The 56,184-nt window shown below is 65.1% G+C and carries 52 protein-coding genes, 1 other RNA gene and 1 pseudogene (1 of these 54 only partly in view); 36 read left to right on the plus strand and 18 right to left on the minus strand.

The features are described from left to right. Positions 1-130 precede the first annotated feature (130 nt). The gene (locus tag AB3X99_RS09320) at positions 131-856 is read right to left on the minus strand and encodes a FadR/GntR family transcriptional regulator (protein WP_368616739.1); all 726 of its coding nucleotides are present in this window, start codon (positions 854-856) and stop codon (positions 131-133) included. A 265-nt stretch (positions 857-1,121) separates the two neighbouring features. On the opposite strand from AB3X99_RS09320, the gene AB3X99_RS09325 reads away from it, so the two are divergent. The 3 genes from AB3X99_RS09325 to AB3X99_RS09335 all read left to right on the plus strand — a co-directional run bounded on the left by AB3X99_RS09325 (position 1,122) and on the right by AB3X99_RS09335 (position 4,072). After that, the gene (locus AB3X99_RS09325) at positions 1,122-2,465 is read left to right on the plus strand and encodes a C4-dicarboxylate transporter DctA (RefSeq protein WP_342950331.1); all 1,344 of its coding nucleotides are present in this window, start codon (positions 1,122-1,124) and stop codon (positions 2,463-2,465) included. Positions 2,466-2,526: 61 nt separating this feature from the next. Then, on the plus strand, positions 2,527-3,546 hold the full coding sequence (alc, locus tag AB3X99_RS09330) for an allantoicase (protein ID WP_368616740.1): 1,020 nt from the start codon (positions 2,527-2,529) through the stop codon (positions 3,544-3,546). Positions 3,547-3,559: 13 nt separating this feature from the next. After that, complete coding sequence (locus AB3X99_RS09335) at positions 3,560-4,072, plus strand: ureidoglycolate lyase (protein WP_342950333.1); 513 nt, start codon at positions 3,560-3,562, stop codon at positions 4,070-4,072. A gap of 102 nt (positions 4,073-4,174) precedes the next feature. Here AB3X99_RS09335 and fur read toward each other — a convergent pair whose 3' ends face one another. Next, complete coding sequence (gene fur / locus AB3X99_RS09340) at positions 4,175-4,603, minus strand: ferric iron uptake transcriptional regulator (protein WP_069268417.1); 429 nt, start codon at positions 4,601-4,603, stop codon at positions 4,175-4,177. Between the two features lie 136 nt (positions 4,604-4,739). Here fur and AB3X99_RS09345 point away from each other — a divergent pair, with 136 nt between their 5' ends. The 9 genes from AB3X99_RS09345 to AB3X99_RS09385 all read left to right on the plus strand — a co-directional run bounded on the left by AB3X99_RS09345 (position 4,740) and on the right by AB3X99_RS09385 (position 14,504). After that, a complete protein-coding gene (locus AB3X99_RS09345; RefSeq protein WP_069268418.1) occupies positions 4,740-5,675 on the plus strand; it encodes an outer membrane protein assembly factor BamE in 936 nt (311 codons plus the stop codon). A gap of 173 nt (positions 5,676-5,848) precedes the next feature. Beyond that, positions 5,849-6,646, plus strand: a complete 798-nt coding sequence (gene dapB, locus AB3X99_RS09350) for a 4-hydroxy-tetrahydrodipicolinate reductase (protein WP_368616741.1) — start codon at positions 5,849-5,851, stop codon at positions 6,644-6,646. A 53-nt stretch (positions 6,647-6,699) separates the two neighbouring features. Next, positions 6,700-7,428: a MotA/TolQ/ExbB proton channel family protein gene (locus AB3X99_RS09355; RefSeq protein WP_069268420.1), complete on the plus strand. Its 729-nt coding sequence runs from the start codon at positions 6,700-6,702 to the stop codon at positions 7,426-7,428. Positions 7,429-7,440: 12 nt separating this feature from the next. Further along, positions 7,441-7,872 (plus strand): biopolymer transporter ExbD, encoded by a 432-nt coding sequence (locus AB3X99_RS09360; protein ID WP_342950335.1) that lies wholly within the window; start codon positions 7,441-7,443, stop codon positions 7,870-7,872. A gap of 166 nt (positions 7,873-8,038) precedes the next feature. Then, positions 8,039-10,633, plus strand: coding sequence for a leucine--tRNA ligase (leuS, locus tag AB3X99_RS09365; RefSeq protein WP_069268422.1), 2,595 nt, complete (start codon positions 8,039-8,041; stop codon positions 10,631-10,633). Positions 10,634-10,733: 100 nt separating this feature from the next. After that, positions 10,734-11,297: an LPS assembly lipoprotein LptE gene (lptE, locus tag AB3X99_RS09370; protein WP_069268423.1), complete on the plus strand. Its 564-nt coding sequence runs from the start codon at positions 10,734-10,736 to the stop codon at positions 11,295-11,297. Positions 11,298-11,340: 43 nt separating this feature from the next. Continuing rightward, a complete protein-coding gene (gene holA, locus AB3X99_RS09375; protein WP_368605682.1) occupies positions 11,341-12,534 on the plus strand; it encodes a DNA polymerase III subunit delta in 1,194 nt (397 codons plus the stop codon). A 200-nt stretch (positions 12,535-12,734) separates the two neighbouring features. Next, positions 12,735-14,006, plus strand: a complete 1,272-nt coding sequence (locus tag AB3X99_RS09380) for a glutamate-5-semialdehyde dehydrogenase (RefSeq protein ID WP_342950340.1) — start codon at positions 12,735-12,737, stop codon at positions 14,004-14,006. A 75-nt stretch (positions 14,007-14,081) separates the two neighbouring features. Further along, positions 14,082-14,504 carry a CopD family protein gene (locus AB3X99_RS09385; RefSeq protein ID WP_342950338.1) on the plus strand — a complete coding sequence of 141 codons (423 nt, stop codon included), beginning with the start codon at positions 14,082-14,084 and terminating at the stop codon, positions 14,502-14,504. A 65-nt stretch (positions 14,505-14,569) separates the two neighbouring features. Here the strand turns inward: AB3X99_RS09385 and AB3X99_RS09390 are convergent, their stop codons facing one another. Beyond that, on the minus strand, positions 14,570-14,755 hold the full coding sequence (locus tag AB3X99_RS09390) for a hypothetical protein (protein WP_368605680.1): 186 nt from the start codon (positions 14,753-14,755) through the stop codon (positions 14,570-14,572). Between the two features lie 577 nt (positions 14,756-15,332). Between AB3X99_RS09390 and AB3X99_RS09395 the strand changes: the two are divergent. After that, positions 15,333-15,464: pseudogene (locus AB3X99_RS09395) on the plus strand (ESPR domain-containing protein); the annotation flags it as partial. A 207-nt stretch (positions 15,465-15,671) separates the two neighbouring features. Next, positions 15,672-18,950 carry a YadA-like family protein gene (locus tag AB3X99_RS09400; RefSeq protein WP_368617036.1) on the plus strand — a complete coding sequence of 1,093 codons (3,279 nt, stop codon included), beginning with the start codon at positions 15,672-15,674 and terminating at the stop codon, positions 18,948-18,950. Between the two features lie 95 nt (positions 18,951-19,045). Here AB3X99_RS09400 and AB3X99_RS09405 read toward each other — a convergent pair whose 3' ends face one another. Then, positions 19,046-19,903 (minus strand): MurR/RpiR family transcriptional regulator, encoded by an 858-nt coding sequence (locus tag AB3X99_RS09405; protein ID WP_368616742.1) that lies wholly within the window; start codon positions 19,901-19,903, stop codon positions 19,046-19,048. A 289-nt stretch (positions 19,904-20,192) separates the two neighbouring features. Between AB3X99_RS09405 and edd the strand changes: the two genes are divergently transcribed. The 4 genes from edd to AB3X99_RS09425 all read left to right on the plus strand — a co-directional run bounded on the left by edd (position 20,193) and on the right by AB3X99_RS09425 (position 24,986). After that, positions 20,193-22,106 carry a phosphogluconate dehydratase gene (gene edd, locus AB3X99_RS09410; protein ID WP_342947641.1) on the plus strand — a complete coding sequence of 638 codons (1,914 nt, stop codon included), beginning with the start codon at positions 20,193-20,195 and terminating at the stop codon, positions 22,104-22,106. Positions 22,107-22,108: 2 nt separating this feature from the next. Continuing rightward, positions 22,109-22,750: a bifunctional 4-hydroxy-2-oxoglutarate aldolase/2-dehydro-3-deoxy-phosphogluconate aldolase gene (gene eda / locus AB3X99_RS09415; protein WP_069268430.1), complete on the plus strand. Its 642-nt coding sequence runs from the start codon at positions 22,109-22,111 to the stop codon at positions 22,748-22,750. Between the two features lie 296 nt (positions 22,751-23,046). Next, positions 23,047-24,408 carry a GntP family permease gene (locus tag AB3X99_RS09420; protein ID WP_069268431.1) on the plus strand — a complete coding sequence of 454 codons (1,362 nt, stop codon included), beginning with the start codon at positions 23,047-23,049 and terminating at the stop codon, positions 24,406-24,408. A 68-nt stretch (positions 24,409-24,476) separates the two neighbouring features. Next, complete coding sequence (locus tag AB3X99_RS09425; RefSeq protein ID WP_069268432.1) at positions 24,477-24,986, plus strand: gluconokinase; 510 nt, start codon at positions 24,477-24,479, stop codon at positions 24,984-24,986. Between the two features lie 96 nt (positions 24,987-25,082). On the opposite strand, the gene purB is transcribed toward AB3X99_RS09425, so the two are convergent. Further along, a complete protein-coding gene (purB, locus tag AB3X99_RS09430; protein ID WP_342947643.1) occupies positions 25,083-26,471 on the minus strand; it encodes an adenylosuccinate lyase in 1,389 nt (462 codons plus the stop codon). A gap of 254 nt (positions 26,472-26,725) precedes the next feature. On the opposite strand from purB, the gene AB3X99_RS09435 reads away from it, so the two are divergent. The 7 genes from AB3X99_RS09435 (at position 26,726) to AB3X99_RS09465 (ending at position 34,443) form a co-directional block, all read left to right on the plus strand. Further along, positions 26,726-28,528, plus strand: a complete 1,803-nt coding sequence (locus AB3X99_RS09435; protein ID WP_368616743.1) for a tetratricopeptide repeat protein — start codon at positions 26,726-26,728, stop codon at positions 28,526-28,528. Positions 28,529-28,627: 99 nt separating this feature from the next. After that, positions 28,628-29,584, plus strand: coding sequence for a LysR family transcriptional regulator (locus AB3X99_RS09440; protein WP_368616744.1), 957 nt, complete (start codon positions 28,628-28,630; stop codon positions 29,582-29,584). Between the two features lie 203 nt (positions 29,585-29,787). Continuing rightward, positions 29,788-31,074, plus strand: coding sequence for a Glu/Leu/Phe/Val dehydrogenase (locus AB3X99_RS09445; RefSeq protein ID WP_324140937.1), 1,287 nt, complete (start codon positions 29,788-29,790; stop codon positions 31,072-31,074). 246 nt (positions 31,075-31,320) lie between these two features. Next, complete coding sequence (locus AB3X99_RS09450; RefSeq protein ID WP_069268436.1) at positions 31,321-32,214, plus strand: glutamate/aspartate ABC transporter substrate-binding protein; 894 nt, start codon at positions 31,321-31,323, stop codon at positions 32,212-32,214. 89 nt (positions 32,215-32,303) lie between these two features. Continuing rightward, complete coding sequence (locus AB3X99_RS09455) at positions 32,304-33,044, plus strand: amino acid ABC transporter permease (RefSeq protein WP_069268437.1); 741 nt, start codon at positions 32,304-32,306, stop codon at positions 33,042-33,044. Beyond that, positions 33,044-33,721, plus strand: a complete 678-nt coding sequence (gene gltK / locus AB3X99_RS09460) for a glutamate/aspartate ABC transporter permease GltK (RefSeq protein WP_069268438.1) — start codon at positions 33,044-33,046, stop codon at positions 33,719-33,721. Before AB3X99_RS09455 ends, gltK begins: the two co-directional genes overlap by 1 nt. Continuing rightward, positions 33,718-34,443 carry an amino acid ABC transporter ATP-binding protein gene (locus AB3X99_RS09465; protein ID WP_368616745.1) on the plus strand — a complete coding sequence of 242 codons (726 nt, stop codon included), beginning with the start codon at positions 33,718-33,720 and terminating at the stop codon, positions 34,441-34,443. The genes gltK and AB3X99_RS09465 overlap by 4 nt, the downstream gene beginning before the upstream one ends. A 71-nt stretch (positions 34,444-34,514) precedes the next feature. Here AB3X99_RS09465 and AB3X99_RS09470 read toward each other — a convergent pair whose 3' ends face one another. Continuing rightward, positions 34,515-35,423, minus strand: a complete 909-nt coding sequence (locus AB3X99_RS09470; RefSeq protein ID WP_368616746.1) for a class II glutamine amidotransferase — start codon at positions 35,421-35,423, stop codon at positions 34,515-34,517. Positions 35,424-35,500: 77 nt separating this feature from the next. After that, positions 35,501-35,752: a hypothetical protein gene (locus tag AB3X99_RS09475; protein WP_368616747.1), complete on the minus strand. Its 252-nt coding sequence runs from the start codon at positions 35,750-35,752 to the stop codon at positions 35,501-35,503. A gap of 36 nt (positions 35,753-35,788) precedes the next feature. Between AB3X99_RS09475 and pyrC the strand changes: the two genes are divergently transcribed. From pyrC to rnpB, 3 genes are all read left to right on the plus strand, one after another. Continuing rightward, positions 35,789-36,844, plus strand: coding sequence for a dihydroorotase (gene pyrC, locus AB3X99_RS09480; protein ID WP_368616748.1), 1,056 nt, complete (start codon positions 35,789-35,791; stop codon positions 36,842-36,844). A 71-nt stretch (positions 36,845-36,915) separates the two neighbouring features. Continuing rightward, a complete protein-coding gene (locus AB3X99_RS09485) occupies positions 36,916-37,791 on the plus strand; it encodes a DUF3025 domain-containing protein (protein WP_368617037.1) in 876 nt (291 codons plus the stop codon). A 70-nt stretch (positions 37,792-37,861) separates the two neighbouring features. Beyond that, an RNA gene (rnpB, locus tag AB3X99_RS09490) (RNase P RNA component class A) lies at positions 37,862-38,272 on the plus strand. Positions 38,273-38,341: 69 nt separating this feature from the next. Here the strand turns inward: rnpB and AB3X99_RS09495 are convergent. Continuing rightward, complete coding sequence (locus AB3X99_RS09495; protein ID WP_027795839.1) at positions 38,342-38,764, minus strand: OsmC family protein; 423 nt, start codon at positions 38,762-38,764, stop codon at positions 38,342-38,344. A 634-nt stretch (positions 38,765-39,398) separates the two neighbouring features. Between AB3X99_RS09495 and rplM the strand changes: the two genes are divergently transcribed. The 3 genes from rplM (at position 39,399) to erpA (ending at position 40,831) form a co-directional block, all read left to right on the plus strand. Continuing rightward, the gene (rplM, locus tag AB3X99_RS09500) at positions 39,399-39,827 is read left to right on the plus strand and encodes a 50S ribosomal protein L13 (RefSeq protein ID WP_027795838.1); all 429 of its coding nucleotides are present in this window, start codon (positions 39,399-39,401) and stop codon (positions 39,825-39,827) included. A gap of 11 nt (positions 39,828-39,838) precedes the next feature. Continuing rightward, positions 39,839-40,231, plus strand: a complete 393-nt coding sequence (gene rpsI / locus AB3X99_RS09505) for a 30S ribosomal protein S9 (protein ID WP_028209425.1) — start codon at positions 39,839-39,841, stop codon at positions 40,229-40,231. Positions 40,232-40,465: 234 nt separating this feature from the next. Continuing rightward, positions 40,466-40,831 carry an iron-sulfur cluster insertion protein ErpA gene (erpA, locus tag AB3X99_RS09510; protein WP_042262553.1) on the plus strand — a complete coding sequence of 122 codons (366 nt, stop codon included), beginning with the start codon at positions 40,466-40,468 and terminating at the stop codon, positions 40,829-40,831. A gap of 59 nt (positions 40,832-40,890) precedes the next feature. Here erpA and AB3X99_RS09515 read toward each other — a convergent pair whose 3' ends face one another. Next, complete coding sequence (locus tag AB3X99_RS09515; RefSeq protein WP_368616749.1) at positions 40,891-42,045, minus strand: anhydro-N-acetylmuramic acid kinase; 1,155 nt, start codon at positions 42,043-42,045, stop codon at positions 40,891-40,893. A gap of 240 nt (positions 42,046-42,285) precedes the next feature. On the opposite strand from AB3X99_RS09515, the gene tyrS reads away from it, so the two are divergent. The 4 genes from tyrS to AB3X99_RS09535 all read left to right on the plus strand — a co-directional run bounded on the left by tyrS (position 42,286) and on the right by AB3X99_RS09535 (position 46,178). Further along, the gene (gene tyrS / locus AB3X99_RS09520) at positions 42,286-43,551 is read left to right on the plus strand and encodes a tyrosine--tRNA ligase (RefSeq protein ID WP_342947650.1); all 1,266 of its coding nucleotides are present in this window, start codon (positions 42,286-42,288) and stop codon (positions 43,549-43,551) included. Continuing rightward, positions 43,548-44,018 carry a D-aminoacyl-tRNA deacylase gene (gene dtd, locus AB3X99_RS09525; RefSeq protein WP_342947651.1) on the plus strand — a complete coding sequence of 157 codons (471 nt, stop codon included), beginning with the start codon at positions 43,548-43,550 and terminating at the stop codon, positions 44,016-44,018. Before tyrS ends, dtd begins: the two co-directional genes overlap by 4 nt. Before the next feature lie 17 nt (positions 44,019-44,035). After that, positions 44,036-44,719 (plus strand): histidine phosphatase family protein, encoded by a 684-nt coding sequence (locus AB3X99_RS09530; RefSeq protein WP_368605673.1) that lies wholly within the window; start codon positions 44,036-44,038, stop codon positions 44,717-44,719. Positions 44,720-45,026: 307 nt separating this feature from the next. Beyond that, positions 45,027-46,178, plus strand: a complete 1,152-nt coding sequence (locus tag AB3X99_RS09535; protein WP_069268444.1) for a branched-chain amino acid ABC transporter substrate-binding protein — start codon at positions 45,027-45,029, stop codon at positions 46,176-46,178. Between the two features lie 86 nt (positions 46,179-46,264). Here AB3X99_RS09535 and AB3X99_RS09540 read toward each other — a convergent pair whose 3' ends face one another. The 9 genes from AB3X99_RS09540 to AB3X99_RS09580 all read right to left on the minus strand — a co-directional run bounded on the left by AB3X99_RS09540 (position 46,265) and on the right by AB3X99_RS09580 (position 55,716). Further along, entirely contained in the window at positions 46,265-47,209 is a 945-nt protein-coding gene (locus AB3X99_RS09540) for an oxygenase MpaB family protein (protein WP_342947654.1), read from the minus strand. Positions 47,210-47,246: 37 nt separating this feature from the next. Further along, positions 47,247-48,323 carry a Holliday junction branch migration DNA helicase RuvB gene (ruvB, locus tag AB3X99_RS09545; protein WP_069268446.1) on the minus strand — a complete coding sequence of 359 codons (1,077 nt, stop codon included), beginning with the start codon at positions 48,321-48,323 and terminating at the stop codon, positions 47,247-47,249. A gap of 99 nt (positions 48,324-48,422) precedes the next feature. Then, positions 48,423-49,004, minus strand: coding sequence for a Holliday junction branch migration protein RuvA (gene ruvA / locus AB3X99_RS09550; protein ID WP_342952371.1), 582 nt, complete (start codon positions 49,002-49,004; stop codon positions 48,423-48,425). Positions 49,005-49,111: 107 nt separating this feature from the next. After that, a complete protein-coding gene (gene ruvC / locus AB3X99_RS09555; RefSeq protein ID WP_028201962.1) occupies positions 49,112-49,654 on the minus strand; it encodes a crossover junction endodeoxyribonuclease RuvC in 543 nt (180 codons plus the stop codon). Between the two features lie 189 nt (positions 49,655-49,843). Beyond that, the gene (gene purH / locus AB3X99_RS09560) at positions 49,844-51,409 is read right to left on the minus strand and encodes a bifunctional phosphoribosylaminoimidazolecarboxamide formyltransferase/IMP cyclohydrolase (RefSeq protein ID WP_368616750.1); all 1,566 of its coding nucleotides are present in this window, start codon (positions 51,407-51,409) and stop codon (positions 49,844-49,846) included. A 70-nt stretch (positions 51,410-51,479) separates the two neighbouring features. Beyond that, positions 51,480-51,713, minus strand: coding sequence for a Fis family transcriptional regulator (locus tag AB3X99_RS09565; protein ID WP_028216158.1), 234 nt, complete (start codon positions 51,711-51,713; stop codon positions 51,480-51,482). After that, positions 51,710-52,777: a tRNA dihydrouridine synthase DusB gene (gene dusB / locus AB3X99_RS09570; RefSeq protein ID WP_368616751.1), complete on the minus strand. Its 1,068-nt coding sequence runs from the start codon at positions 52,775-52,777 to the stop codon at positions 51,710-51,712. The genes AB3X99_RS09565 and dusB overlap by 4 nt, the downstream gene beginning before the upstream one ends. A gap of 191 nt (positions 52,778-52,968) precedes the next feature. Beyond that, on the minus strand, positions 52,969-54,258 hold the full coding sequence (locus tag AB3X99_RS09575) for a UbiH/UbiF/VisC/COQ6 family ubiquinone biosynthesis hydroxylase (protein ID WP_368616752.1): 1,290 nt from the start codon (positions 54,256-54,258) through the stop codon (positions 52,969-52,971). A 51-nt stretch (positions 54,259-54,309) separates the two neighbouring features. Next, positions 54,310-55,716 (minus strand): aminopeptidase P N-terminal domain-containing protein, encoded by a 1,407-nt coding sequence (locus tag AB3X99_RS09580; RefSeq protein WP_069268473.1) that lies wholly within the window; start codon positions 55,714-55,716, stop codon positions 54,310-54,312. 271 nt (positions 55,717-55,987) lie between these two features. On the opposite strand from AB3X99_RS09580, the gene AB3X99_RS09585 reads away from it, so the two are divergent. Beyond that, positions 55,988-56,184, plus strand: the 5' end (the start) of a protein-coding gene (locus AB3X99_RS09585) for a glutathione S-transferase C-terminal domain-containing protein (protein ID WP_069268450.1). The gene runs 415 nt beyond the window's last position; only the first 197 of its 612 coding nucleotides appear in the window; its start codon is at positions 55,988-55,990; its stop codon lies beyond the right edge, outside the window.

Raw genomic sequence — 56,184 nt, forward strand, 5'->3', positions numbered from 1 at the left:
ATCAGGCGCGACTCTCATCGTGGCGCGGGGAGTGATCCCCACAACGACGCCGGATAGATTTAGGCAAGCCAACCACAACGTCAACGATCAAGGTTGCAAAAACGGGGGTGACCATAGATTTTTTTTGTCCTTATTTTTCGATCGCGCTCTGGGAGGCGGTGGCGAACGCGGGCGGCGTGGGGAAGTACACGCCCGCGCGCTGTGCCGCATTGGCGATGTGCGCCTCGATCGCCTCGCCGGCCGCCGCCGAGTCGCGCGCCTTCAGCGCCACCACGATCAGGCCGTGCTCGCGATGCGTGGAGAGCACGCGCTCGCGCCGGTAGAACGGCATGCGCTGGCTCTCTTTCATGATGTCGGCGCTGCTGCGCAGGATCGATTCGATCGCCGCATTGCCCGCGAGATTGACGATACGCATGTGGAACTCGAAGTCGAGCTGCGCGGCTTCGTCGAGTTCGTCGCAGGCGAGGGCGCTGTGCAGCGCCTCGGTGTTCGCTTCGAGCCACGCCACGTCGGCATCGCCGATGGCGAGCGCCGCCATGCGCGCGGCGAAGCCTTCGAGCGCGTAGCGCATCTGGTAGGTGTCGGGCAGCGACGACTGATCGGCGAAACGCCACGGGTGAGCGTTGGTGGCTTGCGCGCTCGTCACATACACACCCTTGCCCGCGCGGATCGACAGCATGCCGAGCGCTTCGAGCGTCGAGAGCGCTTCGCGCAACGACGCGCGGCTGATCGCCAGCTCCTCGGAAAGCTGCCGCTGCGCGGGCAGCAGGCTGCCGACCGGATACAGGCCGCCCTCGATCCGTTCGCGGATCGTGGCGATGGCAGCGTCGGTGACGGTGTGCGGAACGTTCTTCATCGGATGGCGCGGGCAGCTTTCGCGTGGTCTGACCGGTATTGTAGTCCCGTCCGGAGCACCCGCATGGTGCATCGCGTCAACGCCCGTGCGCCGTGGGACAAGGCGTGGCGCTCCGGCCCGCAAACTGGTCAGACCGCGCAAGGGTAAACACCGCGCTTGCCAGCCTTGACTCCGGTATATCGGCTTTCTACTATCCGCCATAACAGTGCTGGTCAGACCAGTCAGAACAGTTGCTTGCTCCACCCCTGCTCAGTAGGAGACAGTCGTGACGAAGTTCTTCAATTCGCTGTTTGGCCGCGTAGTGATCGCCCTCGTACTAGGCATCGTCGTAGGCGCGGTGTTTCCGCATTTCGCTCAATCGCTGCGCCCGTTCGGCGACGGCTTTCTCAAGCTCATCAAGATGGTGATCGGGCCGATCGTATTCTGTGTGGTCGTAAGCGGCATGGCGCACGCGGGCGACCTGAAGAAGGTGGGCCGGGTCGGCCTGAAGTCGGTGGTGTACTTCGAGGCGATGACCACCGTCGCACTCGTGATCGGCGCCGTGCTCGCGTATGTCACGCGTCCGGGCGCGGGCATGAACGTCGATCTGCACTCGCTCGATGCGGCCTCGCTTGCGACCTACACGGAGCACGCCAGGAGCCTGAAGGACACCGCGGGCTTCCTGCTGAAGATCATTCCCGACACCGCCTTCGACGCCTTCGCGAAGGGCGACATCCTGCAAATCCTCGTTTTCTCGGTGTTGTTCGGCAGCGCGCTCTCGCTGCTCGGCCCGAAGGCGCAGCGCGTGAACAGCCTCATCGACGAACTCTCGCAGGTTTTCTTCCGCGTGATGGGCTTCATCATCAAGCTCGCGCCGCTCGGCGTGCTCGGCGCGATCGCGTTCACGACCGGCACCTACGGCGTCGCTTCGCTCAAGCAACTCGGGCTGCTCGTGATCGTGTTCTACGCGAGCTGCGTCGTGTTCGTTGCGGTCGTGCTCGGCATTGTCATGCGGCTGGCGGGCTTCAACGTGTTCAAGCTGATCCGCTACCTGCGCGAAGAACTCTCGATCGTGCTCGGCACCGCTTCGTCCGACGCCGTGCTGCCGCAGATCATGCGCAAGCTCGAATGGATGGGCGTGAAGGATTCCACGGTGGGTCTCGTTATCCCGACGGGCTACTCGTTCAATCTCGACGGCTTTTCGATCTACCTCACGCTCGCCGTGATCTTCATCGCGCAGGCAACCAACACGCCGCTCTCGATGCACGACCTCATCGTGGTCGTGCTGGTGTCGCTCATTACCTCGAAGGGCGCGCACGGCATTCCCGGCTCGGCGATCGTGATCCTCGCCGCCACGCTCTCCGCCATTCCCGCGATTCCCGTGCTCGGCCTCGTGCTGATCCTGCCGGTGGACTGGTTCGTCGGCATCGCGCGCGCGCTCACCAACCTGATCGGCAACTGCGTCGCGACGGTGGTGGTCGCAGTGTGGGAGCACGACATCGACAAGGCGCGCGCCTGGCGTGTGCTGAACCTCGACGAAGGCTTTCTCTACGTGCCGGCAGGCGACAGCGACGCAGACACGGCGCATGGCGAAGACGGTGCGCTCGGCGGCAAGCACGCGCACGCCTGACCCAGCACTCGGCATTCGTTTTCCTTCGATCAACTGAACAACCCAAGCGAACGACACCATCATGGCCATTCCGACTCTCGACCCCAACGCCCCCGCCTTCACGCGCCGCTACATGAACCTCGCCGATCCGCGTCTGGGCGCCCGCGCGCTCCACGCGAGCGACGAGTTCTTCGCGCCGAAGGAGCGCATGCTCGATCCGCAGCCGGCGGTCTTCATCCCCGGCAAGTACGACGACCACGGCAAGTGGATGGACGGCTGGGAAACGCGCCGCAAGCGCACGACGGGCCACGACTTCTGCATCGTGCGCCTCGCGCGCCCGGGCGTGATTTACGGCCTCGATCTCGACACGAGCCACTTCACGGGCAACTTCCCGCCGGCGGCTTCGATCGAGGCGTGCTACGCGCAGTTGGGCGACGACGAAACCCCCAGTGACAACGCCGACTGGCAGACCATCGTCCCGGCGACGACCTTGCAGGGCAACCAGCACCACTATGTCGAAGTGAGCGATACGCGCGCGTTCACGCATTTGCGCGTGAATCTCTATCCCGACGGCGGCCTCGCGCGTCTGCGCGTGTACGGTCAGCCCCGGCGCGACTGGAACACGGTGGAGCGCGGCAGCCTCATCGATCTCGCGGCGATCGAAAACGGCGCTTATCTGGTCGCGGCCAACAACCAGCACTTCGGGCTCGCTTCCACGATCCTGATGCCCGGCCGCGGCGTGAACATGGGCGACGGCTGGGAAACGCGCCGCCGCCGGGAGCCGGGCAACGACTGGGCGATCGTGGCGCTCGCGCGGCCCGGCATCATCCGCAAGGTCGAAGTGGACACGGCGCACTTCAAGGGCAACTACCCGGACCGCTGCTCGCTGCAGGCGGCGACCGTGACGGGCGGTACCGACGACTCGCTCGTCACCCAGGCGATGTTCTGGCCGGAACTGCTCGTCGAGCAGAAGCTCGAAATGGACAAGCAGCACGTGTTCGAGAGCGGGATCGCGGCGCTCGGCCCGGTCACGCACGTGCGTTTCAACATCTTCCCGGACGGCGGCGTCTCGCGCCTGCGCTTGTGGGGCGAACTGGCTTAAGCGAGGAGCCGCGATGCAGATCCTGCACATGGAACCCTTGACGCGACAGGCGTTCGCGCCGTTCGGCGACGTCATCGAACTCGAAGGCGCGCGCCATTTTCCGATCAACGGCGGCACGACCGAGCGCTTTCATGATCTCGCCGCCATCGACGTGAACGAGGCGGGCGGCCGGCCCATCGTCAGCGTGTTTCGCGCCCAGCCGCGTACGTGGCCCGTCGAGATTGCGATGATGGAGCGACATCCGCTAGGCAGTCAGGCGTTCGTGCCGCTCGGCGAAGCGGACTACGCGGTGGTGGTCGCGCCCGCGGGCGAGTTCGATCCGGCCGGCTTGCGGGCGTTCTGGGCCGGGCGCGGGCAGGGCGTCAACTACGCCAAAGGCGTCTGGCATCACCCGTTGCTCGCGTTCGGGCGCGTGAGTGACTTCGTCGTGATCGATCGCGGCGGCACGCAGCCGAACTGCGACGAGATCGCGCTCGCGCGGCCCTGGCGGCTCGCGCAAGCCGACACGGCACTCGTGCCCGCCTGAGGTCCGGCCAGTTTTCGCCAATACCGGCTCCCCAAACGAAAACGCCACGGCAGATCTGCCGTGGCGTTTCCGTTTCTGCAGCCTGCAAGCCGCAAGCGGCGGTCAGTGCTTGCGGTGCGGGCAGTTTTCCTTCGTGCATGCGCCGTAGAGCGCGAGGGCGTGCTCCTGGAGCTTGAAGCCGCGCTCCGTGGCGATCATTTGCTGGCGCTTTTCGATTTCGGGGTCGAAGAATTCTTCAACGATGCCGCAGTCGAGGCACACGAGGTGGTCGTGGTGACTACCCTCGTTCAGCTCGAACACCGCCTTGCCCGATTCGAAGTTGCTGCGCGTGAGCAACCCGGCCTGCTCGAACTGGGTGAGAACCCGGTAGACCGTGGCGAGGCCGATGTCGAGCTCCTCGTTCAGCAGGTTCCGGTAGACGTCTTCGGCGGTCAGATGGCGCACGGGGCTGTGCTGAAAAATCTCCAGGATCTTGAGGCGAGGCAGCGTCGCCTTGAGGCCGATGTTCTTGAGATCGGTTGGATTGGTCATGACGATAAGTCCCTGGAGTACAATGCTAGGTTGTTATGTTAATGCGTTTTTGCCGTTCCGGGCATTTTCGCCAGAACTTCGAACGATCTTCTACAGAATACGCGCGGCTTCGCGAAAAGCCCGCACGGTGAGGGAAATGATTCCAGAATTCACAACGATCGGCCGGCGCATGCACGGCGGCCGCCTGGCGTGCACCCTGCTGGCTGCGGCCGCGTTCGCGGCGCTCGCCGGCTGTAAAACATACGACAGCGTGACGCAGCGCGTCGCCCAGAGCATTACGCCTTACCGCATTACCATCGTGCAAGGCAATTTCGTCTCGGCGGAAGCCGCGGCGCAGATGAAGGTGGGCATGTCGCGCGCCGAGGTCAAGCAGCTGCTCGGCACGCCGCTCCTCACCGACATGTTCCATGCGAACCGCTGGGACTACATCTTCTATTTCAAGCGCGGCTCGACCGCCGTGGTCCAGCAGCGTGACTTCGTCGTGCTGTTCGAAGGCGACCGCGTAGCGAGCTGGTCGGGTGGCGAAGACCTGCCCTCGAACCTCGAATTGCTCGCCGAAATCGACGGCGATCGCACCGGCAAGAAGGCCGTCGCGGCCGCGCCGGCCTCGGGCGCTTCGGCGCCGGTGGCGGCTGCAGCAGGCGCGCCCGGGCAGGCTTCGAGCGCGACCGGCCCGACGGTTGGCGACACGGCGCGCACGCCGTCGTCCGAACTCGGCACCGCGACCAACGCACTGCCGCAGGACGCCAACGCACAGGCGGCCGCCGCCGCGAACCGCGCCACGGAAGCCGTGCAAACCCCGTCGGGCTTCACGCCGTCGGTGCGCGCGGGCAATCCGCAGTCGTCGGCGCTGCCGCAGAACGTCGGCACGATGCCCTCGCAGGTTCAGCTGCATCGTCAGCCGCAGCCGCAAATCCAGGGCGTGCCGCCGAGCAACCCGGTTGGCCCGACCGCCGGCGCGCAAGGCACAGGCGATACCAATGCGGCGCCGTCAGGCCCCGCACGGGATTCGTCGCTCGCCGCGCCACCCACGGTGCCGGCCTCGGGGGCTGCTGCGGCTCCGAGCAACTGACCCGGCTGACCCAGCCGGTAACACAAGCAGGGCGTGGTGCGCGAGGCGCGCCACGCCTCGATCCGGCGGCCGGGGTGTCACCACCACCGGCCGCCGCTTTTTTTGGCGGCGGCGCTGCGTGGCGCCTGGTAGCACCCGGCACCGCGGCCCGCGACACAATGGCAGGAAGACTCATGAAAATCGCAATCGCGGGGGCATCGGGCCGCATGGGCCGCATGCTTATCGAAACCGTCCTGAATTCGCCCGACGTCACGCTCTCGGGCGCGCTCGTGCGCAAGGGCTCGGCCGCCGTCGGCCAGGACGCCGGCGCGTTCCTCGGCAAGGACACCGGCGTGCGCATCACCGACGACATCGAGCAGGTCTTCGCGCAAAGCGACTGCCTGATCGACTTCACGCGCCCCGAAGGCACCCTCGTGCACCTCGAGGCGGCGCAGCGCCACGGCGTGAAGATGGTGATCGGCACGACCGGCTTCGACGCCCAGCAAAAGGCGCAACTCGGCGCGGCCGCGCAAAAGGTCGGCATCGTGTTTGCGGCCAACATGAGCGTGGGCGTGAACGTCACGCTCAAGCTGCTCGAATATGCGGCGCGCTGTTTCGAGACCGGCTACGACATCGAGATCATCGAGGCGCACCATCGCCACAAGGTCGATGCGCCCTCGGGCACCGCGCTTGCGATGGGCGAGGCCGTGGCGCGCGCACTCGGCCGCAATCTCGACGAATGCGCCGTGTATGGCCGCGAAGGCGTCACGGGCGAGCGCGACCCTTCGACGATCGGGTTTTCGGCGATTCGCGGCGGCGATATCGTCGGCGATCATACGGTACTGTTCGCGGGCATTGGCGAGCGCATCGAGATTACGCACAAGTCCTCGAGCCGCCTGTCCTATGCGCAGGGCAGCGTGCGCGCCGCGCGCTTTCTGCAGGACAAGGCCCATGGCCTGTACGATATGCAGGACGTGCTCGGCCTGCGCTGAGCGTTTCCCCTACGGTCCGGCGCCTGCGCCGGCCCGACAGTGAGCGAGGTCCGATGGCAGCGAGTTCCGGAGTCATTCACTATCTGCAGACGGGCGACGCGGTCACCCACGCGGTTGCGTGGGTATTGCTCGCCATGTCGGTCGCGAGCTGGTGTTTCCTCATCATCAAGAGCTGGATCCTGCTGCGCGCGAAGCGCCAGGGGCCACGCGCCATTGCGCGCTTCTGGCAGGCGCGCACGCTCGCGGACGGCGTTGCCGCCATGCGTCCGGTCGACCGCGAGCGCGTGTTCCTGCCGCTGGCTCAGGCGGCGCTCGCCGCCGAGGAAGCCGACGCGCCCGGCGTGATGCTCGCGCGCGTGGATCGCGGCGAGCGCGTCCTGCGGGCGCTGCGCGGTGCGCTGCAGGCGTCGCAGCGGCGCCTCGAATTCGGCCAGGTCCTGCTCGCCTCGGTGGGCAGCACGGCGCCGTTCGTCGGTCTGCTCGGCACCGTCTGGGGCATCTACCACGCGCTCGGCAGCATTGCCGCGAGCGGCCAGGCGATGATCGAGAACGTGGCCGGCCCGGTGGGCGAGGCGCTCATCATGACGGCCTTCGGTCTCGTCGTCGCGATTCCTGCGGTGCTCGCCTACAACGTGCTGGGTCGCCTCGTGCGCCAGCTCTGCGACGATCTCGACGGCTTCGCCCACGATCTGCACGCCTATGCCTGTGCGCCCGAAGGCGCGCCGCTGCGCCGCGAAGGTGCGCACGGCGCGATGCGCGAAGGCGCGCGCGCCGAGTCGTAGGAGGCAACGCGTATGGCATTCGGCGGACTCGAAAAGAAACGCGATACGGCACCGATGTCGGAAATCAACATGACGCCGCTCATCGACGTCATGCTCGTGCTGCTCGTCATCTTCATCATCACGGCGCCGCTCTTCTCACACGCGATCCGGCTCGATTTGCCGAAGGTCGCCGCCGAGCCCGCGCAGCAAACGGCGCAGACCGTCACGCTTTCCATCGACGCCGCCGGCAAGCTCTACTGGAACGCCCAGCCCATCACGCTGGACGAACTGCGCGCGCGCTTCACGGCAGCGGGCAAAGAGCCCGAGTCGCAGCAGCCCGAGCTGCAACTGCGCGCCGCGCGCGAGACGCGCTACGACGTGATCGCGCAGGTGATGGGTGCCGCGCAGCAGGCCGGTCTCACGCGCTTAGGCTTCGTGACCGAGCCGCCCGCCGGCGCTCACTGAAGACGCCACTGCGCACGCCGCTGAGCGCGCGCCAGTCAACGGTATAATCAACGTTTCCTTTAAAAACGGGCCCAGCGAAACCGCCGCAATCTGCCGGTATCGTGAACGGCCGGCCCGGTGCATCCGGCACCGAAACGGCCCGTTTCCAGCGTTCACCATCCACACCATGCTCGAAAAATACGTTCCCTCCGACGTCGAATCCGCCGCGCAAGGCGAATGGCGCGCCACCGACGCTTACCGGACGGCCGAGAAGACCGACAAGCCCAAGTTCTACTGCGTCTCGATGCTGCCGTATCCGTCGGGCAAGCTGCACATGGGCCACGTGCGGAACTACACGATCAACGACGTGATGTACCGTTACCTGCGCATGAACGGCTACAACACGTTGATGCCGATGGGCTGGGACGCGTTCGGCATGCCCGCCGAAAACGCCGCGATGGCCAACAGCGTGCCGCCGGCCAGGTGGACGTACGACAACATCGAATACATGAAGGGCCAGATGCAGTCGATGGGTCTCGCCATCGACTGGTCGCGTGAAATCGCCACCTGCAAGCCCGACTACTACAAGTGGAACCAGTGGTTCTTCCTGAAGATGCTCGAGAAGGGCATCGCCTACAAGAAGACCGGCACGGTGAACTGGGACCCGGTCGATCAGACGGTGCTCGCCAACGAGCAGGTGATCGACGGGCGCGGCTGGCGCTCGGGCGCGCTGGTGGAAAAGCGCGAAATCCCGATGTACTACCTGCGCATCACGCAGTACGCCGACGAACTGCTGAACGACCTCGACGGCCTCGGCTGGCCCGAGCGCGTGAAGATCATGCAGCAGAACTGGATCGGCAAGAGCTTCGGTGTGAACTTCGGCTTCCCGTACGAGCTGGATGGCGAGAAGAAGCTGCTGCGTGTGTTCACCACGCGCGCCGACACGATCATGGGCGTGACCTTTGCGGCGATCGCGGCCGAGCATCCGCTCGCCACGCGTCTCGCGCAAGGCAAGCCGGAGTTGCAGGCGTTCATCGACGAATGCAAGCGCGGCGGCGTGGCGGAAGCCGACGTCGCGACGATGGAAAAGAAGGGCGTGCCCACGGGCTTTACCGTGACGCACCCGCTCACGCACGAGCAGGTGCCGGTGTGGATCGGCAACTACGTGCTTATGAGCTATGGCGAAGGCGCCGTGATGGGCGTGCCGGGCCACGACGAGCGCGATTTCGCGTTCGCGCAGAAGTACAACCTGCCGATCAAGCAGGTCATCGCCGCAGAAGGCGAGACCTACTCGCTCGACGGCTGGCAGGAATGGTACGGCGACAAGGAACGCGCCGTTTGCGTGAACAGCGGGAAATACGATGGCCTCGCCTACACGGCGGCCGTGGACGCCGTCGCGGCCGACCTCAAGGCGCTCGATCTCGGCGACAAGCAGGTCACGTGGCGCCTGCGCGACTGGGGCATTTCGCGCCAGCGCTACTGGGGCACGCCGATCCCGATCATCCACTGCCCGAGCTGCGGCGACGTGCCGGTGCCCGAAAAGGACCTGCCGGTCGTGTTGCCGGAAGACCTCGTGCCGGACGGCACGGGCAACCCGCTCGCGAAGTCGGAAGCCTTCCTGAACTGCAAGTGTCCGACCTGCGGCGCCGACGCGAAGCGCGAAACCGACACGATGGACACCTTCGTCGACTCGTCGTGGTACTTCTACCGCTACGCTGCGCCGGATGCCGTGAACATGGTCGACGAGCGCACCGACTACTGGATGCCGATGGACCAGTACATCGGCGGCATCGAGCACGCGATCCTTCACCTCTTGTACTCGCGCTTCTGGGCGAAGGTCTCGCGCGACCTCGGCCTCGTGAAGTTCGGCGAGCCGGCGAAGAACCTGCTCACGCAGGGCATGGTGCTCAACGAAACGTTCTATCGCGAAGACGCTGCGGGCAAGAAGACCTGGTACAACCCGGCCGACGTGACCGTCACGCACGACGACAAGGGCCGCCCGATCGGCGCGACGCTCAACAGCGACGGCCAGGCCGTGGTGCTGGGCGGCGTGGAGAAGATGTCGAAGTCGAAGAACAACGGCGTCGACCCGCAGGTGCTGATCGACCAGTACGGCGCAGACACGGCGCGTCTGTTCACGATGTTCGCGGCGCCTCCCGAGCAGCAGCTCGAATGGTCGGGCGCGGGTGTGGAAGGCGCGAGCCGCTTCCTGCGCCGCGTGTGGGCCTTTGGCCACGCGAACGCCGAAGCGATCCAGTCGCGTGCCTCGTTCGACGCGGCGGCGCTCACGGACGTCGAAAAGGCGCTGCGCCGCGAAGTCTACAGCGTGCTCAAGCAGGCCGACTTCGACTACCAGCGCCTGCAGTACAACACCGTCGTATCGGCGGCGATGAAGATGCTCAACGCCATCGACGGCGCCAAGGGTGCGGGTGCGGGCGTGCAGCGCGAAACGTTCGGCGTGCTGTTGCGCGTGCTGTACCCGGTCGTGCCGCACATCGCCTTCGAACTCTGGAAGGCGCTCGGCTACGGCGATGAATACGGCACGCTGCTCGATGCACCGTGGCCGAAGGTCGACGAAAAGGCGCTGGAGCAGGCCGAAATCGAACTCGTGCTGCAGGTGAACGGCAAGGTGCGCGGCGCCGTGACGGTGGCCAAGGACGCACCGAAGGACGCGATCGAGGCGGCTGCACTTGCGCACGAGATGTTCGTCAAGTTCGCGGAAGGCCGTGCACCGAAGAAGATCATCGTCGTGCCGGGCCGCCTCGTGAACGTCGTGGTCTAACGAGACAAACCAAGGCCATGTGAGCGGCGTAGCGCGTGCAGCACCGCGCGGCGCCGCTCAGCCGACACCGGCGACTCTGTCGCGAACCCAGGGAGTCCATGTGATTCGCAGATCGTTTCTCAGGTTGTTCCCGCTCGTGGCGGGCAGCGCGCTGGCCCTCTCGGCGTGCGGCTTCCAGCTGCGCGGCGAGGAGAACTTCGCCTTCAAGCGCCTCGCGGTCGTCGGCGCGCCGCCGCCGCTCGTCGGGCGCCTCTCGCGTATGGTCGAAGGCGGCAGCGATTCGGTGGTGGTCGACTCGGTGGCCAACGCCGACGCCGTGCTGCACATATCCGAAGGGCGCAGCTTCAGCACGCTCACGCTCAATTCACTCGGCGCAGTCGTGGAATATCAGGTCAACTATTCGCTGAACTATACGCTGACCAGACCGGATGGCAGCGTGCTGATCCAGCCGAGCGCCATTTCGCTGAATCGCGCGATGACGTACAGCGATCAGTTCTCGACCGCCAAGACGCAGGAAGCCGATCTGCTGTTCACCGACATGCAGAACGACGCCGTCGACCAGCTCATGCGGCGCCTTGCCGTGCTCAGAACGATCAACCCGACGCCCGATCAGGTCGTGCCGGGTGTCGCGCCGCGCGCACCGCTGCCGCCGCCGCCGCTGTAATGCGCGCGGTTTCCATCTACTGAGCGACCTTCGACCGAGCGCCATGCAACTGCGACCCGACGCACTCGAACCGCACCTCGCGCGAGGGCTGGCCGGCCTGTACGTCGTCTATGGCGACGAACACCTGCTCGCCCAGGAGGCGTGCGACCGCATCCGTGCGGCTGCGCGCGCGGCGGGCTTCACCGACCGTTCGGTGTTCACCGTCGAGCGCGGCTTCGACTGGAGCTCGCTCCTCGGCGCGAGCCAGTCGATGTCGCTATTTGGCGACCGCCAGCTGGTGGAGTTGCGTATTCCGTCGGGCAAGCCCGGCAAGGAAGGCGCGGACGCGCTCAAGACGCTCGCCGCTGCCTCGAATCCCGACGTGCTGATGCTCGTTACGCTGCCGCGCCTAGACGCCGCCACGCAGAAGTCTGCATGGTTCACGGCGCTGGCTGACAGCGGCGTCGCGCTGAAGATCGATCCCGTCGAGCGCACGGCACTGCCGAACTGGATCGGCCAGCGTCTGGCGCTGCAAGGCCAGCGCGTGGCGCCAGGCGAGGACGGCCGGCGCGCGCTGCAATTCGTGGCAGAGCGTGTGGAGGGCAACCTGCTGGCGGCGCATCAGGAAATTCAGAAGCTTGGGCTGCTTTATCCGCAAGGCGTGCTGAGCTTCGAGCAGATTCACGACGCCGTGCTCAACGTCGCGCGCTACGACGTATTCAAGCTCAACGAAGCGATGCTCACAGGCGACGTTGGCCGTCTCGCGCGCATGCTCGACGGGCTGCAGGGCGAAGGCGAGGCGTCGGTGCTGGTGCTGTGGGCCGTGGTCGAGGAAATCCGCACGCTGTTGCGCATCAAGCGCGGCGTGGCGGCGGGCAAGCCGCTCGCCATGCTGCTGCGCGAGAATCGCGTGTGGGGGCCGCGCGAGCGGCTCATCGGGCCGGCGCTGTCGCGCCTGAGCGAAGCGACGCTGGAGCGCGGTCTCGCGCTCGCGGCGCGTCTCGACCGCCAGGTCAAGGGGCTTTCGGGTCAATCGCGCGCGGACTGGCGCAATGCGCTGCCGCCCGATGCCTGGGACGGCCTTTTCGAACTCGCCATGACCGTGGCCGCGCCACGCGAAGGCGCACCGCAGGCGCGCGCCGCTGGAGCGCCACCACGCGCGCAGCCGGGTGCTCAGCCAGCTGGCCCAGCCGCGGCAGCCGCCGCAGCGGCCGCGGCCCGACCGCGCACCGCAGGGCCGTCGCGCCGGCCGGGATAAAGCGTTCCGCGCTTGCCTGAACCGGCGCGTCGGCGCCTGCCTCATGCCGCGCCGCGCGGCCGGTGCACCTGCCGGGCCGCCCGGCCACGTCCAGCAAACCTTGGCGGCTGGCCTTAAAATCGGCCTGAACCGCTTTGAATCGAACCGCGCCTGGGCAGCTCATCTGACTGCGCCTCACGCGCCGCATGACGAAAGACACTATGGATATCGACCAGTACATGACCGACCTCGGCCGCCGCGCACGCAACGCTTCGCGCGCGATGGCACGAGCCACGACGGCCGCGAAGAACGCGGCGCTCGAAGCAGTGGCGCAAGCCATCGAGCGTGACGCGCAGCAGTTGAAGGATGCGAACGCACGCGACCTCGCACGTGCGAAGGAAAAGGGCCACGACGCGGCGTTCATCGACCGCCTCACGCTGTCGGACAAGGCGCTCAAGACGATGGTGGAAGGCCTGCGCCAGGTGATGGCGCTGCCCGACCCCATCGGCGAAATCAGCAACCTCAAGTTCCGCCCGAGCGGCATTCAGGTGGGGCAGATGCGCGTGCCGCTGGGCGTGATCGGCATCATCTACGAATCGCGGCCGAACGTGACGATCGACGCGGCCGCGTTGTGCCTGAAGTCGGGCAACGCGACGATTCTGCGCGGCGGCTCCGAGGCGCTCGAATGCAATACGGCGCTCGCGAAGCTGATCGGCGAAGGGCTGGCTGCGGCGGGATTGCCGCAGGATGCGGTGCAAGTGGTCGAGACTGCCGACCGCGCGGCCGTGGGCAAGCTCATCACGATGACGGAATTCGTGGATGTGATCGTTCCGCGCGGCGGCAAGAGCCTGATCGAGCGCCTGATGGCAGAGGCGCGCGTGCCGATGATCAAGCACCTGGACGGCATCTGCCATGTGTACGTGGACGACCGCGCCGATCTCGCGAAGGCGCTGACCGTGTGCGACAACGCCAAGACGCACCGCTACGGCACCTGCAACACGATGGAGACGCTGCTCGTGGCGCGCGGCATTGCGCACGACGTGCTGCCGCCGCTTGGCCGCCTGTATCGCGAGAAGGAAGTCGAACTGCGCGTGGATGCTGCGGCGCGCGCGATTCTCGCCGACGCGGGCGTAGGTCCGCTCGTGGACGCGACCGAAGAGGACTGGCGTACCGAGTATCTTGCGCCGGTGCTGGCGGTGAAGGTGGTCGACACGCTCGACGACGCGATCGAGCACATCAACGCCTACGGCTCGCACCACACCGACGCGATCGTCACCGAAGACCACGACCGCGCCATGCGCTTCCTGCGCGAAGTCGACTCGGCGAGCGTGATGGTGAACGCCTCGACGCGCTTCGCCGACGGCTTCGAGTTCGGCCTCGGTGCGGAGATCGGCATTTCGAACGACAAGCTGCATGCGCGCGGCCCGGTCGGCCTGGAAGGGCTGACCTCGTTGAAGTACGTCGTGCTCGGCCACGGCGAAGGCCGTCAATAGTCACGCATCGCACGGGGCGGCGCACGGCGTAGCGCCCCGCCTCGTTGCACAATCGCTCACGAAGAAGAAAAAATAATGTCGATGCTCTGGGTCAAGACGTTTCACATCGTGCTGATCGCCTCGTGGTTCGCGGGCCTGTTCTACCTGCCGCGCATCTTCGTGAATCTCGCGATGGAAACCGAGCCTGCGGCCGTCAAGCGTCTGCTCATCATGGCGCGCAAGCTCTACCGCTTCATGACGATGATCGCCGTGCCCGCGCTGCTATGCGGACTGTGGCTGTGGCTCGTGGTGGGCATTGGGCGCGGCCAGGGCTGGATCCACGCGAAAGTGGGCGTGGTGTTGCTGCTCATCGTCTATCACGCGTACTGCGGACGTTTGCTCAAGACCTTCGAGCGCGGCGAAAACCGCCGCTCCGACAAGTGGTATCGCATGTTCAACGAGCTTCCCGTGCTCGGCATGCTGGCTGCGGTGGCGCTGGCTGTCATCAAGCCGTTCTGAATCACTGACGCACTCACGCCGCCACTGCGGCCCGTAATTCAGCTTTTTCCCGCGCGCGGGCGCCGTCAGATAGCGCCCGCTGTCTCGCGGCGCATGCGGGCCGCTACGACACGCCCGCTGTACGCCTGCTTCACGAGCACGTCAGTGAAGCGATACTCGATCGCCTCCAGGCCTGCCGCAGGTGTGTAACCGTTGATGCCGCTCGCCACGGCGATATTGTCGAGCACCTGCAAACCCGCGTCGCTCAGCACGTGCGCCCCCGGTATCCGATAAATCCCGGCGGATAGCCTGAAGTTTAATATTTATTGAAAAATACCTGACAATTGCGGATGCAATTGGGATTGATTTGTAGGATTTCTTAAAAGGCGTAGGAGATTTTTTTCATATAAAGACAAGGGCTGTTTTTCTGTAATTCGATTCCGTGTAATTGGCGAAAATAAATGGAAATTTCCTGCTACCTCTGCTGTTCTTATCTCGATCTTTGAGAACATTGCTGACCCCTGCGAACTGTCGCTATTGCCTTTTCTGATTGTGTGCCTCGGCCCTTTTTCATCGCCCTTTTTGCTTTAAGAGTTCTCTTATTCTCCCTGTGACTTCGAATTCGTAAAGTTGCTCCTGTAATCGCATATTGGTCCGATAAAGCTGTAGGGAATCCCTCAGTTGTCGGAATTATCGAGCCATGGCGTGTTCGACGCAGATCGTTGGCTTTAATGGGCCAGATGATTTTCTTTACAGAAGGAAATTGCCGACAGATTGCCCGCGCGCATCGGGTTGTGACGCCTGCGGGTATCACTCGGTCGGTACTCCCTCGATTCACCAGGGCCAGGAATGAACAGGACATACAAATCAGTCTGGAACGAGATCACAAGAACTTGGGTTGCAGCGGCGGAAAACGCAAAAGGCAAGCGCAAAGGCAAGGGCAACGTGAAGGCGATGGCGATTGCCGTCGCGGTGCTGGGCGTGGCCAGCCAGGCGCACGCCTATACCGCCGGCGGAAGCGGCGACACCGCGCCGAATGACAGTGGCATTGATTCAAACCTTGCGATTGGCTCGAACGCCTATGCGGCTGATACATCAAATACGTATCTGATTCCAGGGGATGGCCGCTCTCTGCGGGAGTACAACCTTGCGATCGGCGCCAGTGCCAGTGCAACAGGCTCAGGAACAATGGCAATCGGCCAATACACGCTTGCCAGTGGCCAGAATGCGGGTGTGGTTGGCTTCGGTGCCACCGCTACGGGTGCATTTGGAACCGTGGTCGGTTCGCTCGGAACGGCAGCCGGCACCGCCAGCACCGCTCTGGGCTACCAGACAGTCGCAAGTGGGGATTTTTCTGCCGCAATGGGCAGTTACAACAAGGCGTTGGGCTATGCGTCGGTCGCGATGGGCGCGTCGACAACTGCGACTGGCGACAAATCGGTTGCCATCGGCAGCTACTCCACGACAGTCGGTGATGGCTCGGTGGCGATAGGCAGGAGTGCCGTCGCGACCAATGCAAACGACGTGGCGCTGGGCGGTGGTGCGACTACAGCAACCGTGGTGAACACGGCAGGCGTGACGATCGGCGGCAATAGCTATTCGTTCGCAGGCACGAACGCGAAGAGCACGATCTCGGTGGGTTCGGCGGGCAAGGAGCGCACGCTCACCAACGTCGCGGCAGGCCAACTGACGGCTGCGTCGACCGACGCGGTGAATGGCTCGGAACTGTTCGCGACCAACCAGCAGGTCACGCAGAACACAACCGACATCAGCAACCTGCAGGGCGACGTCACGAACATCAACGGCCAGCTGGCCGATGCGGTGATGTACGACACGTCGACGCACGACTCGGTGACGCTGGGCGGCACGGATGCGACCACGCCGGTGGCCTTGCACAACGTGGCGGCGGGCGCAGTCTCGGCGACGAGCTTCGACGCGGTGAACGGCTCTCAGCTGTACAACCTGGCCAGTTCGACGGCGGATTCGTTCGGCGGCGGCTCGACGGTGAACAGCGATGGCTCGATCTCGAACCCGACGTATAACGTGGGTGGAGACACCTACAACAGCGTAGGTGGGGCGATTACGAACCTGGATGCCCGCGTGACACAGAACACGACCGACATCACGAACCTGCAAGGCGACATCACGAACATTAATGGCCAGCTCGCCGATGCGGTGATGTATGACACGTCGACGCACGACTCGGTCACGCTGGGCGGCGCGGACGCGACCACGCCGGTGGCCTTGCACAACGTGGCGGCGGGCGCAGTCTCGGCGACGAGCTTCGACGCGGTGAACGGCTCCCAGTTGTACAACCTGGCCAGCTTGACGGCGAATTCGTTCGGCGGCGGCTCGACGGTGAACAGCGATGGCTCGATCTCGAACCCGACGTATAACGTGGGCGGAAACACCTACAACAACGTAGGTGGTGCGATCACGAACCTCGATGGCCGCGTGACACAGAACACGACCGACATCACGAACCTGCAAGGCGACATCACGAACATCAACGGCCAGCTGGCCGATGCGGTGATGTACGACACGTCGACGCACGACTCGGTGACGCTGGGCGGCACGGATGCGACCACGCCGGTGGCCTTGCACAACGTGGCGGCGGGCGCAGTCTCGGCGACGAGCTTCGACGCGGTGAACGGCTCCCAGTTGTACAACCTGGCCAGCTCGACGGCGGATTCGTTCGGCGGCGGCTCGACGGTGAACAGCGATGGCTCGATCTCGAACCCGACGTATAACGTGGGTGGAGACACCTACAACAGCGTAGGTGGTGCGATTACGAACCTCGATGGCCGCGTGACACAGAACACGACCGACATCACGAACCTGCAAGGCGACGTCACGAACATCAATGGCCAGCTGGCCGATGCAGTGATGTACGACACGTCGAAGCACAGCTCGGTCACGCTGGGCGGCACGGATGCGACCACGCCGGTGGCGCTGCACAACGTGGCAGCGGGTCAAGTCTCGGCGACGAGCTTCGACGCGGTGAACGGTGCGCAGCTATACGAGACGGTGACGTACGACACGTCGACGCACGACTCGGTGACGCTGGGCGGCGCGGTCCATGCTCCCGTCGTGCTGACGAACGTGGCGAATGCTGCGCTGAACGCCACGAGCCTCGAGGCGGTGAACGGCTCGCAGCTCTACGCACTGGGCGCGAAGACCGATGCGGCGGGCAACATCACCAACGCGTTCGTCGCGTATGACGACACGTCGCTCAATACGGTCACGTTCGGCGGCTCGGGTCATGCGCCGGTCGTTTTGCACAACGTGGCGAACGGCGTGGATGCGAACGATGCGGTGAACGTTGCCCAGCTCGAAGCGATGGGAGCGAAGATCGATCCGTCGGGCAACATCTCGAACGCGTTTGTCGCCTACGACGACACATCGCTGAACTCGGTTACGCTTGGCGGGTCGCTGGATCACACGCCGGTTGCGCTGCACAACGTAGCGAACGGTGTCGTTGCGGCAAGCAGTACGGACGCCGTGAACGGCGGCCAGCTCTACGGTGTTGCATCGAGCACGGCCAGCGCGCTGGGCGGTGGTTCGACGGTCAACCCCGATGGCTCGATCTCGGCACCGACGTACGTCGTGGGGGGCAACACTTACAACGACGTGGGTGGCGCGATCTCGAACATCGATGGCCGCGTAACGAACATCGAGCAGACGGTGACCAACATCTCTGGCCAGGTGGCGAACGCGGTCCAGTACGACTCGTCGGCACACGACAAGGTCACGCTGGGCGGCACGGATTCGACGACGCCGGTCAAGCTGACCAACCTGCAGGACGCTGAACTCTCGGCGTCGAGCACGGACGCCGTCACGGGCTCGCAGTTGTACGCCACGAACGTCGTGGTCTCGAACCTGAATCAGCAGATTCAGAACATCAGCGTCAACGGTACTGAGTATCTGTCGACCAATACGACGAGCGGCGCGGCTTCGGCCACGGGCGCCAGCTCGATCGCGGCAGGCGGCGGTGCGATTGCCTCGGGTCCGAACGCGACGGCGATTGGCGACTCGGCGAAGGCCACGGGCAACAACTCGGTAGCGCTCGGTGCAAATTCGATCGCGGACGAGGACAACACCGTGTCCGTGGGCTCGCAAGGCAACGAGCGACGGATCGCCCATGTCGCGAATGGCGTCAACGCTACCGATGCGGTGAACATGGGGCAGCTGCAGAGCGGCTTGAATGGGCTCCAGAGCAACGTCAACTCGGTGGCGCGCAACGCCTACGGCGGTATCGCGGCGGCAACCGCGCTGACAATGATCCCGGAAGTCGATCAGGGCAAGACCGTCGCGGTCGGTATCGGCACAGCCAACTTCCAGGGCTATCAAGCAGTGGCGCTCGGCGCATCGGCGCGCATCACACAGAACCTCAAGGTGAAAGTGGGCGGCGGTTATGCATCGGCAGGCGGTGCCACGGTCGGCGGCGGTATGTCGTACCAGTGGTAAGCGTCTGAGGCTCAATCGGTTGCGGTCTGGGCCGAAATGCAGAGCGGACTCCCTCGGGAGTCCGCTTGTTTTGTTGGGCACCTTCTGGTCCGCCGTTAGCCAATCGGGTCCAGCCTTCTTCGCGCGATGATTTCCTTCGCATCTGCGAGTTTCTCAGCCAGCTCCGGACCGCGCTGCAGCGCCACCCCCACCGCGAGTATGTCGCCGATCGCGAGATGCGACGTCCGCGACGTCATCGGCGAGAAGACGTCGGTGTCTTCGTCGACATTCGCGTGCAGGCCGACGCTCGCCAGGCGCGCGAGCGGCGACGTGCCATGCGTGATGGCGATTACCTTTGCGCCGCGATCGAGCGCCGTGCGCGCGGCATCCACGATGTCGCGCGTGCGCCCCGTGTTCGAGATCGCCACCACGACATCGCCGGGGCCGAGCAGCGCCGCCGACATCAGAAACGTTTGTGGGTCCGAATACGCGACGCTAGGCATGCCGAGGCGAAAGAACTTGTGCTGCATGTCCTGTGCAGCGATGCCCGAGCCACCCGCACCATAGAACTCGATACGCGCCGCGTGAGCGAGCAGGCCAATCGCCGCGGCGAGCGAGTCCGTCGATAGATTGTTGCGCACCTGCAGAAGCGCGCCAATGGTGCGGTCGAGCACCTTGGCCGCGACGCCCGGTACCGGCTCGTCCGGGCTCACATCGCGGTAGACGGCCGGATGTTCAGAGGGCAGATCCGCGGCAACGGCCTGCGCGAGGCGAATCTTGAACTCCCGGAATCCGGAAAATCCCAACGCATGGCAAAACCGCGCGATGGTCGGCTGGCTCACGCCTGCGCGCTCGGCAACCTCGGTCATCGACAGATCGAGCACCTCGCGAGGCGCCTGAATCACGTAATCGGCGAGCTTGCGCTCCGAAGGGCGCAACTGCTCGCGCATGGCTTTCACCTGGGACAGCAGCATCAGGAAACTCGCACTATGCTGAAAGATCCGTGGACTATAACGGATCGGACGGTATGTACAAAAACTACAGGATCGACGTTTGCTCCTTTTCAGTTCCTGCGCGCATCAACGCGCAAGGCCTGTAAATAATGAGACTAGGCGGTCGTTTACCGTCGCGCTCCCAGGGTCTTACGGGATTGTCGTCGTGTAGTTTTTCTACTAACATCGCGCCATCGCTGTCTGGTGCGCCCAAGGGCGCACCAGATCTGGCCCCGAGCGTCCCCGCCGTGACAAGAAGGAAGGAGATTCGATGGTTTCCCTGCATTCTCAATTGATGAAGGTCACGCAGCGCGTGATCGAGCGCAGCAAGCCCACGCGCGAGGCCTATCTGGCGCGCATCGCGGCGGCTCAGGACCGGTTCCCGGCGCGCGGCGCGCTCTCATGCGCGAATCTTGCCCACGGTTTCGCCGGCCTCGAGGGGCGCGACAAGATCTCGATCAAGTCGATTCGCGAGCCCAATATCGGCATCGTCTCGGCATACAACGAGATGCTCTCGGCTCACGCGCCTTACAAGGATTTCCCCGACATCATCAAGAAGGCGGCCCGCGAAGGCGGCGGCGTCGCGCAGTTCGCGGGCGGCGTGCCGGCGATGTGCGATGGCGTCACGCAAGGCAACGCCGGCATGGAGCTGTCACTCTTTTCGCGTGAAGTGATCGCGATGAGCACGGCCGTCGCGCTCACGCACAACATGTTCGATGCGGCGCTGTGCCTCGGCGTGTGCGACAAGATCGTGCCGGGCCTCCTGATCGGCGCGCTGCAATTCGGCCACCTGCCGACCATTTTCGTGCCCGCCGGCCCGATGACGAGCGGCATCACGAACGACGACAAGGCCAAGGTGCGCCAGCAGTTCGCCACGGGCCAGTGCGACCGCGCGGCGCTGCTCGAATCGGAGGCCGCCGCGTATCACGGCCACGGCACCTGCACGTTCTACGGCACGGCCAACAGCAACCAGATGCTCATGGAGATCATGGGCCTGCATCTGCCGGGTTCGGCCTTCATCCATCCGCATACGCCGTTGCGCGACGAACTCACCGCTGCGGCGGCGCGCCGCGTGCTCGAGCTCACCGTCGAGCGCGGCCACTACACGCCGATCGGCCACGTGGTCGACGAGAAGGCCGTGATCAACGGCATCGTCGCGCTGATGGCGACGGGCGGCTCGACCAACCACACGCTGCACCTCGTGGCGATGGCACGGGCGGCGGGCATCATCATCGACTGGAACGACTTCGACGTGCTGTCGGACGCCGTGCCGCTGCTCGCGCGCGTCTATCCGAACGGCAAGGCCGACGTGAATCATTTCCATGCGGCGGGCGGCATCGCCTTCCTCGTGCGCGAACTGCTCGACGGCGGGTTGCTGCACGAAGACGTGAATACCGTCGCGGGTCGTGGGCTGCGTCACTACACCGAGGAGCCGAAGCTCATCGACGGCAAGCTCACCTGGGTGCCGGCGGTCGAGAAGAGCGCCGACGAGAGCGTGCTGCGTCCGCTGCCGACGCCGTTCCAGCCGGACGGCGGGCTGCGCCTGATGCAGGGGCGTCTGGGTCGCGGCGTCATCAAGGTTTCCGCGGTCGCGCCGGAGCGCCGCAAGGTGCGTGCGCCCGCCATCGTGTTCGATTCGCAGGAAGCCGTGCAGGAAGCGTTCGACCGCGGTGAACTCGAGCGCGATTTCGTGGCCGTCGTGCGCTTCCAGGGCGCGCGCGCGAATGGCATGCCGGAGCTGCACCGCCTCACGCCGTTGCTCGGCGTGCTGCAGGACAAGGGCTTTCACGTGGCGCTCGTGACTGACGGACGCATGTCGGGCGCGTCGGGCAAGGTGCCCGCAGTCATCCACGTTTCGCCGGAAACGCTGCTGCACGGCCCGATCGGCAAGGTGCGCGACGGCGATACGATCGTGATCGACGCGGTGGAAGGCGTGCTCGACATCGAAGTCGATGCTGCCGAGTGGGACGCCCGTCCGGTCGCGCAACCCGCGCATCAGGAACTCAATGAAGTGGGCTTTGGCCGCGAGCTGTTCGGCGTGTTCCGCGCCACCGCCGCGCCGGCGGAGCTGGGCGCCACGGTGTTCGGTCCGCTCGTGGGCGAGCAGGCCGCGCCCGCACCGGCTGTTGCAACTGCGCATGCGCCGGCCCACGCCGCGAACTCAATTCATCATCAAGGAGCCTGAACATGGCAAATCGCACAGTCGCCGACATCGTTCGCCTCGGTCCCGTCATCCCGGTGCTCGCGTTCGATACGCCGGAGCAGGGCGAGCACGTTTCCCGCGCGCTCCATGCGGGCGGCGTGAAGGTGCTCGAAATCACGCTGCGCACGAAGGCCGGCCTCGAAGCGATCGAGCGCGCCGCGAAGATCGCGCCGGACATCGTCGTGGGCGTGGGTACGATCACGAAGCCTGAGCACTGCGCGCTCGCGAAGCAGGCCGGCGCACAGTTCGGCGTTTCGCCGGGCCTCACGCGCGAGATCCATCAGGCTTCGCTCGACGCGGGCCTGCCGCTGCTGCCGGGCGTGATGACGCCGACCGACATCATCGTCGCGATGGAACTGGGCTACGAGATCGTCAAGTTCTTCCCGGCGGTTCCGGCCGGTGGCCTGAACATGCTGCAGGCCTTCCACGGCCCGTTCCCGACGCTGAAGTTCTGCCCGACGGGCGGTATCAGCGCCGAATCCGCGCCGACCTTCCTCGCGTTGCCCAACGTGGTCTGCGTGGGCGGTTCGTGGCTCACGCCGAAGGCCGCCATCGCCGCGCAGAACTGGGACGAAGTCACGCGCCTTGCGCACGCCGCGAGCGAGCTGTCGCGTCCGGTGCGCTAAAAGAACGCGTCTCTTTGATGCGCTGACGCGCGCCGCATGCTGCGGCGCAACGAAGACCGGAATGCCGCGCCCCTTCGGTACGAGGGGCGTGCAACGAGCCGCGCGAACGGCGCCTTTCAGGCGCGCGCTTTGCGCGGCTCGCGTGTCTTTCAAGCACGCTGCACCAAAAGTCGTTATAAGCTCTACAATCCCCGGCCCGGCGACGGCCGGCTTTTGTCCCGCGCGCGCCGCTGCGGCGCTCATCCGTCGCCGCACAGGGCAAAAGGACTTCGAACAACTACCTGGAGAGGAGCCTCATGGGAGTGGCCCACGGCAGCATGCTGCTGATTTACGCGCTCGTCGCGATCGCCGCGCTGATCCTGCTGATCACGCGCTTCAAGGTTTATCCGTTTCTCGTCCTGATCATCGTTTCGCTGCTGCTCGGCCTCGCCGTCGGCATGCCGATGGATCAGATCGTCAAGTCGTTCGAAACCGGCAACGGCAACACGCTCGGCCACATCGCCATCGTGGTGGGCCTTGGCACGATGCTCGGCAAGATGATGGCGGAGTCGGGCGGCGCCGAGCGCGTTGCCACGACGCTCATTCGCTGGTTCGGCGAGAAGAACATTCACTGGGCCATGATGGTCGTTGCGATCATCGTCGGCCTGCCGGTGTTCTTCGAAGTCGGCTTCGTGCTGCTCATTCCGATCGCGTTCAACGTCGCCAAGCGCACCGGCAAGTCGCTGCTGCTGATCGGCCTGCCGATGGTGGCGGGCCTTTCGGTCGTGCACGGGCTGATTCCACCGCACCCGGCCGCGCTCCTCGCCGTGCAGGCGTATCACGCCGACATCGGCAAGACCATCGCTTACGGCCTGATGGTGGGCGTGCCCACGGCGATCATCGCCGGGCCGCTTTTCGCGCTCTTCATTCACCGCTACATCAAGCTGCCCGAGAGCAATCCGCTTTCCGAGCAGTTCGTGAGCAAGGCCGACCCCAAGCCCGATAGCGAGCTGCCGGGCTTCGGCGTTACGCTCTTCACGATCCTGCTGCCCGTGATCCTCATGCTGATCGGCAGCTGGGCCGATCTCGTGTTCGAGCCGAAAACGTTGCCCAACAACTTGTTGCACTTTATCGGCACCTCGGACGTCGCGCTGCTGATCGCCGTGCTGGTAAGCTTCTGGACCTTCGGCGCGCAACGCGGCTTCACGCGCGAGCAGATCCAGAAGTTCTGCGGCGACTGTCTCGCGCCGATCGCGGGCATCACGCTGATCGTGGGCGCGGGCGGCGGCTTTGGCCGCGTGCTGATGGACAGCGGCGTGTCGAAGCAGATCGTCGAGCTGGCGCAGAACGAACATCTGTCGCCGCTGCTGCTCGGCTGGCTCGTCGCCGCGCTGATCCGTCTCGCCACGGGCTCGGCCACGGTCGCCATGACCACGGCCTGCGGCATCGTCGCGCCGATCGCGTCGGCCAGCGCCATGACCGTGAAGCCGGAGCTGCTCGTGCTCGCCACGGGCTCGGGCTCGCTGATCTTCTCGCACGTCAACGACGGCGGATTCTGGCTGATCAAGGAGTATTTCGGCATGAGCGTCGTGCAGACGTTCAAGACATGGTCACTACTGGAGACCATTATTTCGCTGCTGGGCCTCGGGCTTACCTTCGCCCTCGCAGCGGTGGTGTAACGCGCAACTATGTTGCATGGGACCGGAGTCAGCGCTAAAGCGCTCACTCCGTTCGACAGGAGCAGTAAATGATTTTGATAGCGATGGGCGTGTCGGGCGCAGGCAAGACACGCATCGGCGAATTGCTCGCCGAGCGCCTCAAGTGCACCTTCACCGACGGCGACGCCTTCCACAGCGAAGCCAACAAGAAGAAGATGCACGACGGCATTCCCCTCACCGACGACGACCGCTGGCCATGGCTGCGTACGATTCGCGCGGCGATCGAGGAGAAGCAGCGCGCCCACGAAACGGCCGTGTTCACCTGCTCGTCGCTCAAGCGCTCGTATCGCGACGTCTTGCGCGGCAACGACCATGACGTGTGCTTCGTCTACCTGAAGGGCTCGTTCGAAGTGCTGCACGAGCGCCTCGCTTCGCGTACCGGACACTTCTTCGACCCGTCGCTGCTGCAAAGCCAGCTCGACACGCTCGAAGAGCCGGGCGCGGACGAGGCGATCGAGGTCAGCATCGAGCTCACGCCCGAGCAGATCGTCGACGAGGTGATGAAGCAGATGCAAACGCGCGGCAATCAGGCATCCTGATCTCGCGGCTATGCACGATCATGCGATCGTGCGGCGGTAAACGAAAAAGCGCTCGATTCGATCGAGCGCTTTTTTTATGGCCTTGCGATGTCGCGATTACGAAATGCGCTTCGCCAGTTCCGCCGCCTTGCCGACGTACGACGCAGGCGTCATCTCCAGCAGACGCTTCTTCGCGTCCTCAGGAATCGCCAGACCGTTCACGAACGTCTGCAGCGCTTCGCGCGTAATGCCCTTGCCGCGCGTGAGTTCCTTCAACTGCTCGTATGGGTTCTCGATGCCGTAGCGGCGCATGACCGTCTGCACCGGCTCGGCCAGCACTTCCCACGTGGCGTCGAGGTCGTCGTTCAGGCGCTGCGGGTTCACTTCGAGCTTGTCCAGACCGCGGATCAGCGCGTCGTACGCGAGCAGCGAATAGCCGAATGCGACGCCGATGTTGCGCAGCACCGTCGAGTCGGTGAGGTCGCGCTGCCAGCGCGAGACGGGCAGCTTGTCGGCGAGGTGGCGCAGCGTGGCGTTCGCGAGGCCGAGGTTGCCTTCCGAGTTTTCGAAGTCGATCGGGTTGACCTTGTGCGGCATGGTCGACGAGCCGATTTCGCCGGCCTTCGTCTTCTGCTTGAAGTAGCCGAGCGAGATATAGCCCCAGACGTCGCGGTCGAGGTCGAGCAGGATCGTGTTCGCGCGCGCGACGGCGTCGAACAGTTCCGCCATGTAGTCGTGCGGCTCGATCTGGATCGTGTACGGGTTGAACGTGAGCTTCAGGCGCTGCTCGACGACTTCCTTCGAGAAGGCTTCCCAGTCGAATTCCGGATACGCCGAGAGATGCGCGTTGAAGTTGCCGACCGCGCCATTCATCTTGCCGAGCAGTTCGACCTTCTCGATGCGCTGGATCGCACGCGCGAGACGCGCCGCGACGTTGGCGATTTCCTTGCCGAGCGTCGTGGGACTGGCCGGCTGGCCGTGCGTGCGCGAGAGCATCGGCTGCTCGGCGTGCGTGTGCGCGAGCGCGACGAGACGCTGATGCACCGAGCGCAGCGCCGGCAGGATCACGTGCTCGCGTGCGCCCGCGAGCATCAGGCCGTGCGACGTGTTGTTGATGTCTTCCGAGGTGCAGGCGAAGTGGATGAACTCGCTTGCGCGCTCCAGTTCCGGCTGACCCTTCACCGACTCCTTGAGCCAGTACTCCACGGCCTTCACGTCGTGGTTCGTCACGCGCTCGATGTCCTTGATGCGCGCGGCGTCGTGCGCCGTGAAGTTTTCGGCGAGCTTGAGCAGGAATTGCTCCGAGGCTGCCGAGAAGCGCGGCACTTCCGCGAAACCGGCCTGCGAGAGCGCGATCAGCCAGTGGATTTCCACGGTCACGCGGTTGCGCATGAACGCGGCTTCCGAGAGCCAGTCGCGCAGCGCTTCGGTTTTCGAGGCGTAGCGGCCGTCGAGCGGGGAGAGCGCGTTGAGCGCGAAGAGGGTATCGGGACGAGTGTCGGACATGATGGGGACGTAACGTGGCGCGTTACGCTCAGTTGGCAGTCGGTTGCAGTCGGATTCGAGACCGCGGGAACCCGAGATTTTATCACCTTGCCGACAGTGGCCGAGGCCGACGCTGTCAGCAACGGCAAAGCGCCGGCCTGGGACGCACCCCGAGGGATTCAGTCGTATCGGCCTGTTAACGAGATGGCACGTTTTGAGACGGATATAGAGTGCGCTCACGTCAAAAGTTTGCGTTTAATCAAATACCTGCCGCCATGACTCCCGATGCTCCCATTCTCGCTACCGGCGAGGCCGCTGACCTGGTCGAAGCCGGCCTGGCTTGCCACCGCGCGGGCCGGATCGACGACGCCCACGGTTACTATCAGTCCGCGCTCGCGGCGCACCCCGAAGATCCCGGCGCACTGCACTATCTGGGCGTGATCGCGCTCGGCCGCGGCCAACTGCGGGATGCCGCCGCGCTGATGGATCGCGCGCTCGCGCAGAAGCCTGACAGCGCCGAATATCTGGCCAACCGTGGCGTGGTCGCGCACCGCCTTGGCGACCATGCAGGCGCCGCCGTCTTGCAGCGCAAGGCGCTGGGGCTCGCCCCCGGCTTCGCGAACGCGCACAACAATCTCGGCAATGCGCTGATGGAACTGAGCGATCTCGCGGGCGCGGCGCAGCATTATCGGCATGCGCGTTCGCTGGAGCCGCAATCCGCCCACTTCGCGTTCAACCTCGGGCGCGCGCTGGAAGCCACCGGCGAAAAAGACGCCGCACTCGCGCAGTTGCGCACCGCCGCCGCGCTCGATCCCCGCGATCCGAAGACGTTAATCCACATGGGCCGGCTGCTACGCTCAATGGAGAAGCACGCTGACGCGGCCGCCTGCTTCGAGGCCGTGATCGCGCGCGAGCCCGACAACGCGCTCGCGCTCTTCGAACTCGGCTATGCCTACGACGCGATGCACCGCTACGAAGCGGCAATCCCGCTTTACCGGCGTGCCGCGGAACTCAAGCCCGATGGGGCGGGCATCGTCAACAATCTGGCCTTCGCGCTGACCGCGCTGGCGCGCTACGACGAAGCGGAGATCGGCTATCGCCGCGCACTGGCGCTGAACCCCGACTTGCCGGAATCGCGCTTTCAACTCGGCATGCTGATGCTGCGGCGCGAAGACTACGCCGGCGGCTGGCCGCTCTTCGAGAACCGCAAGCTCACCTCGACCGCGAGAGCCAACTACCGCAAGCTGCCGTGCCCGGAGTGGCAGGGCGAGCCGCTGCGAGGCAAGCGTTTCCTGATCTGCCGCGAGCAGGGCATGGGCGATCAGATCCAGTTCCTGCGCTATGCGAGCCTGCTGGCGCAGATGGGCGCGCGGGTTCACGCGTGGGTCGCGCCGGAACTGGCATCGCTCGCGGCGACGGTGCCCGGCGTCGCACGCGTGCTCGACGCCGCGCCGAGCGACGGCGCCATCGCCTCGCAATACGACTACTGGTGCGACGTAATGAGCCTGCCGCTGAGGTTTCCCGGCCGGCCGATCTACGCCGACACGCCATACATGCGCGCCGATCCTGTGCGGGCCGCCGCCTGGCGCGCCCGCGTGAACGCACTGGCCGGCGCCGCGCAGCGCCGTATCGGGCTCGTCTGGGCGGGCAACCCGCGCCATCATTTCGACGCTTTCCGTTCCGTGCCGCTCAAGTCGCTTCTGCCACTGGCCGCGCTCACCGGCAACGCCTGGTTCGCGCTCCAGAAAGGCCCTGCGGCCGCGCAACTGGAGGCGATCGCGGGTCGCTGGCCGATGGATGCGCCAGGCGACGATCTGCACGACTTCGCGGCCACGGCGGCGCTCATCGAGACGCTCGATCTCGTCGTCACGGTAGATACGTCGGTCGCGCACCTCGCCGGCGCGCTCGGCAAGCCCGTTTGGGTGCTGCTCGCCGCGCAGCCCGACTGGCGCTGGGGCAAGGATCGCGCCGATTCGGTCTGGTATCCGTCGGCGCGCGTGTTTCGCCAGTCCACGCTCGGCGACTGGCGCGGCGTGGTCGCCGAACTGGAAGCCGCGCTTTCCGGGGCTTCCCGCTAAGGCGCCCGCCCGGCGCGCCGCGCGAAATTCGCCTGTGGGCGCCCAGGCGTGCGCTCGCGGGCCTAGAATGCGGACTTCTCATCCGCTCGCTGGCCCCGCATGGAACTCAAATGGCTCGAAGACTTCGTTTCGCTCGCGGAGACGCATAGTTTCAGTCGCTCGGCCGAACTGCGCCACGTGACGCAGCCGGCTTTCTCGCGCCGCATCCAGGCGCTCGAAGCGTGGCTTGGCACCGAGTTGATCGATCGTTCGGTTTATCCGACGCGCCTCACGGCTGCGGGCCAGGTCTTCTATGAGCAGGCGCTCGCGATGCTTTCGCAGTTTCACGAGGCGCGCACCCTGTTGCGCGGCCACACGGCCACGCCCGCGGCGACGATCGAGTTCGCGGTGCCGCATACGCTTTCGCTCACGTACTTTCCGCGCTGGCTGCAGCGCATCGAGGCGAAGCTCGGCCGCATCCACACGCGCCTGCGCGCGCTGAACGTGCACGACGCCGTGCTGTCACTCGTGGAAGGCGGCTGCGACCTCGTGATGGGCTATCACCACCCGAGCCACCCCGTCACGCTCGACCCCGCGCGCTACGACACGCTGACGCTCGGCATCGAGTCGATCAGCCCGTACTCGGCGCCGCAGCGCGCGGGGCGTGCGCGTTACACGCTGCCCGGCACGCCCGATGCGCCCGCACCGTATCTCTCCTATACGCCGAACGCGTATCTCGGCCGCATGACCGAGGTGATCGTTGCCAACGCACCGGCGCGGCTCTATCTGGACCGCGTGTACGAAACGGACATGGCGGAAGGCCTCAAGGCGATGACGCTGGCGGGTCACGGCATCGCCTTCTTGCCGCTCAGCGCGGTGGAAGACGCCGTGGCCCAGGGCGAACTGATCCGCCTCGACCGCGGCACGCGCGGCGTGCCGGAGGGCCAGTTCACGCTCGACATGGAGATCCGGCTCTATCGCGACAAGCTCGCGACGCAGGGCGACGATGCGCGCCAGGCGCTCGTGCGCGAACTGTGGGAGGCGGTCAGCGAGGAACTTGCGCAGGGCAGGCGCTGACGAAGCGCAAGCTGCACACACACACAACAGCCACGCAAACAGTCAGGCTATTTCAGTCTGTAAGGCCTCAACACTAGCCGCGCGACACGTTTTTTCGACTTCGGGGATGTTATGCACGAAAAGCATAACGGGATGATCAAACGGCATTGGATTTCACGTGGGCGTTTTCTGACAATGGCACCACTTGTTCGATCGGAGCGTTCATGTCATCCCAACTGCAGTCGGTTCCTTCCTATCTCCACGCCGACGATCTCGGCCCCTGGGGCAACTATCTTCGTCAGGTCGACCGCGTGGCGCCGTATCTCGGCTCGCTCTCGCGCTGGCTCGAAACGCTCAAGCGTCCGAAGCGTATCCTGATCGTCGACTGCCCCATCGAACTCGATAACGGCACCGTCGCGCACTTCGAAGGCTATCGTGTCCAGCACAACGTTTCGCGTGGTCCCGGCAAGGGCGGCGTGCGTTATCACCAGGACGTTACGCTCTCCGAAGTAATGGCGCTGTCCGCGTGGATGTCGGTGAAGAACGCTGCAGTGAACGTGCCGTACGGCGGCGCGAAGGGCGGTATCCGCGTCGATCCGCGCACGCTGTCGCGTGGCGAGCTCGAGCGCGTGACGCGTCGCTACACCAGCGAAATCGGCATCATCATCGGACCGAACACCGACATTCCTGCGCCGGACGTCAATACGAACGAGCAGATCATGGCGTGGATGATGGACACCTACTCGATGAACCAGGGCCAGACGGCCACGGGCGTCGTGACGGGCAAGCCCATCTCGCTCGGCGGCTCGCTCGGCCGTCGCGAAGCCACGGGCCGCGGCGTGTTCGTGGTCGGCTGCGAGGCTGCGCGCCGCACGGGTCTTTCGATCGACGGCGCACGCATTGCCGTGCAGGGCTTCGGCAACGTGGGCGGCATTGCCGCGCGCCTGTTCCAGGAAGCCGGCTCGAAGATCGTCGCCGTGCAGGACCATACCGGCTCGCTCTACAACTCGAGCGGCATGAGCGCGGAAGCGCTGCTCGAGCACGTCGCCAAGACGGGCGGCGTGGCAGGCTTCTCAGGCGCTGAAGTCATGGCGAACGACGAATTCTGGACCGTCGAAACCGACATTCTCATTCCGGCCGCGCTGGAAAACCAGATCACCGAGAAGAACGCGGGCAAGATCCGCACGAAGATCATCGTGGAAGGTGCGAACGGCCCGACCACGACGGCAGCCGACGACATCCTGCACGACAAGGGCGTGCTCGTGATCCCCGACGTGGTGGCGAATGCGGGCGGCGTGACCGTTTCGTACTTCGAGTGGGTGCAGGACTTCTCGAGCTTCTTCTGGACCGAGCACGAAATTAACGAACGTCTCGAACGCGTGATGCGCGAAGCCTTTACGGCCGTGTGGCAAGTGTCGAGCGAGCAGAAGGTCTCGATGCGTACCGCGGCGTTCATCGTGGCATGTAAGCGCATCCTGATGGCGCGCGAAATGCGTGGTCTGTATCCCTGATTGCACCCGGTCGGCAGGCGTCGCGACGCTGCACGCGGCGCCAGGCAAGGCGCACAGCGAAGTGACGAAACCGTGACTGCACCGTGACAGGTTTTTGCGCTGCACATCAAGGCGCATAGAAGGCGGACGTCCTCCACAAGGGGGCGTCCGCTTTCGCACATTCAGGCGTTGCGCCAGGGTCACTCTTGATGCTTTCAAAAAAATTACTTTGATAAACTGGCGGCGGTTCTTGTACCGGAGAAAACAATGCAAATGAAAAAGACCGCCGCACTGCTCGCACTCCTTGGTTGCGTCGCCACCAGCGCTTTCGCGCAGGACGCGGGCACGCTCAAGAAGATCAAGGACACGGGCGTCATCTCGCTGGGGCACCGCGAGTCGTCCATTCCTTTTTCGTACTACGACGACAAGCAGAATGTGATCGGCTACTCGCAAGACTACGCGATGAAGATCGTCGAGGCCGTCAAGCAGAAGCTGAACATGCCTAACCTGAAGGTCAAGATGGTGCCCATCACGTCGCAGAACCGTATTCCGCTCGTGCAGAACGGCACGGTGGACATCGAATGCGGCTCGACCACGAACAATGCCGAACGTCAGCAGCAGGCCGCGTTCTCGAACACGATCTTCGTGATCGGCACGCGCCTCATGACAAAGAAGGATTCGGGCGTCAAGGACTTCGCCGACCTCAAGGGCAAGACCGTCGTGACGACGGCGGGCACGACGTCCGAGCGCCTGCTGCGCAAGATGAACCAGGACAAGAGCATGGGCATGAACATCATCAGCGCGAAGGACCACGGCGAGTCGTTCATGACGCTCTCCACGGGCCGCGCAGTGGCGTTCATGATGGACGACGCGCTGCTCGCGGGCGAGCGCGCCAAGTCGAACAATCCGGGCGACTTCGTGATCGTCGGCCAGCCGCAGTCGCGTGAAGCGTACGGCTGCATGATGCGCAAGAACGACCCCGAGTTCAAGAAGGTCGCCGACGACGCCATCGCCAAGGTCCAGACCTCGGGCGAAGGCGAAACGATCTACAAGAAGTGGTTCGAGTCGCCGATCCCGCCGAAGGGTCTCAACCTGAACTTCCCGATGAGCGAGGACATGAAAGCGCTGTTCAAGAATCCGAACGACAAGGCGATCGATTAACACGGCCCCGGCCGTTCGACCCGCATTTAGCGTTTAGCACGGAACGGAAGAAGCGCCGCTTCTTCCGTTCTTTTTCTTGGAGTCTCTTGATGTCCTATCACTGGAACTGGGGCATTCTGCTCAGCCCGGTCTCGACGGGCGAACCCACCACGTACCTCGGCTGGATCCTCTCCGGCCTCTGGGTGACGGTCTCGGTGTCGCTGTGCGCGTGGGTGATCGCGCTCATCGTCGGGTCGTTCTTCGGCGTGCTGCGCACGGTGCCGAACAGGTTTCTCGCGGGCGTCGGCACAGTTTATGTGGCGATCTTCCGCAATATTCCGCTTATCGCGCAGTTCTTCATCTGGTACTTCGTGCTGCCGGAAATCGTGCCGCAATCGATAGGCAATGCGTTCAAGCAATCGCCGCCGGGCGTGCAGTTCTTCTCGGCGTCGGTCGTGTGTCTCGGGCTCTTTACCGCGGCGCGTGTATGCGAACAGGTGCGCTCGGGCATCAACGCGCTGCCGCGCGGCCAGCGCGCAGCCGGCCTCGCCATGGGCTTCACGCAGTGGCAGACGTACCGCTATGTGCTGCTGCCGGTGGCGTACCGCATCATCGTGCCGCCGCTCACCTCGGAGTTCCTCAACATCTTCAAGAACTCGGCGGTCGCCTCGACGATCGGCCTGCTCGATTTGTCGGCCCAGGCGCGTCAGCTCGTCGACTACACGGCGCAGACCTATGAGTCGTTCATCGCCGTCACGCTCGCTTATGTGCTCATCAACCTCGTCGTCATGACGCTCATGCGCTGGGTCGAGGCGAAGTCGCGTCTGCCCGGCTACATCGGAGGCAAGTGATGCATCATTTCGACTGGAGCGGCATTCCGGGCGCGCTGCCCACGCTGTGGACGGGCGCGATCATCACGTTCAAGATCACGCTGTGCGCGATCGTGGTCGGCATTCTCTGGGGCACGCTGCTCGCGCTCATGCGGCTTTCCAGCGTGAAGCCGCTCGAATGGTTCGCCAAGGGCTACGTCACGGTCTTCCGCTCGATCCCGCTCGTGATGGTCCTGCTGTGGTTCTTCCTGATCGTGCCGCAGGTGCTGCAAAACGTGCTGGGCCTGTCGCCCGACATCGACATTCGCCTCGCGTCCGCGATGATCGCGTTCTCGCTGTTCGAGGCCGCGTATTATTCGGAGATCATTCGTGCGGGCATTCAGGCGGTGCCGCGCGGGCAGGTGAACGCTGCATTCGCGCTCGGCATGCGCTATGGCCGGGCCATGCAATACGTCGTGCTGCCGCAGGCGTTCCGCGCGATGGTGCCGCTGTTGCTTACGCAGGCCATCGTGCTGTTTCAGGACACCTCGCTCGTGTACGTGATCAGCCTCGCCGACTTCTTCCGCACATCCACCAATATCGGCGACCGTGACGGGACGATGGTCGAGATGGTACTGTTCGCGGGCGCGTGTTATTTCGTGATTTGCGTGATCGCGTCGAGCCTCGTGAAAGGTCTTCAGAAAAAGGTCGCAAGATGATTTCAATTAAGAACGTTTCGAAGTGGTACGGCCAGTTCCAGGTGCTGACCAACTGCACGACGGAAGTGAAGAAGGGCGAGGTGGTGGTGGTGTGCGGGCCCTCGGGCTCGGGCAAGTCCACGCTCATCAAGACCGTCAACGGGCTCGAACCGTTCCAGCAGGGCGAGATTCTCGTGAACGGCGAGTCGGTGGGCGACAAACGCACCAACCTCTCGAAGCTGCGCTCGAAGGTGGGCATGGTGTTTCAGCACTTCGAGCTGTTCCCGCATCTGTCGATTACCGAGAATCTCACGCTCGCGCAGATCAAGGTGCTCGGCCGCGGCAAGGACGAGGCCACGCAAAAGGGCCTGAAACTGCTCGACCGCGTGGGCCTGCGTGCGCATGCCGACAAGTTCCCGGGTCAGCTCTCGGGCGGCCAGCAGCAGCGCGTGGCGATTGCACGCGCGCTGTCGATGGACCCCATCGCCATGTTGTTCGACGAGCCAACTTCGGCGCTCGACCCCGAGATGATCAACGAGGTGCTCGACGTGATGGTGGAGCTGGCCCAGGAAGGCATGACCATGATGTGCGTGACGCACGAAATGGGCTTTGCGAAGAAGGTCGCGCACCGCGTGATCTTCATGGACAAGGGCGCCATCGTCGAAGACGACCAGAAGGAAGCCTTCTTTGCGAGCCCGAAGTCGGATCGCGCGAAGGACTTTCTGGCGAAGATCCTGCACTGAGGCTTCACACGCTTCGAAAAAAAAGCCGCGCTCGATGATGCGCGGCTTTTTTGTTTTGGGCGTGGCCCGGCTTACTCGCCCCAGGTCTGCAGTGCGTCCACCGCTTCCGGGTCGATCTCGCGCGGCTGCCCGGCGCACGGTGCGCTGGCCGACGCGTCGAGCGACGGGTTGGCGAGCCTGTCGAGCACCTTTTGCGGCACCGGCACGCTTGTCCTGGCGATCACGTCGCCGTGCTGGAACATCAGCAGGTCGCCGGGAGCGAAGCGCGTCCAGACCTCGTTGTCGGTGAGCGGCGCGGTGGCGATCACGGCCACGCGGTCCTCGGGCGTCGTGTACTTGGCGAAGTCGATGGAGACATCGGCATCGACGAGATGGGCCGTCGAGAACGGCCAGCGTCGCACGAGATAGTAGAGATGCGTCGAACAATGCGCGAACAGCGCCTGGCCGTTCGACATCAGGAAGTTGAAGACACCGAACTGCGTGACCTCGCGCGTGAGCGACTCCAGCGCGGCGAACAGCTCGGCGAGCGGCGGCTGCGCACCGGGGAACGCCTTGCGCAAGCCTTGTAGCAGCAGACAGAACGCGCGCTCGCTATCGGTCGTGCCAACCGGTTGGTAGACGCCCGACATCACCGGATTGAAGTCCTGAAGGTCGCCGTTGTGCGCGAAGATCCAGTGCCGGCCCCACAGCTCGCGCTGGAACGGATGACTGTTTTCGAGCGCGCAGTTGCCCTGCGTGGCCTTGCGGATGTGGGCGATGGTGTTGCGCGACTTGATGGGATAGTGCTTGACCATCTCGGCGATCGGCGAACGTGCCGAGGCCTCGTTGTCGATGAAGAGGCGGCAGGCCTTGTCCTCGAAGAACGCGATACCCCAGCCGTCGGCGTGGTGATCGGTGGCGCCGCCGCGCGCCGCGAATCCTGTGAAGGAGAACGTGACGTCCGTCGGCGCGGCGCAATTCATTCCGAGAAGTTGGCACATGGTGCTGATGGTGCGTAATGCGACTGGGACGGCTGAGGCGGCGGCTGCAGTGGTAGGCGGGACCCGCCGTCGACCCGTTACAATGATGATTTTCCAAGCATATCACCGGCCTGCGGGTCGCCAATACGAAATTTGTCGGATGCATTGCAGACCTGCATAGAAGGGCGCGTGCCGGGGGCGATGCAGCGCGGATTGTCGTGTGTACGCGACGGTGCGGGCAATGCACAGGTTGGATCGGCATCGATCGTCGCCGCGTTTTTCCCCGTGATATGCCCGGAATTTCCGGCAGCCTGAGCGTGTTTCAAGCGAACTTGCCGCCGTTCATTCATACCGCTGTTGGTTCACTACCGCGCCTGACTCTTGCCATGAACGCCTCTTCCCCCTCGACTCTCACGCTCGCCCGCCCCGACGACTGGCACCTGCACGTGCGCGACGGCGCGATGCTCGCGGCCGTGCTGCCGCATACGGCGCGCCAGTTCGGCCGCGCGATCATCATGCCGAACCTCAAGCCGCCGGTCACGACGACCGAGCAGGCCGCCGCCTACCGCGAGCGCATTCTCGCGGCGCTGCCGGCGGGCTCGACGTTCGAACCGCTGATGACGCTCTATCTCACCGACAACACGCCGCCCGAGGAAATCCGCCGCGCGAAGGCGAGCGGCTTCGTGCACGGCGTGAAGCTGTACCCGGCGGGCGCGACGACGAATTCGGACGCCGGCGTGACCGACATCCGCAAGTGTGCGAAGACGCTCGAAGTCATGCAGGAAGTGGGCATGCCGCTGCTCGTGCACGGTGAAGTGACGAGCGCCGACATCGACCTGTTCGACCGCGAGAAGGTCTTCATCGACCGCGTGATGATTCCGACGCGCCGCGATTTTCCGGGTCTCAAGGTGGTGTTCGAGCACATCACGACGAAGGACGCCGTCGACTACATCCGCGCCGATCATGCCGCGCCCGGCCTACTCGGCGCGACGATCACCGCGCATCATCTGCTCTACAACCGCAACGCGATCTTCCAGGGCGGCATTCGTCCGCATTACTATTGCCTGCCCGTGCTCAAGCGCGAGACGCATCGCGTGGCGCTCGTGGACGCGGCGACCTCGGGCGATCATCGCTTCTTCCTCGGCACCGACAGCGCGCCGCACCCGAAGGGCCTGAAAGAGCACGCGTGCGGCTGCGCGGGCTGCTACACGGCGCTGCACGCGCTCGAGTTGTACGCCGAAGCGTTCGACAATGCGGGCGCGCTCGACAAGCTCGAGGGCTTCGCGAGCTTTTACGGCGCGGACTTCTACGGCCTGCCGCGCGCGACCGAAACGGTCACGCTGCGTCGCGAGAACTGGACGCTGCCCGCCGAAGTCGAGGCCGGCGGTACGCCCGTCGTGCCGCTGCGCGGCGGCGAGACGATCGGCTGGAAACTCGCTTGAACGAGGCGGGGCAGGGCGTGGCTGCGGGCGCAACGGTCGGCCCGACCGGGGCTGTCGATGCGCGCGCACCGATGCCCGCGCGCGCCCCGCGCCGGACCATGCCGCTGGGCAGTTTCACCGACATCGACTGGGCGCGCCCGTGGTTCGCGCAACACGAAACGCGCGGCCGGCGCTGGCAGCAGGCCGCGCTGGTGGGATACGCGGCGTATCTGGCCGAACTGAACGCCGATGCGCTGGTCGCCGCCCAAAGCACGGGCCGCGGCCGGCCGCTGCGCTTCATCGCCCAGGACGACCTGCCCGAAGGCTCGGCCTATGAGGCGCATATCGCGGCGACGGGCTGCGTGCCGACGCGTCACAACCTCCACGACTTCTTCAATGCGCTCGCCTGGTTCGCGTTCCCGCGCATCAAGGCGACGCTGAACGCGCGTCAGGCCGCGGCGATCGACGTGCTGGGCGTGGGCCCCACGCGCGGCGGCGTGCGCGACGCGCTCACGCTGTTCGACGAGAACGCGGTGCTCTTTGCCTCATCGGATGCGCCGCTGGTCGCGGCGTTGCGCGGCTTCGACTGGCGCACGCTGTTCGTGGCGCAGCGCGCTGGCTGGGAAGCGGCTTTCGGGGAGACGATCGGCGCGGCGCGCTGCGAAGTCCGCGTATTCGGCCATGCGCTGCTCGAAAAGATGATCTCGCCTTATGCGGCGTGCACGGCGCACGCCTGGGTGGTCGAGGTGCCGCAAGCGTATTTCACGTGGCCGCGCGCGCAACGCGACGCGTATCTGGACGAGACAGTGAGCGTCTCGCTCGCCGCCGATGCCACGCATGAAGCGCTCAATGGGCGCAGCTTTGCGCCGCTGCCGGTGCTCGGCATTCCGGGCTGGTGGGCGCAAAACGAGCACCCGTCGTTCTACGACGACACCACAGTCTTTCGCGCCGGCCGCCGGACTCGCTAAATGCCAGGCAGGCGGCAATCGATCCGGCCCCCGGCGCGGCGCGCCAGCCCGTGCTAATATCGCGCCTCGCAAAGCAGGCCAGGCAGTCGCGGCTCCGAGGTTTCGGCCAAAGAGGCGAGGAAAGTCCGGACTCCACAGGGCAGGGTGATGGCTAACGGCCATCCGTGGCGACACGCGGAACAGGGCAACAGAGAACAGACCGCCGATGGCCCGATTTCGGTCGGGATCAGGTAAGGGTGAAACGGTGCGGTAAGAGCGCACCGCGTCTGCGGTGACGTAGACGGCACGGTAACCTCCACCCGGAGCAATTCCAAGTAGGCAGGCGCGCATCTTCGGGATGCAGGATGGGGCCCCCATTCCGTCTGCGGGTAGGAAGCTTGAGCGCGTCAGCAATGGCGCGCCTAGAGGAATGGCTGCCACGCGCGGCGCGTCTTCGGACGCGGCGTGTGCACAGAATCCGGCTTATCGGCCTGCTTTGCAGCCTCATTCATGCAAAAAGCCGGCGCGGTTCTTCGCAGAACCGCGCCGGCTTTTTCTTTTGCCGCCGATATTAAGCCGCGACGATCTCGAACGTATGCGTGATCTCGGCAGTCTTGCCGATCATGATCGACGCCGAGCAGTACTTGTCGTGCGAGAGGTTGATCGCGCGCTCCACGGTGGCCGGGTTCAGGTTCTTGCCGGTCACGGTGAAGTGGAAGTGGATCTTCGTGAAGACCTTGGGGTCTTCGCTCGCGCGCTCGGCCTTGAGCGTCACGCTGCAGCCGCTCACTTCCTGGCGGCTCTTCTTGAGGATCAGCACTACGTCGTAGGCCGTGCAACCGCCCGTGCCGAGCAGCACCATTTCCATCGGCCGCGGCGCGAGGTTGTGGCCGCCGCCTTCCGGTGCGCCGTCCATGTTGACGAGATGGCCGCTGCCCGTTTCGGCTGCGAACGCCATGCCGTCCTGACCCATCCAGCTAACTTTGCATTCCATGTGCGTATGCCCCTGCGCGGTTTCTTGATTCAGACGGCATTGTAGCCCGCGCCTTACTGGTATGTCGGGGGGGCACGGCGGCGCGCGCCTTATGCCACGTGCTTGAATGTTGCGTCGCGACATCCTATGGACAAGGCGGATTTCCCTGACGCAATTAGGGGTTTCGCTCTAGCTGTCCTGGATGGTTTTCGCGGGCAGGATTTTCAACCCACTGATTTTTAAGAAATTCTCTTCCGGTACGTCGTTTCGATTGGATTTCACATTGTGGTGTTAGATTTCGCAATGCAAATGTCCTTGCGCTGCACAAGGCCCGTCCGTATAATTCGTCTCATTGGTTGTCGTGCTTCACGACACCTCAGCATGTCTCCTCCACCCTCCTCAAAAGAGTGGATTAAGCCCGAACAAACGCGTTCGGGCTTTTTTTCGTCTGCCGCCTCGGCTTGTCCCGTCAGTAACGCGCCGCAAGCAATTTTTTGACTCGCAACTGAATTTCCCTTTATAATCGTAGGTTCTCCGCATCCATGTCCGCGCGGAGACGGGGAAACTCGAACCAGGGAGAGCCTGCGCCGACGTCAACGAGCGTCACCATATAAGCAGGACCAAAACAGGGCACAGCATTTTTTTTGGATCGATCATGAAGACTTTTTCCGCCAAGGCACATGAAGTGCAGCGCGAATGGTACGTGATTGACGCGACGGATAAGGTTCTCGGCCGTGTCGCCAGCGAAGTGGCACGCCGTCTTCGCGGCAAGCACAAGCCTGAGTTCACCCCGCACGTCGACACTGGTGATTTCATCATCATCATCAACGCCGGCAAGCTGAAGGTCACGGGCAACAAGACCACCGACAAGAAGTACTACCGTCACTCGGGTTACCCGGGCGGTATCTACGAAACGACGTTCGGCAAGATGCAGGAACGCTTCCCGGGCCGCGCGCTCGAGAAGGCCGTCAAGGGCATGCTGCCGAAGGGCCCGCTCGGCTACGCGATGATCAAGAAGCTGAAGGTCTACGCTGACGCAACGCACCCGCATTCGGCGCAACAGCCGAAGGCGCTCGAGATCTAAGGGGAGCCCACATGATCGGTAACTGGAATTACGGTACGGGCCGCCGCAAGAGCGCCGTCGCTCGTGTCTTCATCAAGTCGGGCAAGGGCGAAATCGTCGTCAACGGCAAGCCCATCGCTGACTACTTCTCGCGCGAAACGTCGCTGATGATCGTGCGTCAACCGCTGGAACTCACGAACCACGGCACGACGTTCGACATCAAGGTGAACGTGACGGGCGGCGGCGAAACCGGCCAGGCCGGCGCAGTTCGCCACGGCATCACGCGCGCGCTGATGGACTACGACGCAACGCTCAAGCCGGCACTGTCGCAAGCTGGCTTCGTCACCCGTGACGCACGTGAAGTGGAACGTAAGAAGGTCGGTTTCCACAAGGCACGTCGCCGCAAGCAGTTCTCGAAGCGTTAATTTCGTATTGGCGCTTTGCGCCTTCGCCCCTCGCGGGGTGCAGCGCAGCTGCAAAAGCCGTCCGCGCTTCGTGCGCCGGGCGGCTTTTTCGTTTGTTTTTCGTTTTCGTCGGCGCGCCGAACGTGTGGCGCGCAAGCTGCGACAAGCTGGAGAAACCCCTTGATTTCGTGGGCTTAAGCACGATATCGGGAAGAGCCCTACAATAGCGGCTAGAAGCTTTTTTGGAGAGTTCGAATGAGCGCTGTCACCGAAACTACCGCGACCGAAATGCCCGGTCCCTTCGTTTTCACCGAAGCAGCGGCTGACAAGGTCAAGCAACTGATCGACGAGGAAGGCAACCCGGAGCTGAAGCTGCGCGTATTCGTGCAGGGCGGCGGCTGTTCGGGCTTCCAGTACGGATTCACGTTTGACGAAACGGTCAACGAAGACGACACCGTAATGAACCGCAACGGCGTCCAGCTTCTGATCGACTCGATGAGCTATCAGTACCTCGTCGGCGCCGAGATCGACTACAAGGACGATCTGAACGGCGCGCAGTTCGTCATCAAGAACCCGAACGCGACCACCACGTGCGGTTGCGGCTCGTCGTTCTCGGTCTGATCGATTTGCTGTAATAAGAAACGGGGCTTCGGCCCCGTTTCTTATTGGTGCGCGCCTGCTTAGCGCGGATAAATCGCACCCAGCACGCGCTCGCCGGCAGCCCCGGTTACGGCCGCGAGATTGCCAGGTTCGCGTGCCACGCAGCGCATGGCGAGCCACGCGAAGGCGAGCGGCTCCACCTGATGCGGCGGGACGCCGAGCGCTTCGGTGGTCGTGACCGGTACGCCCGCCACACCGCCCGTTTCAAGCGCCTTTTGCAGCGCGGCCATCAATGCGGCATTGCGCGCGCCGCCGCCGCAGACATACACGGCACGGCAATCGCTTGCGTGACGCTCGATCTCGCGTGCCACGCTCACGGCGGTCAGGGCGACTAGCGTGGCCTGCACGTCGGCGGGTGTGAGCGATTCGAAGCCCTTGAGCTTGTCGTCGAGCCACTGGGCGTTGAAAAGATCGCGACCGGTGCTCTTGGGCGGCTGCTGTTCGAAGAACGGTTCGTCCAGCAGGGCATTCAGAAGCGGCTGATGCAGATTGCCGCTCGCGGCGAACTTGCCGTTCTCGTCGTAGGGCTTGCCAAGGTGCCGTTCGGCCCACAGGTCGAGCAGAGCGTTGGCCGGGCCGCAGTCGAAGCCACGCACGGCGCCCGTCGACGAGAGCACCGTGATGTTGCTGATGCCGCCGAGGTTGCAGACCACGCGCGTTTCTTCCTGCGAACCGAACAGCGTCGCGTGGAACGCGGGCACGAGCGGTGCACCCTGGCCGCCCGAGGCGACGTCGCGGCTGCGGAAGTCGGCGATCACGTCGATATGCGTGAGTTCCGCAAGCAGCGCCGGGTTCTGGATCTGCACGGTGTAGCCTTTCTCCGGCCGATGCCGCACGGTCTGGCCGTGCGCGCCGATCGCGCGCACCTCGGCGGGAGGCACGGTGCTTCCGCGCAGCAACTCGTGGCAGCACACCGCATAGCGGGCAGCCAGCGCGTTGCCGGCGAGCGCTTCGCGTTCGATCTCGTTCTCGCCGGGCTGCTGCAACGAAAAGAGTGCGTCGCGCAGCCCCTGTGCGAAGCCGACGAACGCCACGGCCAGTACCACTGGCCGCTGGCCCGCCTCGAAGCGCACGGCAATGCCGTCCACGCCATCCATGCTCGTGCCCGACATCAGGCCGAAATACACGCCGTCGGCGGCGTGTGCGCTCTCGTTTCGTGCGTCGCGTGGCGCCACGTTGTGCTCCTTTATCAATGCAATTCAGTGCCCTGCGAGGCAATTATCGGCGTAATGCCTCTCGAGCGTAAGCCGAACGGCTGACTACGCACCGGCGCGGGCGAGTCTGGCACCCAATTCCCCGGTCCGAGGGCGGTGCAGCCTGGCTTCGCGCGCACAAACCGCAAACCTCGGCCCGGCGAGTCGAATCACGTAAAATTGCGGCCTAGACCCAGACTTAACGACAGAACCGATCGAAGCATGAGCAACGAGTCCACCTCCAGCAACGGCGCCAGCACCGGCGCAAAAGACGCCTTTCCGGTCACCGACGAAGTCCGTCACGCGCTCGCCGTCACGAAGCGCGGCGTGGACGAACTGCTGATCGAAGAAGAATTCGAGCAGAAGCTCGCCCGCAGCGCGGCCACCGGCAAGCCGCTGCGCATCAAGCTCGGCCTCGACCCGACCGCGCCCGACATCCACATCGGCCATACGGTCGTGCTCAACAAGATGCGCCAGCTGCAGGATCTCGGCCACAACGTGATCTTCCTGATCGGCGACTTCACTTCGCTCATCGGCGACCCGTCGGGCCGCAACGCCACGCGCCCGCCGCTCACACGCGAGCAGATCGAATCGAACGCGAAAACGTATTTCGAGCAGGCCGCGCTCGTGCTCGACCGCGAAAAGACCGAAATTCGCTACAACAGCGAATGGTCGATGCCGCTCGGCGCCGACGGCATGATCAAGCTGGCATCGCGCTACACGGTGGCGCGTATTCTCGAGCGCGAGGACTTCACCAGGCGCTTCCAGAGCGGCGTGCCCATTTCGATCCACGAATTCCTGTATCCGCTCATGCAGGGCTACGACTCGGTCGCGCTCAATGCGGACCTCGAGCTCGGCGGCACGGACCAGAAGTTCAACCTGCTCGTTGGCCGCGAACTGCAGAAGCAGTACGGCCAGGAGCAGCAGTGCATTCTCACGATGCCGCTGCTCGAAGGCCTCGACGGCGTCGAGAAGATGTCGAAGTCGAAGAACAACTACATTGGCATCAGCGAGAAGCCCAACGACATGTTCGGCAAGCTCATGAGCATTTCCGACGTGCTGATGTGGCGTTACTTCACGCTGCTCTCGTTCCGTCCGATGGACGAAATCGAAGGGTTCAAGCGCGAAATCGAAGCGGGCCGCAACCCGCGCGACTTCAAGGTGCTGCTCGCGCAGGAAATCGTCGCGCGCTTTCACTCGCAGGCCGACGCCGAGCGCGCGCTCGAAGACTTCAACCATCGCGCCAAGGGCGGCGTGCCGGACGACATTCCGTCGATCACGCTCGCGGGCGCGCCCCTCGCCATCGGCCAGTTGCTCAAGCAGGCGGGGCTCGTGCCGTCCACGAGCGAAGCGCTGCGCAACATCGAGCAGGGTGGCGTGAAGATCGACGGCGCCACCGTCTCCGACAAGGGCCTCAAGGTCGAAGCGGGCGAGTTCGTCGTGCAGGTGGGCAAGCGCCGCTTTGCGCGCGTGACGCTCACGGCATGATTGCGCTGATCCAGCGCGTGCGCCGCGCCGAAGTGCGCGTGGCGGACGGCGGCAGCGAGCGCGTGACCGGCGCGATCGGCCAGGGGCTGCTCGCGCTGGTTTGCGCGGAGCGCGGCGACACCGAGGCGAACGCCGACAAGCTGCTCGCGAAGCTGCTCGGCTACCGCGTGTTCAGCGACGCGGCGGGCAAGATGAACCTGAGCGTGCAGAATATCGACGGCAACGGCACCGCAGGCGGCCTGCTGCTCGTCTCGCAGTTCACGCTGGCGGCAGACACGAACAGCGGTCTGCGCCCGAGCTTCACGCCGGCCGCCCCGCCCGATGAGGGGCGGCGTCTGTTCGATTATTTCGTCGCCGCCGCGCGCGAGAAGCATACGAGCGTCGAGACGGGCGAGTTCGGCGCCGACATGCAGGTGTCGCTCGTCAACGACGGCCCCGTCACGTTCTGGCTGCAAGTGCGCAACTGAACCATGCGCTTTTGACTATGAACACGGAAATCCTCTTTATCCGCCACGGCGAAACGGACTGGAACCGCATCAAGCGCATCCAGGGCCATATTGACATTCCGCTCGCGGAAAGCGGCCTCACGCAGGCGCAACAACTCGGCGCCCGTCTCGCGAACGAAGTGCAATCGGGTGCTCGGCTCGACGCAATCTGGTCGAGCGATTTGTTGCGCGCGCAACAGACGGCGCAGCCCATTGCCGAAGCCCTGGGTCTGCCGATTCAACTCACCGAAGGGCTGCGCGAGCGCAACTATGGCGCGTTTCAGGGCCACGACAGCGACGAAATCGCCGAGCGCTTTCCGGACGAGTACGCGCACTGGCAAACGCGTGACCCAGGCTTTGCGCCGCCGGAAGGCGAGTCGCAGCGCGAGTTCTACCACCGTGTGCTGCACGCGCTCGAGCCGATCCTGGCCAGGCACCCGGGCGGCCGTATTGCGTGTGTCGCGCACGGCGGCGTGCTCGACTGCGTGTACCGCTTCGCGAACGGCCTCGCACTCGACGCGCCGCGCGCGTGGCCGCTCCTCAACACGAGCGTGAACGTCGTCGATTTCGAACGCGGCGAGTACGTGACGCAGGCGCGCGTCGTCGCATGGGGCGACGTGGTGCATCTGGGCGGCGTCAGCGCTGACGACGGCTTCAAACGCACGCCCGAGGCGGGGCGCTAACGTGCTTTTTTGGCAGCGCGGGGCCTGGCCGCGCTGTCCTGTTCTTCCTGTCTTCCCCTCCCAGCGTCGCTCCTGTGCCTCGCCAACGCCACGGCCCGATCGATTTCCTTTCCGCTTGCTTGCGGCTTCTTTCCAAAGCCCAACCACAAAGTTAAGCGTCCTGCTAACATTTGCCCTACCTTTGGGCGCGCTGGCCACCGGGCTCCAGGCCCGGCCCTGCGTTGAAGAGGGACGCGCGCGCATGACAAGCGTGAGGCCGCGTGCCGAAGGTACGGGTATTCCAAGAAAACACGCAGGAGAAAGTTCAATGACGTTCAAGCTTCACAAGCTGCTGCCGGTGAGCGCAGCGGTCATGGCGCTCGCAGCGCTGTCGGCCAGCAACACGGCGTCGGCCGACCAGGTCGTCAAGATCGGCCACGTCGGTCCGCTCACGGGCGGTTCGGCCCACCTCGGCAAGGACAACGAGAACGGCGCGCGCCTCGCCATCGAGGAAATCAATGCCAAGGGCCTGACGATCGACGGCCAGAAGATCACGCTCGCGCTCGACGCTCAGGACGACGCCGCCGACCCGCGCCAGGCCACCCAGGTCGCGCAGAAGCTGGTAGACGACAAGGTCGTGGCGGTGATCGGCCATTTGAACTCGGGCGCGTCGATCCCGGCATCGAAGATCTACAGCGACGCCGGAATCGTGCAGATCTCGCCGTCGTCGACCAATCCTTCGTACACGCAGCAGGGCTTCAAGACCACGTACCGCGTGGTCGCGACCGACGCCCAGCAAGGCCCTGCGCTCGCCGATTATGCGGCCAAGAGCCTGAACGTGAAGACCGTGGCTGTGGTCGACGACTCGACCGCCTATGGCCAGGGCCTCGCGAACGAGTTCGAGAAGACGGCGAAGTCGCTCGGCATGAAGGTGCTCTCGCACGACGCGACCAACGACAAGGCCGTCGATTTCCGCGCGATCCTCACGAAGATCAAGGGCGAGAACCCCGACGCCATCATGTACGGCGGCATGGACGCCACGGGCGGCCCGTTCGCAAAGCAGGCCCGCCAGCTCGGTCTGCGCGCGAAAGTGCTGTCGGGCGACGGCGTGTGCACGGAAAGCCTCGCGGACCTCGCGGGCGCGGCGACGGACAATATCGTCTGCTCGCAGGCCGGCATGGCGGTCGAGCGTATGAACGGCGGCGCGGCATTCGCGGCGAAGTACGAGAAGCGCTTCGGTCACCCGATCGAATTCGATGCGCCGTTCACGTATGACGCGGTGTACATCGTCGTCGACGCGATGAAGCGCGCGAACGCCATCGACCACGCGAAGATCCTCGCGCAGATCCCGGGCACCGACTACAAGGGTGTGATTGGCGAGACGACCTTCGATTCGAAGGGCGACCTCAAGCACGGCGTGATCTCGCTCTACAACTACAAGGGCGGCAAGAAAACGCTGCTCGACGTGGTGAAGATGTAAGCACGCGGTCGCGCGCAGCCGCTTCGGCGCGCCGCACATGAAACGGCCAACCTGCGCAGGGTTGGCCGTTTTTTATTCCGTAGCGCTTATTTCGCGGCTTGCGCCGCGGCCCGCCGCCGCGCGCGTTTCGAGACGCCGTTAACGAGCGCCCAGCGCAAGACCGGCGCGACGGCGAGCATGCCGGGCTGGACCATGGCGCGGCGCGCGAAGGCGAACGAGTCGAAGCCGAGCATCTGCTGCGCAAAGGGCGGCAACAGGTCGATGCCCGCGTTCCTGATCAGCGCGCTAGCGGGGCGCATCCCCGGGCGCGGCGCGGGCGCTTGCATGAGCACGCGCACCACTTCGAACGTGCGGTCGCTCGCGACGAGTTCGGGCTGCATCGATTGCAGATACGCAGCGATTTCGGCGCGCGAGCGCGGCACCTTCGCGGCGCCGAGCAGTTCGGCAATGCGCGCGACTTCGGCGTAGTACTGATCCTGCATCTCACCGGGCAGCGCGGGATTCACGAAGCGCAAATACGCGCCGATAAAACTCGAAACTTCGGCCACGTGCACCCAGGTTAGCAGCGCAGGATCGCTCGCGCGATAGGGACGGCCATCGGGTGCGGTGCCCGTCACGGCGAGGTGGATCCGTTTGACGCGCTCGATCAGCGCCAGCGCGTCGGCGCGGCTGCCGTAAGTCGTGCCGGCGATGAAGGTCGCGGTGCGCCGCAGCCGCCCGAGGATGTCGATGCGAAAGGTCGAATGGTCCCACACACCGGCGAGCGCGAGCGGATGCAGCGCCTGCAGCAGCAGCGCGCTGACGCCGCCCGCCATCATCGCGGCGAAATCGGCATGGACCTTCCAGCAAACGGCGTCGGGGCCGAAGAGGCCCGGGTCGCCCGGCGGATTCGAGTAATCGAGTTTCGGGCCGCTGCCCGTGGTGAGATGCGTGATGTTTTCGGCGAGCGTCATGCGCACGCGGCGCACGAGCTGACCGGCAAGGCCCGTCGGTTCAGGCGCGTTGGGAGGAAGGCCGGCGTGATCGGACATCGTGCTCTCGCTCGCGCTGCGTTGGGGCTTGCGCGCCCTACGACGCGTCCGGTTCCCAGTCGCCGCCCGCCGACGCGTCGTCCGGCACCGTGAGGCCGAAGTGGCGGTAGCTCAGTTGCGTGGCTACGCGCCCGCGCGGCGTGCGCTGCAGATAGCCTTGCTGGATCAGGTACGGTTCGAGCACGTCCTCGATCGTGTCGCGTTCCTCGCCGATGGCGGCGGCAAGGTTGTCCACGCCTACCGGACCGCCGTCGAACTTGTGCAGGATGGCTTCGAGCAGCTTGCGGTCCATCAGGTCGAAGCCCACGGGATCGACGTCGAGCATGCGCAGCGCGGCGTCGGCGACCTTCGCGGTGATCGCGCCGTCGGCCTTCACCTCCGCGTAGTCGCGCACGCGGCGCAGCAGGCGGTTGGCGATACGCGGCGTGCCGCGCGAGCGGCGTGCGATTTCCAGCGCGCCGTCCGGGTGGATCTGCGCGCCGAGCAGCGAAGCCGAGCGCTGCACGATGCGCGAGAGCTCGCTGGCGTTGTAGAACTCGAGGCGCGAGACGATGCCGAAGCGGTCGCGCAGCGGGTTCGTGAGCATCCCCGCGCGCGTGGTCGCGCCCACCAGCGTGAACGGCTGGAGGTCGAGCTTCACGCTGCGCGCGGCCGGTCCTTCGCCGATCATGATGTCGATCTGGTAGTCCTCGAGCGCCGGATACAGGATTTCCTCGACGACCGGCGAGAGCCGGTGTATTTCGTCGATGAAGAGCACGTCGTTGGCTTCGAGGTTGGTGAGCAGGGCCGCGAGATCGCCCGCGCGCTCCAGCACGGGGCCCGACGTCTGCCGCAGATTGACCCCCATTTCGCGCGCGATGATGTGCGCGAGCGTGGTCTTGCCGAGGCCCGGCGGGCCGAACAACAGCACGTGGTCGAGCGGTTCGGACCGGCGCTTCGCAGCCTCGATGAAGATCTCGAGCTGGCCGCGCACCTTTTCCTGGCCGACATATTCGTCGAGCTGGCGCGGGCGCAACGCGCGTTCGAACGCTTCCTCGTGAGTCGAGGCGGGCGTGGCGGCGATCACGCGGTCGGCGCCGGCGTGGTTGGCGGCGAGTTTGTCGGTTTCGATCATGCAGCGATTGTACCGCGCAGACTCTGCGGCGGCGGGGCCGCCCCGGGCATCACGATGGCACCGCAACTAACAGCCAGCCTCGAGCGTGCGCGAGGGCGATCAGGCCTTGGAGAGCGCCTTGAGCGCGAGCTTGATGCCTTCCGAAACGCCGGTGCCGGCGGGCACGTTCTTGATCGCGGCCAGCCCTTCCTTCTCCGAATAGCCGAGCGCGAGCAGCGCGTTGAGGATGTCGTTCGCGTGGTCGGAAGGCGAAGCGGCGGCGGCCATCGCGCCGAGGTCCGCGCCGAGCTTGCCCTTGAGTTCGAGCAGCAGGCGCTCGGCCGTTTTCTTGCCGATGCCGGGCACGCGCGTGAGACGCGCCGCGTCCTGCTGCGTGACCGCTTGCGCGAGGTCATTCACGCTCATGCCGGAAAGCACGGCGAGCGCCATGCGTGCGCCGATGCCGCTGATCTTGAGCAGCTCGCGAAACGTCGAGCGCTCCTCCTGCGAGCCGAAGCCGAAGAGCAGATGCGCGTCTTCGCGCACGATCATCTGCGTGAGCAACACGATTTTTTCGCCGGTGCCGGGCAGGTTGTAGAACGTGCTCATCGGCACGTCGACTTCGTAGCCGACGCCGTTGCAGTCGATGAGCAGGTGCGGCGGGTTCTTTTCCAGCAATACGCCGGCAATGCGACCGATCATGGCGGGTTCTGTGATGAGGGAAAGCTCAAGAGTGTAGCGGAGGGCAGGGCAGTCCGGAGCGCGCGGCCAGAACGTTCGCCGCCCGGCCAGGCGCATCGGCCACGTATTCAGCCTATCAACCGTCCGCGGCGTACCCGCATGCCCTTCTTCGCGAGCGCAGGCGCGAGCCCGCCGAGCGTGGCGAGCGCGTCGCCGCCGTGCGCGTGGCAGATCGCCATGCCGAGCGCGTCGGCGGCGTCGGTGCCGGGCGTGCCGGTGAGGGCGAGCAGGCGCACGACCATCTGCTGCATCTGTTCCTTGGTCGCGCGTCCGTAGCCCACCACGGCCTGCTTGAGCTGCAGCGCGGTGTACTCGGCCACCGGTACGCCGCCCGACACCAGCCCGCAGATGGCCGCGCCGCGCGCTTGCCCAAGCAGCAGGGTCGACTGCGGATTGACGTTGACGAAGACCTTTTCGATTGCGGCCTGGTCGGGCGCGTGCTGACGGATCAGCGTGGAAACGCCCTCGAAGATGGTGCCGAGGCGCGTGGGCAGATCGGCATCGGCGGTGCGGATGACGCCGCTTGCGACGTACGTGAGCTGATGGCCGTGACGTTCGATCACGCCGAAGCCGGTGACGCGCAAGCCGGGGTCGATGCCGAGAATTCTCATGAAATGCGGGGAAGACGGATGTGCCTGCGATGGTACAACGAACGGCACAGATGCCGCGAGCCTTGAAGGCGCGGGCGAACGAGGCGCGCCGCGCAAAGAAAAAGCCCGCGAGACGCAAGTCCGGCGGGCTTTGCACAAGCGGCGCGTCACGTGCAGGTGACGCGCCGCACGCAACCAGTGCGGCGAAGATCAGTGACGGAAGTGGCGGATGCCCGTCATCACCATCGCGATGTTGTGCTCGTCGGCGGCGGCGATCACTTCGTCGTCGCGCATCGAGCCGCCCGGCTGGATCACGCAGGTCGCGCCCGCGTTCACCACCACGTCGAGGCCATCGCGGAACGGGAAGAACGCGTCCGAGGCGACTGCCGTGCCCGCGAGCTTGAGGCCCGCGTTTTCGGCCTTGATGCTGGCGATGCGCGCCGAGTCCACGCGGCTCATCTGGCCCGCGCCGACGCCCATCGTCATGCCGTTCGCGCAGAACACGATGGCGTTCGACTTCACGAACTTCGCGACGCGCCATGCGAACAGCAGGTCGTCCATTTCCTTCGGCGTCGGGTGGCGCTTCGTCACCACGCGCAGTTCGTGCGGCTGCACGTTCTTCGCGTCGAGCGATTGCACGAGCAGGCCGCCGCCCACGCGCTTCAGATCGAATGCGTTATGGCCGTCGCCCAACGCGATCTCGAGCAGACGCACGTTCTGCTTCGCGGCGAACACGGCCTTCGCGGCTTCCGAGAACGACGGCGCGATCAGCACTTCGACGAACTGCTTGGCGACAGCCTGCGCCGCGGCGTCGTCCACTTCGCGGTTGAACGCGATGATGCCGCCGAACGCCGAGGTCGGGTCGGTCTGGAACGCCTTCGAGTAGGCTTCGAGCGCGTTCGCGCCGATCGCCACGCCGCATGGATTCGCGTGCTTGATGATCACGCACGCCGGTGCGTCGAACGTCTTCACGCATTCCCATGCCGCGTCCGAGTCGGCGATGTTGTTGTACGACAGTTCCTTGCCCTGCAGTTGCGTGTAGTTCGCGAGCGCGCCGGCGGGCGTCGTGAGGTCGCGGTAGAACGCGGCGCTCTGGTGCGGGTTTTCGCCGTAGCGCAGGTCCTGGACCTTGTCGAACGCGAGGTTCAGCACGGCCGGGTAGGTGTTGCGCGACTTGTGCTCGAGCGCTTCGGTGAGGCTCGTGAGGTAATTCGTGATCGCGCCGTCGTATTGCGCCGTGTGCGAGAACACCTTGGTCGCGAGGCGGAAGTTCGTGGCATAGCTCACGCTGTTGCCGTTCGCGCGCATTTCTTCCAGCACCAACGCGTAGTCGGCCGGGTCGACCACCACGGTCACGTCGCGATGGTTCTTAGCCGCCGAGCGCAGCATGGTCGGGCCGCCGATATCGATGTTCTCGATTGCGTCTTCGAGCGAGCACTCTTCCTTCGAGATCGTCTGGACGAACGGGTAGAGGTTCACGACGAGCAGGTCGATCGTCGGGATGTCGTGCTTTTCGAGCGCGGCCATGTGCTCGGGCAGGTCGCGGCGCGCGAGGATGCCGCCGTGCACCTTCGGGTGCAGCGTTTTCACGCGCCCATCGAGCATTTCCGGGAAGCCGGTGTAGTCGGCCACTTCGGTGACGGAAAGGCCCGCGTCCGCGAGCAGTTTCGCGGTGCCGCCGGTCGAGAGGATCTTGACGCCGAGGTCCGACAGCGACTTCGCGAAGTCGACGATGCCGGCCTTATCGGAAACGGAGATGAGCGCTTGCCTGATCATGATGGGTAACGAGGTAGATTGCCGAGAGATCGAGGGGGCTGCGCCGAAGGTCCAGAAAAACGCAGCGGCGTTACAGCAGGCCGTGCTGCTGGAGCTTCTTGCGCAGCGTGTTGCGGTTGATGCCGAGATACTCGGCGGCGAGCGACTGATTGCCGCCTGCCTGCTCGAGCACCACCTCGAGCATCGGTTTTTCGACGCACGCCATCACCATTTCGTAGACGTCGTGCGGATTGCTGCCGTCGAGGTCCTGGAAGTAGATGCCAAGGCTCTCGCGGACGGATTGTTCGATGTTGTGCTTGCTCATGCTGCCAGTCGATCGGTTGATTCGTCGCTGCCGTCGCTGTCGTTGTTCTCGTCGTCGACGTAGACGAGGCGCTCGGAGCGCGCCTTCTGTTCGTCGAAGAACTGATTGACGGCGACGAGCTGCTCGCGCGTGGTGTCCAGCGTATTCATGCGGTGCCGGAACGTATTGGCGCCGCAAAGGCCGCGAGTGTACCAGCCGATATGCTTGCGCGCAGTACGCACGCCCGTAAATTCACCGTAAAAAGCGTAGTGGTCCTCCAGATGCTCGTTCATGATCGACTGGATTTCGTCTACGCGCGGGGGCGGCAGCTGCTCGCCCGTCGCCAGGAAATGCTCGATTTCGCGGAACAGCCACGGGCGCCCCTGCGCCGCGCGGCCGATCATGATGGCGTCGGCGCCCGTGAGTGCGAGGACCTCGCGCGCCTTTTGCGGCGACGTAATGTCGCCGTTCGCGACCACCGGAATGCGCGCGGCGGCCTTCACCGCGGCAATCGTTTCGTACTCCGCTTCACCGTGATAGAGATCGGCGCGCGTGCGGCCGTGCACGGTGAGCATGGCAATGCCGCTTTCTTCGGCAATGCGCGCGATGGTAAGTGCGTTGCGGTTGTCGCGGTCCCAACCCGTGCGGATCTTGAGCGTGACAGGCACGGCGTCGGGACCCACGCCCACGGCGTCGACCACGGCCTTGACGATGCGCGCGACGAGCGGCTCGTTCTGCAAGAGCGCCGAGCCGGCCGCGACGTTGCAGACCTTCTTGGCCGGGCAGCCCATGTTGATGTCGATGATCTGCGCGCCGTTCGCGACGTTGTAGCGCGCGGCTTCGGCCATCATTGCCGGATCGGCCCCGGCGATCTGCACCGAAATGGGTTCCACTTCGCCCGCGTGATTGGCGCGGCGCATGGTCTTTTCGCTCTTCCAGAGCTGCGCGTTGGACGCGACCATTTCGGAGACCGCATAGCCCGCGCCGAGGCGCTTGCACAGCTGGCGGAACGGCCTGTCCGTGACACCCGCCATGGGGGCGACGAACAGGTTGTTACGCAAGGTGTGACGGCCGATAGTGAACATGACGCGCGGGCGAGGCCGGTACCGCGACCCGGATGGCAATCCGGCCGGCGCGGCAATCGGCGTGAACTTGAAAAAGGGGAAACGCATATTTTAGCGTAAGCGCGATGCGAGGTCGCGCTGCGCGGACCCTGGTCTTGTCCCGGAGCGGCGTTGCCGCGCTCAAAGAAAAGCGATGCGACCCTTAGTTCGCCTCAACGCCGCTGCCCGAACATCATCTGCCGCGCGAGCGCCGTCTTCACGGGCGGTGCGAATTCGAGCGCCGTGAGCGCGAGCCCGCGCAGCGTGGCGAGTGGGCCGAAATCGACGGTGAACAAGCGGGCGAGCGTATCCGTCGCGCCGATCGTCATGCGGCGGTCGAACGCGCGACGGCCGGCGAACTCGGCGAGTGCGCGCGGCGTGGCACCGTGCTGCGCGAGCGAATCGGCGAGCGCGTGGGCGTCGCGCAGACCGAGATTGAGGCCCTGGCCCGCCACGGGATGCAGTGTTTGGGCCGCATTGCCGACCGCCGCGATGCGGCCGCGGCCGCAAACGAGGGCGTCGAGCGCGTTCAGGCCGAGCGCAAAGGCCGCGCGGCCGTGAACATGCGTGAAGCGGCCCATGCGCGCCCCGAACGCCACGCCGAGTTCGGCGAGGAAATCGGCGTCCGAAAGCTGCGCGCGGCGCTCGGCCTGCGCCGGGGAGCAGCACCACACCAGCGCGTAATCCGCGCCGCGCACGCCGCCCATCGGCAGGAGCGCGATCGGGCCTTCGCTCGTGAAGCGCTCCCACGCGACGTGCGGTTGCGGGGCAGCTAGCGTCACCACGCCGACCAGCGCCGTTTGCCCGTAGTCGCGCGTCCGTTTGGTTTCGGCGGCCGGCAGTGCGGCCTTGGCATCGGCTTCGTCGGCCTCTTCTGCATCGTCTTGCGCGTCGCGTGGCGGCGGCGTGCGATACAGGCCGCCCTCGGCGTTCACGAGGATGCGCGTGCGCAGATGGCGCTCGACGCCCGCGCTCACGACCGGCAGCGTCACGCCGTCGTTCCCCACGACGGGATCGTGCGCCTGCGTGTGATGCAGCCAGTGCACCCGCGTGCCGCGCACGGCCTGCGCAAGCGCCTGAACGATCGCGCCGTAGCGCGCCACGTAGCCGAGCGCGGGCAAGTCGTAATCGTGGCGGTCGATCAGCGTGCGCCCGAAATGGCCGCGCTGCGAAACATGGATGCGCTCGATGGGCGTCGCGTCGTGCGGCCACGCGAGCGCTTCGAGCAGCGTGCGGCTGCCCTGCGAAACGGCGATGGCGCGCGGATCGCCGGCGCTGTCCTCGGGTTCGCGCGCGTCGATCAGCGCAATCGAGAGCCCTTGCGTGGCGCTGCGCCGCGCGAGCCAACCTGCGAGCGCGAGACCTACCGGCCCCGCGCCGACGATCGTCACATCGTGGTCGAATCGAGCGGGCGCGTTCGCGCCGGTGGGAGTGTCGTTCGCGCTGCCGGAAACTGCGTTCATGTCGTTTGCTTCGCTTCGTGTGGAATCTTCGCGTCTGCGTTTCCGTCTGCGTCAGGCGCCGCGTTGCGCGCCCTGCATGAGCGCTTCGATTTCATCGGCGGCAACGGGCACGCCGCGCGTGATCAGCTCGCAGCCCGTTTCGGTGACGATGGCGTCGTCCTCGATGCGGATGCCGATGTCCCAGTAGCGCTCGGGCACGTCCTCGGCCGCGCGGATGTAGAGACCCGGCTCGATCGTGAGCGTCATGCCGGCGCGCAGCGTGCGCCACGGCGGCGGGGCGTCGGGCTTGTCTGCGCTTGCCTTAACGCCACGTTCGCCGCGTTCCCTGTAGTCGCCCGCGTCGTGCACATCCATGCCGAGCCAGTGCCCGGTGCGATGCATATAGAAGCGCGCGTAGGCGCGCTCGGTAATCACGTCGTCGACGCTCGCAAAGCGCTGCCGGTCGATGATGCCGGTATCGAGCAGTCCCTGCGCTAGCACGCGCACCGCGGCGTCATGCGGCGCCTCGAAATTCACGCCGGCGCGCGTGGCGTCGATCGCGGCCTGCTGCGCGGCGAGGACGATGTCGTACAGCTCGCGTTGCGCGCTCGTGAAGCGGCCGCTCGCGGGGAAGGTGCGGGTGATGTCCGAGGCATAGCCGTTCAACTCGCACGCGGCGTCGATCAGCACGAGGTCGCCTTCGCGCGCCACCGCGTTGCCCGCTGGGTAGTGCAGCACGCACGCGTTCGCGCCTGCCGCGACGATCGAGCCGTAGGCGGGCGCCTGCGCGCCGTGCTTGCGGAACGTGTAGAGCAACTCCGCCTCGATCTCGTACTCGCGCATGCCGGGCCGGCATGTCTGCATCGCGCGAACGTGCGCGAGCGCCGAAATTTTTGCGGCGCGGCGCATCGTGTCGAGTTCGTGCGCATCCTTGATCACGCGCATGTCGTCGAGCAGCGGCAGCAGGTCGTACGCGGCGGCCGGCGCCGTGACGCCGCTGCGCCCCTGCGCGCGCACCGCGTCGATCCAGCGCTTCACCTGCGCGTCGAAGCGATCGGAGGCCGCGAGCGCGTAGTGCAGCGCCGGACGGTTGGCGATGAACTGCGGGATGCGCGCATCGAGTTCGTCGGCAGGAAACGCGGCGTCGAAGCCAAACGCTTCGCGCGCGGCGTCCGGACCGAAGCGAAAGCCTTCCCACGTTTCGCGCTCAACGTTCTTCGCGCGGCAGAACAGAATGGCGGCGGGCTGGTTCTCGCCCGCGTTCGCGTCGAGCACGAGCAGCGCCTCGGGCTCGGTGAAGCCGGTGAGGTAGTAGAAGTAGCTGTCGTGCCGATACGGATAGTCCGCGTCGCGATTGCGCAGCGCTTCGGGCGCGGTCGGCACGAGCGCGACACCGCCGCCCTGCGCACGCAGCGCTGCAAGCACACGTTCGCGGCGCGCGCGATAGAGCGCCGCGCCGCCGTCGGGGCCGCGCTGCATGTCGGCTGCGTCGGCCACGCTGGCCGCAGGTTGGGCTTCGCTCGAGGCGGCCGGGGCGCTTTGCTTGAGGGTCGAGTCCATCGTGAGATTGTAGCGCTGGCTACAAAGGCGCGCGCTGGCTCGCGGTGACCCCACCCGCGCGCCGCTATGGCCGGCTGTTGTCTCTTGCTGACATCATTTGTAGGAAAAATCCTGCACTGCAACAGACGGCGCGTCAGAAAATTACGAATCCAACGTATACTTCGGCCGGATTCCAGAAAAGGCAGGTGGTATGAAACTTATCGGTTCGCTCGGCAGCCCGTATGTCCGCAAGGCGCGGATCACGCTCGCCGAAAAGAAAATCGACTACAAGCTGGTGCTCGAAAACGTGTGGGGCGAGGAAACGGCGATTCACGATTTCAACCCGCTCGGCAAGGTTCCGTGTCTCGTGATGGACGACGGCGAGGCCGTGTTCGACTCGCGCGTGAT

Source organism: Paraburkholderia sp. BR10882, from assembly GCF_040948855.1.
Classification (GTDB): Bacteria; Pseudomonadota; Gammaproteobacteria; order Burkholderiales; family Burkholderiaceae; genus Paraburkholderia; species Paraburkholderia nodosa_A.

Coding starts and splice junctions, on each gene's coding strand:
- AB3X99_RS09320 (WP_368616739.1), bottom strand. CDS start 856: ATGAAGAACGTTCCGCACACCGTCACCGACGCTGCCATCGCCACGATC.
- pyrC (WP_368616748.1), top strand. CDS start 35,789: ATGAACGCCTCTTCCCCCTCGACTCTCACGCTCGCCCGCCCCGACGAC.
- alc (WP_368616740.1), top strand. CDS start 2,527: ATGGCCATTCCGACTCTCGACCCCAACGCCCCCGCCTTCACGCGCCGC.
- dapB (WP_368616741.1), top strand. CDS start 5,849: ATGAAAATCGCAATCGCGGGGGCATCGGGCCGCATGGGCCGCATGCTT.
- AB3X99_RS09470 (WP_368616746.1), bottom strand. CDS start 35,423: ATGTGCCAACTTCTCGGAATGAATTGCGCCGCGCCGACGGACGTCACG.
- AB3X99_RS09405 (WP_368616742.1), bottom strand. CDS start 19,903: ATGCTGCTGTCCCAGGTGAAAGCCATGCGCGAGCAGTTGCGCCCTTCG.
- AB3X99_RS09475 (WP_368616747.1), bottom strand. CDS start 35,752: ATGAATGAACGGCGGCAAGTTCGCTTGAAACACGCTCAGGCTGCCGGA.
- rplM (WP_027795838.1), top strand. CDS start 39,399: ATGAAGACTTTTTCCGCCAAGGCACATGAAGTGCAGCGCGAATGGTAC.
- erpA (WP_042262553.1), top strand. CDS start 40,466: ATGAGCGCTGTCACCGAAACTACCGCGACCGAAATGCCCGGTCCCTTC.
- ruvA (WP_342952371.1), bottom strand. CDS start 49,004: ATGATCGGTCGCATTGCCGGCGTATTGCTGGAAAAGAACCCGCCGCAC.
- AB3X99_RS09495 (WP_027795839.1), bottom strand. CDS start 38,764: ATGGAATGCAAAGTTAGCTGGATGGGTCAGGACGGCATGGCGTTCGCA.
- AB3X99_RS09400 (WP_368617036.1), top strand. CDS start 15,672: ATGGCAATCGGCCAATACACGCTTGCCAGTGGCCAGAATGCGGGTGTG.
- AB3X99_RS09420 (WP_069268431.1), top strand. CDS start 23,047: ATGGGAGTGGCCCACGGCAGCATGCTGCTGATTTACGCGCTCGTCGCG.
- AB3X99_RS09440 (WP_368616744.1), top strand. CDS start 28,628: ATGGAACTCAAATGGCTCGAAGACTTCGTTTCGCTCGCGGAGACGCAT.
- AB3X99_RS09540 (WP_342947654.1), bottom strand. CDS start 47,209: ATGTCCGATCACGCCGGCCTTCCTCCCAACGCGCCTGAACCGACGGGC.
- AB3X99_RS09575 (WP_368616752.1), bottom strand. CDS start 54,258: ATGAACGCAGTTTCCGGCAGCGCGAACGACACTCCCACCGGCGCGAAC.
- tyrS (WP_342947650.1), top strand. CDS start 42,286: ATGAGCAACGAGTCCACCTCCAGCAACGGCGCCAGCACCGGCGCAAAA.
- purB (WP_342947643.1), bottom strand. CDS start 26,471: ATGTCCGACACTCGTCCCGATACCCTCTTCGCGCTCAACGCGCTCTCC.
- AB3X99_RS09380 (WP_342950340.1), top strand. CDS start 12,735: ATGGATATCGACCAGTACATGACCGACCTCGGCCGCCGCGCACGCAAC.
- AB3X99_RS09485 (WP_368617037.1), top strand. CDS start 36,916: ATGCCCGCGCGCGCCCCGCGCCGGACCATGCCGCTGGGCAGTTTCACC.
- AB3X99_RS09450 (WP_069268436.1), top strand. CDS start 31,321: ATGCAAATGAAAAAGACCGCCGCACTGCTCGCACTCCTTGGTTGCGTC.
- AB3X99_RS09580 (WP_069268473.1), bottom strand. CDS start 55,716: ATGCAGCGCGGCCCCGACGGCGGCGCGGCGCTCTATCGCGCGCGCCGC.
- gltK (WP_069268438.1), top strand. CDS start 33,044: ATGCATCATTTCGACTGGAGCGGCATTCCGGGCGCGCTGCCCACGCTG.
- AB3X99_RS09465 (WP_368616745.1), top strand. CDS start 33,718: ATGATTTCAATTAAGAACGTTTCGAAGTGGTACGGCCAGTTCCAGGTG.
- edd (WP_342947641.1), top strand. CDS start 20,193: ATGGTTTCCCTGCATTCTCAATTGATGAAGGTCACGCAGCGCGTGATC.
- AB3X99_RS09535 (WP_069268444.1), top strand. CDS start 45,027: ATGACGTTCAAGCTTCACAAGCTGCTGCCGGTGAGCGCAGCGGTCATG.
- holA (WP_368605682.1), top strand. CDS start 11,341: ATGCAACTGCGACCCGACGCACTCGAACCGCACCTCGCGCGAGGGCTG.
- eda (WP_069268430.1), top strand. CDS start 22,109: ATGGCAAATCGCACAGTCGCCGACATCGTTCGCCTCGGTCCCGTCATC.
- AB3X99_RS09425 (WP_069268432.1), top strand. CDS start 24,477: ATGATTTTGATAGCGATGGGCGTGTCGGGCGCAGGCAAGACACGCATC.
- dtd (WP_342947651.1), top strand. CDS start 43,548: ATGATTGCGCTGATCCAGCGCGTGCGCCGCGCCGAAGTGCGCGTGGCG.
- AB3X99_RS09445 (WP_324140937.1), top strand. CDS start 29,788: ATGTCATCCCAACTGCAGTCGGTTCCTTCCTATCTCCACGCCGACGAT.
- AB3X99_RS09385 (WP_342950338.1), top strand. CDS start 14,082: ATGTCGATGCTCTGGGTCAAGACGTTTCACATCGTGCTGATCGCCTCG.
- rpsI (WP_028209425.1), top strand. CDS start 39,839: ATGATCGGTAACTGGAATTACGGTACGGGCCGCCGCAAGAGCGCCGTC.
- ruvC (WP_028201962.1), bottom strand. CDS start 49,654: ATGAGAATTCTCGGCATCGACCCCGGCTTGCGCGTCACCGGCTTCGGC.
- AB3X99_RS09435 (WP_368616743.1), top strand. CDS start 26,726: ATGACTCCCGATGCTCCCATTCTCGCTACCGGCGAGGCCGCTGACCTG.
- AB3X99_RS09345 (WP_069268418.1), top strand. CDS start 4,740: ATGATTCCAGAATTCACAACGATCGGCCGGCGCATGCACGGCGGCCGC.
- AB3X99_RS09360 (WP_342950335.1), top strand. CDS start 7,441: ATGGCATTCGGCGGACTCGAAAAGAAACGCGATACGGCACCGATGTCG.
- AB3X99_RS09565 (WP_028216158.1), bottom strand. CDS start 51,713: ATGAGCAAGCACAACATCGAACAATCCGTCCGCGAGAGCCTTGGCATC.
- AB3X99_RS09455 (WP_069268437.1), top strand. CDS start 32,304: ATGTCCTATCACTGGAACTGGGGCATTCTGCTCAGCCCGGTCTCGACG.
- fur (WP_069268417.1), bottom strand. CDS start 4,603: ATGACCAATCCAACCGATCTCAAGAACATCGGCCTCAAGGCGACGCTG.
- purH (WP_368616750.1), bottom strand. CDS start 51,409: ATGATCAGGCAAGCGCTCATCTCCGTTTCCGATAAGGCCGGCATCGTC.
- AB3X99_RS09335 (WP_342950333.1), top strand. CDS start 3,560: ATGCAGATCCTGCACATGGAACCCTTGACGCGACAGGCGTTCGCGCCG.
- leuS (WP_069268422.1), top strand. CDS start 8,039: ATGCTCGAAAAATACGTTCCCTCCGACGTCGAATCCGCCGCGCAAGGC.
- AB3X99_RS09355 (WP_069268420.1), top strand. CDS start 6,700: ATGGCAGCGAGTTCCGGAGTCATTCACTATCTGCAGACGGGCGACGCG.
- dusB (WP_368616751.1), bottom strand. CDS start 52,777: ATGTTCACTATCGGCCGTCACACCTTGCGTAACAACCTGTTCGTCGCC.
- AB3X99_RS09530 (WP_368605673.1), top strand. CDS start 44,036: ATGAACACGGAAATCCTCTTTATCCGCCACGGCGAAACGGACTGGAAC.
- ruvB (WP_069268446.1), bottom strand. CDS start 48,323: ATGATCGAAACCGACAAACTCGCCGCCAACCACGCCGGCGCCGACCGC.